The organism is Cupriavidus sp. KK10, assembly GCF_018223725.1.
In the GTDB taxonomy this organism is placed as follows: Bacteria; Pseudomonadota; Gammaproteobacteria; order Burkholderiales; family Burkholderiaceae; genus Cupriavidus; species Cupriavidus necator.
Window position 1 is genome coordinate 1,959,239 of sequence record NZ_CP073677.1, and the last position, 55,251, is coordinate 2,014,489.

Genomic DNA, 55,251 nt, shown 5'->3' on the forward strand with positions numbered 1-55,251 from the left:
CCTCGGCCGGGGATTCAGGCTCTCCGGCGTAGGCGACCACGCCCATCTGGCGGGCGGACTTCAGCGCACGCGTCAGTTCCGCGGCGTTCAGGCGGCTGGCGGCGGCAAGCTGGTGCCGGGGCATGGGCCCCTTGGCACGCAGGCTGGAAATCAACGCCATCACGCATTCCCGGGTGGTTCGATTCATTTCGCTGCGTCAGGAAAAGGGTTGCAGCGGTGGGCTCGCCAATCGAGCCTGCCGCGTACGGTACCCATTCTTTCGCAGGGGTCATATCCTTGCCAACCGGATATGACACTTGTTCACATTTCCGAGCGCAGAGAGGAATCTTCCCTAATCTAATGCCGCGTTTCCGGGTCGCCGGCCGGAAATCTGCGATCCGCGCCGTCGCGCAGGGTCAGCATCGTGCCATGCCGGCGCCACTTGCGCGCGTGCCTGGCATGGATGTCTTCGGCAAGCTCGTGCAGTTCGGCAACCCTGGCGTCGATCGGGTCGGGATAGATGTCCAGCGGGCGGTACCTGAGGAACAGGCGCATGGGGGTCTCGGTTGATTCTGGATAATGGAGTGCCTTGATTCCAGTATCGGTGACGGACCCATAGCTTTCACGAACGGAGGCGTAACACATTGATTTCACTCAATGTGTTTCCTGCAATGGACTGTTGTGCCCGCATTGGCCGCGGGCTCGGGGAGGTAGGGGGTGGGGCCGGCCGCTGGCGCTGGCCGGGGGGCTCAGTAGCCGATGCGGGCGGTGCCGCGTGCGTCCCGGCAATAGATCTTGCGCTCGCGCACCAGGCCGTCGCGGCCGTGGATGCACAACGGCAGGCCATCCTCGCGCGCGCGCATCCAGCCGGCCGCAATCGCGGCTTCCTGGGTCGGGAAATGCAGCGCGGTGTCGTCGCCACCGTTCTCCAGGCCCTCAATGGTGAGAGCCCATGCGCCGTCGCCGGCGTATTCTGTGTTGTCGGTTGCGGCGGGAAGCACGTGGATGCTGCGTGACGTCATGGTGTTCTCCGGAAGGCTTGGACTGGCTGTTGATTTTTAAGCGATGGCGCTGCCGCGGGGTATCCGTCGCTGTCCTACAAGCACAAGCACAAGCACAAGCACAAGCACAAGCACAAGCACAAGCACAAGCACAAGCACAAGCACAAGCGCGTACGCGGTGACGGCCGGTCGCGCCGTCGGCTGACATCCCGGTAGGACGAAAGCCGACTTTGCGCGCTGCGGTGCGTTGCTACGATCCAATTGCCGGTCGGGCAAGCGGCTGCCCGGTCAAGTCATTCCGATCCACTCCATCCTGGCGGCGCATGCCGCATCCACACGAAGCAAGGAGATCGTCATGAGAAAGCTATTCGCATTGTTTGCCCTCGCTGGCGTGCTGCTGGTCACGGGTTGCAACACCATTTCCGGTGCGGGCAAGGACATCGAACGTGGCGGCGAGAAGGTGCAGGGCGCGGCGGAAAATACCAAGCAGAAGATGTAAGTCCCGCTGCCCGCCGCCCGGGCATTGCTACGGCCCGCGCCTGGTGACGCGGGCCGTTGTCTTTGCCACGGCGAATTCAATGTGCGGCCGCCGCCGGAGCCTGCCCCGCGTCGATGTAGTTGCGGCGCCAGCTGGCGGGCGGCAGGCCGAACTCGCGCTTGAACGCGCGGCTGAACGCGGCCTCCGAGTCGTAGCCGACCGCGCCCGCGACCTCGCTGATGGAACGGTTGCCGCTGCGCAGTTCGGCCGCCGCGGAGCGCAGCCGCCAGTGCGCCAGGTACTGCATCGGTGGCTGCCCCAGCAGGTCGGTAAAGCGCTGCGCCAGCGCCGAGCGCGACAGCCCCACGTTGCCAGCCAGTTCATCGACCGTCCACGGATAGGCGGGCCGTGCATGCATGCGCGACAGCGCCCGCCCCACATAGCGGTCGCGCAGCGCGGCGAGCCAGCCGCTTTCATTGTCAGGCAGAGTGTCGATGCAGCGCCGCACTGCCTGCACGAACAGCAGCTCAGACAGCTTGGCCAGCACCGTGGCGGTGCCCGCACGCGGTTCCGCCGCTTCCGAGGTGGCAAAGGCCAGCGCCGATGCCAGCCATGCCGATTCCAGCCCGCTGCCCAGCCCCACCTTGAACAGCCGCGGCAGCGACGTCAGCAAGGGATTGCCCATGGTGTCGTCGAACCCCAGGAAGCCGCACACCATGCGCGTGGTTTCGCCGCCGCCGCCGTAGGACACGCGCATGACCTCGCCCGGGCTGTTGCGCAGCATGTCGTACACCAGCGGAGCGGATGGCAGTGGCTGCAGGCGCAGGTCGCTGCCCAGTACGTGCGGCTCGCCCTGCGGCACCACCAGCAGTTCGCCGGTATCGACGCGCACGCCCGGGCCGGTGCCGTCGACCAGGCGCGCCCAGCAGACGCCTTCGGTAATCAGGTGGTAGGAGACGACGCGGTCGGCGCGGGGCAGGAAGGCGGCGCGCAATTCAGCATCCGCTTCACTGATCAGGCACCACGGCGACTTGAACTCGCCGTTCAGGAACACGGCGCCGCTTAGCTGCACGGCGCGCAAGAGGTCGGACAAGGCATCCATGGTCACATTCCTCCAGATCCGGTGTTTCGCGCAAGAAAGCCGGACGCCCGATCATACGGGCAAGGGGACCGGGCTCCGATACTAGCACCGTGCCTGGCGCCATACAACGCCGCAGCGCACGTATCAGACCAGCCGGAGACAACACCATGGAAACCCTTTCCGCAGCGGATGCCAGCGCAGGCGCACAGGCCGACTGGCTCGGCCTGGCCGCGACCCTAGGCCGCACCTTCGACGCGCGCGCGCCAGAGATCGATGCCAGCGGGCAGTTCGTCAGCGCCAACTACGACGACCTGCGCGCGCACCGCTTCTTTGCTGCGGCCGTGCCGCAGGAACTGGGCGGCGCCGGGCTCTCGCACCAGGAGCTGGGCGCGGTGCTGCGCGAGCTGGGCAAGTCCTGCGGATCGACCGCGCTGGCTTTTGCCATGCACACCCACCCGGTGGCCACGGCCGCATGGCGCTGGCGCAATCAGCAAGCGCCGGTGGAGGGGCTGCTCAAGCGCGTGGCGGGCGAGCAGCTGGTGTTGCTGGGCAGCGGCGGATCGGACTGGCTGCAAGGCAGCGGCAAGGCTACGCGCGTGGATGGCGGCTTTCGCGTGGATGCGCGCAAGATCTTCGCCAGCGGCGCGCCGGCGGCGGACCTGTTCATGACCTGCGCCGTCCATGACGATCCGGAGACCGGGCCCACGGTGCTGCATTTCGCGCTGCCGATGAAGTCGCCGGGCGTACGCGTGCTGTCGAACTGGCACACGCTCGGCATGCGCGGCACCGGCTCGCATGATGTGCTGCTGGAAGGCGTGCTGGTGCCGGATACCGCCATTGCCGCGCGCCGCCCGCAAGGCGTGTGGCATCCGATGATGCATACGGTGGCGATGATCGCGCTGCCGCTGATCTATGCGGTCTACGTCGGCGTGGCCGAGGCCGCGCGCGATATCGCGCTGCAGCTGGCGCGCCAGCGGCGCCTGAGCGCGCATGCAGTGGAAGCCGCCGGGCGCCTGTGCAATGAGGCCGATGCCGCGCAGCTGGCGCTGGATGCGATGTTCGCGGCGGCATCGGGGCAGGCGCCGGGCTTGGTCACCACCAACCGCATCATGTGCGCCCGCACGCTGGCCGCGCGCGCGGTGCTGGCGACGGTCGAGGCGGCGATGGACCTGGCCGGCGGCGCGGGCTTCTATCGCGACGCCGGACTGGAGCGGCGCTTTCGCGATGCGCAGGGCGCGCGCTTCCATCCGCTGCAGGCCGGTGCGCAGCAGGAGTACGCAGGGCGCATGGCACTGGGGCTGGATATCGACGCGCCGCCCGGCGAGGTGCGGCCTGCCGCGCAATGATGCCCGCCCTGGCGCCGCTACCGTATGCCACGCAAGCATGCAACGACAGCGGCCAGGACGACGCGGCCCGCGCCATCAGCCACGATGGCGCGGCGCGGCGAGCCTTGCGCGATGCGCTGGGGCAGTTTGCCACCGGCGTTACCATCGTTACGGCCGCGGACGCCGACGGCCAGCCGGTCGGCGTCACGATCAATGCCTTTACCTCGGTGTCGCTCGCACCGCCGTTGCTGCTGTGGTGCCTGGCGCGCAGTTCCGGCAGCCTGGCGGTGCTGCGCGCGGCGCCGTGCCACGCGATCAATGTGCTGGGCAGTGGCCAGCTGGCCTTGTGCCAGCGCTTTGCCGCGCGCAGTGGTGACCGCTTTGCAGGCGTCGATTGCCGCCCCGGGCCGTGCGGCACGGTGCTGATCGACGGCACGCTGGCGCATTTCATCTGCCGGCACCGCTCGGTGCGCGTGGTCGGCGACCACGTGATCTTTGTCGTGGAGGTGGTGGCCTATGGCTCGACGCCAGGTGCGCCGCTGGTGTTCCATGCGGGCGGGTTTGCCGGCAGCTAGGCGCGCTTGCCTGCAATCACCAGCGCAATGCCGCCCAGCACCGCGGCCGCGCTCAATGCCAGCCGCAGGCTCAAGGCTTCACCGAGCAGCGCGATGCCGCCCGCCGCCGTAATGACCGGCACGCTCAGTTGCACGGTGGCGGCGGTGGCGGCCTTCAGCCGCGGCACCACGGCATACCAGATGACATAGCCCAGCCCGGATGTGATGGCACCGGACAACAGCGCATAGCCCAGTCCCGCGCTGTCCAGTGAACGCTGCGCCTGCATCACCGCACCCAGCGCCAGCGCCATCGGCACCGCGCGCAGGAAATTGCCCGCGGTGGTAGAGGCCGGATCCGCGGCGCGCCTGCCGCGCAGCGAATAAACGCCCCACGCGATGCCGGCCGCGATCATCAGCAGCGAGGACAGCAGCGGCGGCGCGGCCAGCCCTGGCAGCAACAGCCACACCAGCCCGGCCAGCGCCAGTGCCAGGCCGAACCATTGCTGCGCGCGCATGGGCTCGCCGGCATAGAGGCCATAGCCGGTCATGGTGGCCTGCACCGCCCCGAACAGCAGCAGTGCGCCGGTCCCCGCGGTGAGACGCACATAGGCGAAGGAAAAGGCCGCGGCATAGCAGAACAGCGCAAGCGCGGAGATCCAGTTGCCTTCCACCGGCGGCAGCCGCTGCGCCACGACCGTGCGCACCAACTGGTGCCGCGCCGCGACGATGACCCACAGCACCAGCGCCGCCGCGGCGACGCGGGCCAGCGTAAAGCTGGCCGCGTCGATGGTGGTGCCTTTCAGCGCGAGCCGGCACAGCAGTGAATTGCCGGCAAAGGCGAGCATCGCCAGTGCGGTCAGCACCACGGTGTTCGCGCGCGACATGCGGCGGGGCGGCGGCGTGGTTCAGGCTGCGGGCGGCTCGTCGCCGATGGCGAACGAGGATAGGTGCTCGATCGCCCTGACCAGCCCGGAATGATCCCAGCCAGCGCCGCCCAGCCCGCTGCAGACATTGAACAGCTGCTGGCACGACGCCGTGCTGGGCAGGCCCACGCCGAGCTGGCGCGCGGTGGACAGCGCCAGGTCCAGGTCCTTCTGGTGCAGCGCGATGCGAAAGCCCGGGTCGAAGGTGCGCTTGATCATGCGTTCGCCATGCACTTCCAGGATGCGCGAGCTGGCAAAGCCGCCCATCAGCGCCTCGCGCACGCGCGCGGGATCGGCGCCGGCGCGGGCGGCCAGCACCAGCGCTTCGCTGACCGCCTCGATGGTCAGCGCCACGATTACCTGGTTGGCCACCTTGGCCACCTGGCCGTCGCCGGCCTCGCCCACGCGCGTGATGTTCTTGCCCATCAGTTGCAGGATCGGCAGCACGCGGTCGAATACTTCCTGCTTGCCGCCGGCCATGATCGACAGCGTGCCCGCCTTGGCCCCGACCTCGCCGCCGGAGACCGGCGCATCAACATAGTCGGCACCGAGCGCCTCGATGCAGCGCGCGAACTCGCGCGTGGCGATCGGCGAGATCGAGCTCATGTCGATCACGGTGACGCCGCCTGCCGTGTCGGCAAGGCCGTCAGCGACCCCCTTCTCGCCAAACAGCACCCGCTCCACGTCGGGCGTGTCAGGCAGCATCAGGATGATGGTCTCCGACTGCTTTGCCACCTCCTCGGCGCTGGCGCAGGCTTTCACGCCGGCATCCTGCAGGTCCTGCGGCACGCCGCTGCGGGTATGGGCGGACACGGTATGCCCGCCCTCGACAAGGTGCTGCACCATGGGCTTGCCCATCACGCCAAGTCCGATAAAGCCGATCTTGCTCATGTCAGTGTCCGGTAGTGGTCAGGCGCCAGGCCGGCCGTGCGTCGCGCACGACGCCGGGTTCATCTCTGATGATAGTCAGTCGCAAGCCAGCGCAGACAGCGGCCCCGGCGCAGGCTGCGCGCTGGCGCGCGCGGCCGCCACCCGCGCGGCGGCATCGTCCAGCTGGGCCAGCGTGCCGGCGTCAACCGGGACATGGGTGGCGCGGGCGGCGCGCCAGGCCCGTTCGGGCTCGCCCGGCAGGCGGATGCCATCCTGCCCGGGCTGCAGTCGCGATGCCTTCATCCACTCGGCGAACGCCGCTACCTCATGCCCGAACGACGTGCTGGTGCCCAGGCGCGCGGGATCGAACACGATCGCCAGCATGTTGTTCCAGACCGCATGCTCATGCCGCAGCGTTTCGGGGCGGATGGTGTGGCCGCCGGTGACCGCGGCGCCCAGCAGCTCGCACATCACGGCCAGCACATGGCCCTTGTGCTCGCCAAAGGGCCGCAGCGCGCCTTGCGGCGCGCCGTCGGCGGGGTACATCACGGCAGGATCGGCGGTGGGCTCGCCGTGCGCGTCCAGCAGGCAGCCGGGCGCCACCGGCACGCCCTTGTTGTGGGCCACGCGCACCTTGCCCAGCGCGATCGCGCTGGTGGCGAAGTCCAGCACCAGCGGCGGCTCGCCCGCCACAGGCACGCCGATGGTGAACGGGTTGGTGCCGTAGCGCGCATCGTAGCCGCCGTGCGGCGCCACGATGGGCTTGGACAGCACGTTGACGAAGTGGATCGAGATCATGCCGGCGGCAGTGGCCTGCTCGGCCCAGTGGCCCACGCGCCCCAGGTGGTGCGACTGGCGCAGGCCCATCACGCAGACGCCATGCTCGCGCGCGCGGCCGATAGCCATGTCCATGGCCTGCGCCGTCACTGCCTGGCCCATGCCGCGGTTGCCGTCCAGGCTCAGCATGCTGCCGGCATCGTGCAGCACGCTGACCTGCTGGTTCAGCTGCAGCTCGTCGGCCTGCCAGGCCAGCACATAGCGCGGGATCATGCCGACGCCGTGCGAGTCATGCCCGCTCAGGTTGGCGCCGACCAGGTGGTCGGCCGTCAGGCGCGCCTCTTGTGCGCTGCTGCCCGCGGCAAGCCAGAGATCGGCCACCCACTGGTGCAGGGCGGCGGTAGGGATGCGATGTTCGCTCATATCGGCCTTGGCTAGGGATGAAAAAAGCCCCGTGCCGTGTGACGGCAACGGGGCTTCATGATACGGCCAGCGAGAGCTCGGCGGCGCCGGCGTGGCCGGTGATCGGCTACTGCTTACTGGCGCAGCGCAGCTTCGGCAGGTGACTGGCCAAGGATTTCGCGGATACGGGCCAGGTAGGTATCGCCCACCGCGCGGTGCATGCGCGCTGCCTCGGCCGCGAACTGGCGCCGGCTGGGTGGGCGGATGCCCAGGCTGCGGCAGATCGTTGACAGGTAAGGCTTGCGCTGGCCGCCCAGGCGCAGTGCCGCGGTCTGCAGCGCGGCATCGCCGATGCGCCCGCGCAGCCAGGCCAGCACCTGGCGGTCATAATCGTTTTGCACACGGATCAGGTGTTCCATGGACGGGACTCCTACTGTTCATCCATACAGGTACTGTAAATATATACAGTATCCGGCGGGATGCAAGGAATTTGTCCACGAACACTTTGGCCGCGTGGTCAAGTCGCCTACAAGCCACCCAGGGCGTTCACGGTGAACGCCAAAATCCCCATGTTGAACAGAAACGCGGCCACGCAGTGGCCCAGGACCACCCTGCGCATGTGGGCGCCGGCGATAGTCACGTCAGACGTCTGGAAAGTCATGCCCAGCGTGAAGCTGAAATAGAGGAAGTCCCAATAGCTGGGGTCCTTAACGCCCGGCACCTGCAGCCCGCCCTGGTCGCCGGTGGCGGTCTGGAGATAGTAGAGATGCGCATAGTGCAGCGTGAAAACGGTGTTGGCAAAAAGCCAGGACAGGATGAGCGTGGCGACGATCAGCGCGATGTCGGCCCAGTGCGGTGTCTCGGGGCGCGCGATCAGCGTGCCGATCGCGACCAGGATCACCATCGAGAGCAGCACGGTGATCGCGAGCAGCGCGGTGCGGTTGGCATCGTTGTACTCCGCTGTACGCCGCATGGCCGCAGCATCGGCGCGCAACAGCGGCAGCGCGGCGCCAAGGAAGACAAGGGCCGCGAGATCGAAGCCGATCAGCAGCGCAATACGTGGCTCTGCGCCGAGCGCACCCGCGGCGAAGGTCGCAACAATCAATATGGCGCCGCACAGCAGAAAGCGTGCGGGTGCAATGCGCTTGCCGATAGCGAAGCGGGAGGGTCTGTTCATGGGGCAGTTATCCGGATGACCCTTCGTCAGGAAAGGAGGCTGGTCACCCGTGAATAATATCCGTGCCGTGGCGCAGTTTGTAACGCTGCATGCGCCTTTCATTTGACGGTATCGAGGTCGATAATGGCCCTGTGCCATGACCGGCAAGGAGAGACGCCATGACCAAAAGCTCTTCCTCCAAGGATGAATGCGATCTCGCCCAGGGCGTGCCGCTGGCTGACCTTGCTGATGGCGGCATGGTGACAGGCCAGATTGGCGGCGAACCGGTCTTGCTTGTGCGACGGGCTGATGAACTGTTTGCCATCGGTGCGACCTGTACCCACTATGGGGCGCCTCTGGCGGACGGCCTGCTGGTCGGCGACACGATCCGATGTCCATGGCATCACGCCTGCTTCAGTCTTCGTACCGGCGCGGTCCTGGGGCCGCCCGCCCAGGACGATTTGAAATGCTGGCGCGTGGAACAGCAAGACGGAAAGGCCTTCGTCCGCGAAGCGCTGCCGGCGGTGCAGCCACCGCGACTTGCCGCCGCCCAACTCCCTGAATCCGTGGTAATCATCGGCGGCGGCGCAGCCGGGACTGCCGCGGTCGAAACCCTGCGCCGGGAAGGCTATAGCGGCCCCGTCACGCTGTTGAGCGCCGATCGTTCATTGCCGTACGACCGGCCGAATCTATCGAAAGACTACCTCGCCGGGACGGCAAACGCGGACTGGCTGCCAATGCGGCCACCGACGTTCTACGCGGATCACGACATCGATGTGCGCGCCGACAACCGTGTCGTCAAGCTCAGCCCCGCGCAAAAATCCGTCACGCTCTCGGATGGCAGCAACGTGAGCTACGGCGCGCTTCTGCTTGCCGTCGGTGCCGTGCCGATACGGCTCGACGTTCCTGGCGCATCCTTGCCGCACGTGGGCGTGCTCCGTACGCTGGCCGACTGCGACGCATTGATCGCGCGTCTCGGCACGGCATGCCGATGCGTCGTGGTGGGCGCAAGCTTTATCGGGATGGAAGTCGCGGCAGCGCTGCGAACGCGAGGCCTGGAAGTGCATGTTGTCGCGCCCGAAGCGCATCCGATGGAGCGGGTCCTGGGTGCGGCGCTCGGCGGCATGATCAAGGCGCTTCATGAATCGCACGGGGTAACGTTCCATCTCGGGGCCACGGTGGCGGAGATTCAGCCGGATCGGGTGAAATTGTCGACCGGCACGGAGCTGGCCGCCGATCTGGTCGTGACCGGGATTGGCGTTCGCCCCGACGTGGCCTTGGCGCAGGACGCCGGCCTCGCGCTGGACAAGGGCGTGGCGGTCGATGAATTTCTCCAGACGAGCGAACCTGGCATCTATGCCGCGGGCGATATTGCGCGCTGGCCTGACCCGGGAACGGGCCAGCGTATCCGCGTCGAACACTGGGTGGTCGCCGAGCGCCAGGGCGTGGTGGCAGCGCGGAATATCCTGGGACAGCGCAAACGCTTTGCGGCCGTGCCATTCTTCTGGACCCAGCACTATGATGTGGCCATCAACTACGTAGGCCATGCGGAGCAATGGGATCGCCTGGATGTCGACGGCGATCCCGCCGCGCATGACTGTACGGTGACCTATTGGAGCAAGGACAAGCGGCTTGCGGTCGCCACGGTCGGGCGCGACCTGGCGAGCCTTCGGGCGGAGGCCGCATTCGAGCAGGAGGCGACAGGATCCGGGGCGTGATCGGCAACCTAGGCAATACGCAGGCGTTCGGGATGTGAGTAGACGACCAGGCTGCCACTGCGCACAAAACCGGCCAGCGTCACCACCGTGGATTCCGCCATCCGCACGGCCAGTGCCGTTGGGCCGGACACCGCAGCAAGAATCCCGGCGCCGATCGATGCCGTCTTGAACACCATCTCGTAGCTGGCCCGGCTGGTGACAATCACCGCGCCGCTCTTGGTATCCTCAGTGCCGCTTGCCAGTGCGCCCGCCAGCTTGTCGAGCGCATTGTGGCGCCCCACGTCCTCGCGCACCAGGACCAGCGTGCCATCCGCGCGCAGCCATCCCGCTGCGTGGGTCGCTCCGGTATCGCGCAGCAGCGTCTGGCGGTTGTGCAAGGCGGCGAACGCCGCGTCGAAGACAGACGGGTCGAAGATGGCCGTGCTCTGCACCGGCTACGGCAGGCGCATGACGTCTTCAAGCGACTCGGTGCCGCACAGGCCGCAGCCGGTACGCCCCGCCAGCGCGCGACGCCGGGTCTTCAGCCTGGCGAAGGCGGCGGAGGCGATCTCTATCTTGACTGTCACGCCGTTCCCGCCGGCTTCCACGTCGATACCGTAGAACTCGCAGGCGTTGTCGACAATGCCTTCGCTAAGGCTGAAGCCGATCGCGAAGTCATCGAAATCGGCGGGCGTGGCCAGCATGACCGCATGCGAGATGCCGTTGTATTCGAGCGCGACTGGCGTTTCTTCGGCAAGGCGGTCGTCCTCGGACCTCATGGTGCCATGACGTACCTCTTCCATGCCGGCGCTACTGCCTTCCACTGGCGAATCCCGCCTCATCGCCTCTCCGCAATGTGTTTTCCGTGCAGTCGTGGTCATGGATGGCGCTATCAACTTCGAGGCCAAGTCCATTGTCGCGATCGCTGCAGCGCAGCCTACGACTAACCAGAATAGCCGGGTTCAGCAGCCTGCGCCGTCATGAATCGAATAGACCATTTGCTGCGAGCATTTGTGAGCTGTCAAACATGCATTGGGGAGGGCAGCGCTATTTGTAACCGCTACTTGCCGAGCGGTAGGCCGAGTCAATTTTTATGAAAAGCTCGCCTTGCGGCACGGGCGGCTTTCGCCCCCAGGGGACCGGTTCACGTTCATGGAGCAGACATGGCTACTCGACGGGAAGTGCCTGGCATCAGGCCGTATGACGGACCCGCTGGTGGTTGGGGTGCGCTTCGCGCAACGACTCAAGCCATACGGCTGCAAATGGATAGCGTCAAGGCGCGGATCACGCTGCTCCGGACCAATCAGCCCGATGGCTTCGATTGTCCGGGCTGCGCGTGGCCGGACAAGGGATTTTGAGCTGGAGGATATGGGGCGGCTTACCCATCCGCGGGTCTACGATCGTGCCACTGACACATTCCGGGCGGTCGATTGGGGCGCGGCATTCGCCCGAATCGGTGAAATCCTGCGTGGGCTGTCGCCCGACCAGGTCGAGTTCTATACGTCGGGCAGGGCATCGAACGAGGCAGCTTTTCTGTTCCAGCTGTTCGCACGGGAATATGGCACGAACAATTTCCCCGATTGCTCGAACATGTGTCACGAGCCCACCAGCGTCGCCTTGCCACAATCGATCGGAATCGGCAAAGGCGCGGTGTCGCTGGAAGACTTCGACAGTTGCGAGCTCATCATCTCCATCGGCCACAATCCCGGGACGAATCACCCCAGAATGATGGGAACGCTTCATGAAGCCGCACGGCGCAACGTCCCCGTCGTCGTGTTCAATCCGCTGCGCGAGCGCGCGCTCGAACGGTTCGCGGATCCCCAACTTCGCGGTAGCGCTGCCCGATTCCGGACAGTCCTTTCCCGCGATGGGGAAGCTCGAGACCGTGCCCGGCTTCGAGAACTTCAACGCACGCATCCGGACGCCGGGTGGCTTCCGCCTGCCGCTTCCGCCGACCGAGCGCAAGTGGCCGACGCCGACTGGGAAAGCGATGTTCTCCGTGTATGGCGGGGTGAAAGAGGACGCCGACGTCCTCGGCGGAGAAAATGTCCTGCGCCTGATGACGATCCGCAGCCACGACCAGCACAACACCACGATCTATGCGCTGGATGATCGCTATCGAGGCGTATTCGGGCGGCGCGATGTGCTGTTCATGCATGAAGACGACATGGCGGCACGCGGACTGGAGCATGGTGACCGGGTCGACATCGAGACCATCGTAACCGGCAGGCAACTGCGCTTGAAGAAGATCACTGCGATCGCTTATGCAAACATCGCACGGGGTTCCGTGGCGGCGTATTACCCGGAGGCGAATGTGCTGGTGCCACTGGACTACATTGACAAGGAAAGCGGAACGCCATCGTACAAGTTCATTCCCGCACGGGTGTTGCGTGTGGAGGTGACGTAACCCGGGGCGAGCTTCTGGCGACCTGGCGAAGCGCGGCACGAGATTTGGCGTGGGAGGAGGGCGTTGTCCGGCGACACGATACATGCATGACCTGACCCAGCAAGTCACTGAACTCGTATGCAGTCTGTTCTGAGATAAAGCTTCCCCACAAGAAAAATCATGATCGTACGGCCAAAGAGAAACTGGTTCAGCATGCTGTTCGTATGGAGCGGGTCAGTCTTGCAGACCATCATTCCGCAGCTGCTCTTCCTGGCTCTTGTCAGCGGCATCGCTGTCCTGACCCAAGGGCGGATACTGGGCGAAAAGATCCCGCTCAATACCGCCCCTTTCACGCTCTTTGGCGTGGCGCTGACCATCTTTCTTGCGTTCCGGAACAATGCCAGCTACGAACGCTTCAAAGAAGCACGCTACCTTTGGGGGTACGTGCTCATCGCCTCACGCTCGCTCACCTCGCAGATACTGTGTTATCTCCCCGAGGACCGCAGTGAGGATCGGATCCAGCTGGTCAATCATCTGATTGCGTTTGCCTATTCGCTAAAGCATGAGCTTCGCAAGACGGACCCGACCCAGGATCTGGCTCGGCTTGTCGGGCGCGACGCGATGGAGGCCTTGCGTTCCAAGCACTATCGGCCGACGGCAATCCTCAATGAGGTACGCCATAGACTCTCGCGCCTGCAATTTCGTGCCGTGATCTCGGAGAACAAGCTCTGGATGCTTGATGCCCAGATCAACGAACTGGCGACGACGGTCGGCGGGTGCGAGCGCATTGCATCCACCCCGATCCCGTTTTCCTACGGGGTCCTGCTGCATCGCACCGTGTACACCTGTTGCATCATGCTGCCATTTGGCCTGGTGGATTCGACCGAGCTGTTCACGCCAATCATCTGCGTCTTTGTTGCTTACACGCTGATCGCGCTGGAAGCAATCGCCGACGAAGTGTCCGAGCCGTTCAGCGAGGCGCCCAACGCTCTGGCACCCGATGCCATCGCACGCAATATCGAGCGCTCGCTGCTGGAGCTGTCCAATCGGGAGATTCCCGAGGAGAAATTACCGGACCGTCAGTATCAACTGACGTAGGGGGCGGCGCTGCAGTCAGTCCGGCGCGCCGAAACGGACCGCGCCGGCTCAATCGACAAGCATTATTTTCCGGGTGCTTGCCCTGTCAGTTCAAGCGGAACCGATGCCTCGCTCGTCAGCATCAGGAACGTCAGCGTTTCACGCAGGTACAGCCGTACCACCTGCTCCGTATGGCTGCTATAGCCGATCGAGAGATCCTCGCCAAGGTGCAAGGCGTAGTCACCGCCGCGGGTCGACAGTACACTGCCGCCGCTGATCGCCGGCGCCCAGATGATCTCGCCGCTGACGATCCGCTTGATGTGGTCAATGACCGGGTAGCCCTGGTCGCGACCGCCCGCGAGTGCGGTGTATGCGTCGGCGCCAAGGAGCACGGAGTAGGGGCCGTCGACGCCCGCCAGCTTCAACGCCTCGAGCGCATCGCTGATCACCTGCGGATATTGGTTGACGTCGGCCGGCAGCGTGAACTTCGGATTCGACGAGCCTTGGCGGATGCCAACGACGCCCGCCTGCCGATAGCCGTCGAAGATGGCACGATCCTCCGCAAAGGCAAGCTGTTTGGCCGCTTCCTTGGCTGGCTGCCAGTCGGAGTCGCGCGCGCCGCGCTCGACGCTGTCGATCGCTTCGCGCTGGAGTTCAAACGGCACGGTTAGCTGGACCAGGGCCCTGACCTCGCGCAGCTTCGCGCCGACGCCCTGCAGCGGCGCCTCGAGGTCCAGCAGGTGCCCGGTACCCACGCCGGCCAGTTCGGGGCCGCCGGGGCCGATCACGTCTGTCACGCGCCGTCCGGCGACGGAACGCTTGAAGGTGCGCGCCACTTCCTCTTCAATTTGAGACCATGCGGCGCTGGTGATTGGGGCGAGTTCGCGGTGCAGGTTATTCATATTCACGGTTCCCTTTGAGCGATCCGATATTCAATGAGCCTTCCCGGTGCGGTGCGGCCGACGGTGAGGGCGCCGGTTGGCTATCACTGACAGCAGGGGCTTCGCGGTCCGCAAGCCCTTCAAGCAGGTCGGCCGACGGCACAAAGAACAGGCTGCCGGTGACTGCCTTGCTGAAGTCGAGCAGCCGGTCGTAATTGCCGGGCGGCAATCCGACGAACATGTTCTCGAGCATCTTCTCGATCGGCGCGGGCGAACGGGCGTAGCCGATGAAGTAGGTGCCGAACTCGCCCGCTCCCGGGCGCCCGAATGGCATGTTGTCACGCAAGATCTTCACCTCTTGCCCGTTCTCGACCAGCGTTGTCAGCGAACTGTGCGATGACGAGGGTTTGATCTCTTCGTCCAGTTCGATGTCGGACAGCTTCTTGCGTCCGATGATCAGTTCTTGTGTCTCCACGGGAAGGGCATTCCACCCCGTCATATTGTGCAGATATTTCTGCACGATGACGTAGCTGCCGCCGGCAAACTCGGCATCCTCGTCGCCGATCACCGTGAAATCGACCGCCTCGCGTCCGGCCGGATTCTCCGTGCCATCGACAAAGCCGATCATCGCCCGCATGTCGAAGTTGCGAAAGCCGTGCACCTCGTCGACGACCTGGATCGCATCGCCAAGCTTGCCGAGCAGTTGCGTGGCAAGCTCGAAGCACAGGTCCATCGAATCGGCACGGATGTGCAACAGCAGGTCACCCGGCGTGGCGATGGCGACGCGATCGCCGGTGCCGAACTCCCGGAACGGATGCAGCGCCGCGGGACGGGGCTTGCCGAACAGCCTGTCCCAAGCGTCGGAGCCGAAGCCGCAGACACAGGACAGGTTGCCTGACGGCACGCGATGGCCGACCGCGCGCACGATGGCGGCAACGTCGGCACACCATGCGCGCACGGTGTCGGCGTGGTCATCGCCGTCGGTGAGCGTCGCAACGATGAATATGGCGCTGCGGGTGACTGTGCCGGAAACTGCTTGCGGTTCGGGGGAATTTGTAGGCATCGGGCGCTTCTTGTTGGTGAAACCGATACGGTTTTCGGGCTGACGGAAGAGAATTCAACGCATAAGCCTACACGAATTGTGTGGTGCCTCTGGCCTTTCATTTCCTCCTGACCAGGCAGTATCAATCGCCGTTGCAAATTGCGCAACGCCGGCGCTGGCGCTCACGTCAATTTGTAGGATCTGGCCCCTGTGCCCGCAAGTCCGCCACCGTCAACGATGAGATATTCCTCGCGAATGGGGGTGCCATCGAAATAGCTTTCCAGGATTTCCAGCGTGCCAGCGGCATAGCGGGCCTGCGCGGAGAGCGAGGTCCCGGAGATATGGGGGGTCATGCGGTTGAAAGGCATGGTTCGCCAGGGATGATCCGGGGGCGCTGGTTCGGGGAACCACACGTCACCGCCATAGGCGGCAATGTGGCCGGACTTGACCGCACGCACAACCGCGTCGCGGTCAACCAGTTCTGCGCGCGCCGTATTGATGAGGTAGGCGCCGCGCTTCATCCTGGCGAGCATCCTGTCATCAAAAAAATGCATGGTTGAGGGATAAAGGGGCATCTGAAGGCTGACAAAGTCCATGGCGCTCACGAGCGATTCCGCATCGGGGTGGAAAGTCAGGCCCAGTTCCTGCTCGATCTCCGGGCTGAGTCGGTGCCGCTGGGTGTAATGCAACTGCAGGCCAAAAGGCTTGAGCCTGCGCAGCACCGCGAGACCGATCCGGCCGGCGCCGATCGTGCCGAATTGCATGCCTTCCATGTCATAGCTGCGTGACACGCAGTGGGCAATATTCCACCCGCCACGCAAGGCGATCTCATGGGATGGCAGGTAGTTGCGGACCAGCGCCAGCATCGTCAGTATGACGTGCTCCGCCACGCTGATGCTGTTTGATCCCGTCACTTCGGCGACGGTGATGTGGGCACGGGCGGCCGCCTCAAGATCGACATGATCGGAGCCGACGCCCGCAGTCAGCGCAAGCTTCAGCTTCCTTGCCCTGGCGATTCGCTCCCTGGTCAGGTAAGCCGGCCAGAATGGCTGCGAAATGACCACTTCAGCATCGGGAAGATGCTTCTCAAACGCAGAGTCAGCCCCATCCTTGTCGCTGGTCACGATGAGTTCGTGGCCCAGCCCCTCCAGATAGCCGCGAAGACCCAGCTCGCCGGAGACCGACCCCACAAGTTCGCCGGGCTTGAATCCGAGCGCTGCCTTCGAGGTCGGGGCAGTCTGGCCGTTGTCATAGGTCGTGATCACCGGAATGTCATCGCGGACATAGTGCGGCGGATATCCGGAGACCGGATCCGGATAAAGGACACATAGGACTTTCGCCATGAGAGTTCGATTCCTTTCCTGCTTTGCAGCGAAATGGTCGGCCAGCCGATCCAGACTGCTGAGCAAGGCCCATGCCTGCGACAGCATCGCTGGGTAGTCGGGAGCTTCCGGCGGACTGCAAGCGCTGCGGGGCCTGTGCGATGGACAAAATGTCCATGCTGAGCCAGGTCTCTCGGGTCAATCTGTCCATCCCGTTGTCACTTAAGGCATCGCTTATAGGCGCGCAAAGAATCGCTGAATTTACCTTAGGTGGCCAGGCAATTATCTTGTCTCCAACGATGCAGGAACACTAAGCGCAGCGGCGTCGATGCACGCTTGAGCAAGCCCATCGGCCATTCGGATAAGGATAGGAGACCATGCATGTTCACGACGAGGATATTCCCGCGGCAGTCCCTGATGGTCTCCGGCGCGTCAGGCTGCCGGTCTACCTGACGCAGCCATGATCGTCGGCACGGCAGGACATATCCATCACGGCAAGACCAGCCTGGTCAGGGCGCTGTCGGGCATGGATGCCGACCGCCTGAAGGAGAAGAAGGCGCGCGAGGTCTCGATCGAGCCTGGCTATGCGTACGTGCCGCTCGAGAACGGCGACGTGCTCGGCCTGGTCGATGTCCCGGGCCACCAAAAGCTGATTCACACCATGGCCGCGGGCGCATGCGGTATTGACTTCGCGCTGCTCGTGGTCGCCGCCGATGCCGGCGTGATGCCGCAAACGCGCGAGCACCTTGCCATTGTGCAACTGCTCGGCATCCGGCGCGGCGTGATTGCGCTGACCAAGGTCGATCGCGTGGATGACGCGCGGCTGCGGCAGGTGCGCGCGGAGATTGCGTCGTTCCGGCGCGGCAGCATGCTGGAGGATGCACCGGTTTTTGAAACCTGCGCAACGCGCGCCGACGATCCGGGTGTGAACGCGTTGAAGCGGCACCTGCACGCGGCCGCGGCTGCGTCGCGCACCAGGCGCGACGACGGGCTGTTCCGCCTTGCGGTTGACCGGGTCTTCACGCTTGCCGGGCAAGGAACGATCGTGACCGGAACCGTGGTGTCCGGGCGCATCCATGTCGGCGACAGGGTGTTGCTCGCACCGAAGAACGAGTCTGTGCGCGTGAGCAGCATCCATGCGCAGAATCGTGCTGCTGCTGCTGCCGGGCGGGCGGGGCAGCGCTGCGCGCTGAACCTGGCCGGCATCGGCAAGGGCGCGATCGAACGCGGTGACTGGGTGGTCGATGTGCGCCTGGCACGGGCGTCGGAGCGCATCGATGTGATGCTGACACTGTTGCCAGACGCCCCTGCGCTGGAGCACTGGGCGCCCCTGCATATTCACCTGGGCACGCAGCACCAGGTGGCACGTGTCGCGCTGCTCGATGGCCCGACGCTTGCGCCCGGGCAGCGCGCGCGCGTGCAGCTTGTGTTCGAGCGGCCGGTGTGCGCACTGCCTGGCGATCCCTTTGTCGTGCGGAACGCGCAGGCTAGCCGCACCATCGGCGGCGGAGATGTACTCGATCCGTTCGCGCCCGCGCGCAAGCGCCGTTCCCCGGCGCGGCTGGCGTGGCTCGACGCAATGCAGGCCATGCTTGACACTGGCTCGGTCGGGGCATTGCTTGAGCAGGCGCCAAACGGGCTGTCGCGCGCGCTGCTGGAGCGGCTGAGCGGCATGCCGGCGGCGGCCATCGAACTGCCGCGGGACACGCGCGTGATTGAACTTCCGGGCGACGATGCCTTGCTGGTGTCCAGCGCGGCGTGGCGGGCGCTGGCGGGCCGATTGACCACTGCCCTCCGGCAATTCCACCAACGCTCGCCGGATGTGCTTGGCCCGGAGGTGGCGCGTTTGCGCAGGATCGCCGCGCCGCTCGCGCAAGACGCGTTGTGGAATGCGGTCGTCGATGACGCCTGCGCGCGCGGTGACATCATCAGGAACGGGCCCTGGCTGCACCTGCCCGAGCACACCGTGACGCTCGACGATGCGGATCGCTCGCTTGCCGCGACATTGCAGCAGGACATGAAAGCGGGGCGCTTCGATCCGCCATGGGTGCGCGAGCTGGCGAGCGCGCATGGCGTGCCGGAGGAGAGGGTGCGGCAACTGATGCGCAAGCTCGCACGTCATGGCGAGACGTTTCAGGTCGTGCACGACCTCTTCTACGATCCGGAGGCGATTCGCGAGCTGGCCTTGCTCGCCGCTGTCGACGCCAGCAAGAACGCCGGCACGGTCGTCGCCGGGGCATTTCGCAATGCCACCGGACTCGGACGAAAACGTGCGGTTCAGGTCCTGGAATTCTTTGACCGTGTTGGCTATACGCGCTTCGACCGTGGCCGGCATCTGGTGCGCACGGACAGTCGTTGGCTGGAGTTGCTCTGACAGGCGACGACTGCCTCCCTACATTCACCAGCAGCGGAGTATGTCTTGAGCGTCAGCACTGAGCAGGTCACCGAAGCCCTGCGCACCGTCATCGATCCCAATACGGGCAAGGACCTGGTGTCCACCCGATCGGCCAGGAATATCCGTGTCGACGGCGGCGATGTCTCGCTGGAAGTCGAACTCGGCTACCCCGCGAAGAGCCAGTTTGATCCGATCCGCAAGCTGGTGGTTGCTGCAGTGCGGCAAGTGCCGGGCGTGAGCAATGTCAGCGTGGCCGTCACCATGAAGATCGTCGCGCACGCGGTGCAGCGCGGGGTCAAGCTGCTGCCGGGCGTGAAGAATGTGATCGCGGTGGCGTCGGGCAAGGGCGGTGTGGGCAAGTCCACCACGGCCGTGAACCTGGCGCTGGCGCTGGCGGCAGAAGGCGCGCGCGTCGGCATGCTCGACGCAGACATCTACGGCCCGAGCCTGCCGATGATGCTGGGCATCGACGGCCGCCCGGAATCCGCCGACGGCCAGACCATGGAGCCGCTGGAAGGCCACGGCCTGCAGGCCAACTCGATCGGCTTCCTGATCGAGCAGGACAACCCGATGGTATGGCGCGGCCCGATGGTGACCTCGGCGCTGGAGCAGTTGCTGCGCCAGACCAACTGGCACGACCTGGACTACCTGATCGTCGACATGCCGCCGGGCACCGGCGACGTCCAGCTGACGCTGTCGCAGAAGGTGCCGGTCACCGGCGCGGTGATCGTCACCACGCCGCAGGACATCGCGCTGCTGGACGCCAAGAAGGGCCTGAAGATGTTCGAGAAGGTGGGCATTCCCATCCTGGGCATCGTCGAGAACATGGCGGTCTACTGCTGCCCGAACTGCGGCCATGTCGAGCATATCTTCGGGCACGGCGGCGGCGAGAAGATGTGCGCCGACTACGGCGTGGACCTGCTCGGCAGCCTGCCGCTGAACCTGCAGATCCGCGAGCAGGCCGACTCCGGCCGTCCGACCGTGGTGGCCGAGCCCGACAGCCCGGTGGCCGAGATGTACCGCGCCATCGCGCGCAAGGTGGCGATCAAGGTCGCCGACAAGGCGCGCGACATGACCAGCAAGTTCCCAAGCATCGTCGTGCAGAACACCTGACCAGGGTGAACGATTTACGCGCGGCTCCCGTCGCGCGCTGACATGGAGCAATGGCATGAGACGCCTTCGCAACGCCAAGATCGTGGCCACGCTCGGTCCCGCGAGTAGCACCCCCGACCTCATTGACGCACTGTTCGAGGCCGGCGCCGATGTCTTCCGGCTCAACTTCAGCCACGGCACCCACGACGACCACCGGCAACGATTCGAAGCCATCCGCGCCGTAGAGCGCGAACGGGGCCGCCCGATCGGCGTTCTGCTCGACCTGCAGGGTCCGAAGCTGCGCATCGGCACCTTCGCCGACGGCCCGGTGCAACTCGCCGCCGGTGCTGGCTTCCGGCTGGACCTGGACAGTGCGGCGCCCGGCTCGGCCAGCCGGGTCTGCCTGCCGCACCCGGAGATCTTCGCCGCCCTGAGCGAGGGCGTGGAGCTGCTGCTGGACGACGGCAAGACCCGGTTGCGCGTCGGGCAGTGCGGCGCCGACTTCGCCGAGACCACGGTCGTCAACGGCGGCACGCTCTCGGACCGGAAGGGGGTGAACGTGCCGGACGCGGTGCTGCCGCTGTCGGCCATGACCGAGAAGGACCGGCGCGACCTAGACTTCGGACTGGCGCTGGGTGCGGACTGGATCGCGCTGTCCTTCGTGCAGCGGCCGGAGGACATCCGGGAGATCAAGGCAATCGTCAACGGCCGCGCCGGCATCGTGGCCAAGCTGGAGAAGCCTGCCGCCATCCAGAGCCTGGACCTGATTGTCGCCGAGGCCGATGCCATCATGGTGGCGCGCGGCGACCTGGGCGTGGAGATGCCCGCCGAGCAGGTGCCGTCGCTGCAGAAGCAGATCGTCCGCGCGTGCCGCAAGGCCGGCAAGCCGGTCATCGTTGCCACGCAAATGCTTGAATCGATGATTGCCGCCCCCGTGCCTACCCGTGCGGAAGCGTCAGACGTGGCGACGGCGATCTACGACGGTGCCGACGCAGTCATGCTGTCGGCCGAGTCGGCTTCCGGCCGGTATCCGGTGGAGGCGGTGCGAATGATGAACAGCATTATCTCCCGCACGGAATCCGACCCGCTGTACCGCGACGCCATCGAGGCATCCCACACCCCGCCGCGCGCGGACGCGGCTGATGCCATCGGTTACGCGGTGCGGCATATCGTGGGCTTGCTCAGGGTGCCGGCGACGGTCGCCTATACCAGCTCGGGCTACTCGGCGCTGCGCATGGCGCGCGAGCGGCCGCAGGTGCCCATCCTCGGCATGACACCCCGCATGGCGACGGCGAGGCGGCTGACGCTCACCTGGGGCGTGCATGCGGTGCTCTGCCACGAGGTGCTGGATGTGCCGGAGATGACCGATCTGGCCAGCCGCACTGTGCTGGCGGAGGGGTTCGGGGAAGCCGGACAGTCCATCGTCATCTCCGCCGGACTGCCGTTCCTGGTGGCGGGAACCACCAACCTGCTGCGGATTGCGCAGATCCAATGAGGGGGTAGGGACGCCGCCGAACAGGTACGTCCCGGGGCATTGCCGCAGCGTTGCACGGTCCCCGCTGACAGAGGCCACTGCCACCTCCGTCAGCGGGCCGGGCCGCTCCCCTCCTGACCTCGACTCCCCCCTCGAAGGGGGTAGGCGATGCTGAGGCTTGGCTCATTTGCCCCGACTCTCGTTGACTACGGCTTTGGAAGCCCCCGGCGGGGCCTGCCGAAGACCGGGCAAATGATGGCCATGATGGTATCGAAACCGTGCAAAAGTCGTATCCTGCTAATCAGCAGGGTGCCTTTGACGGCGCGCAGGCATGAGTGGCGCCGTTAAAGGCCTTCCGGCTGGCGAACCTCGCCCGGTTTTATCGACGCCAACACTGTACATGCGCTGGCGCGTGGTCTAGTCTTCACGTTGACCCGCGTTCGGGTGAAATCCGGGCGAAGGGGCCAATCAAGGCGCCAGTAAAAGCGCCAGTAAAAGCGCCAGTATCGGGGGTCAGGACTGCCATGAGTATCGAGATCGGAAAAGACATCACTGCGTTTGCCGACCAACTGCTGGACGCCGTATTCCTGGTCGACACGGGCGGCCGCATCCAGTATGTCAGCGCAGCCTGCGAGGGCATTTTTGGCTATACGCCGAAGGATATGGCGGGCGAGTTCATCATCGATCTGGTCATGCCCGCCGACCGGGACCGGACCATTGTTGAGGCCAAGCAGGTCATGTCGGGAAAGAAGCGGATCGGTTTTGAAAACCGCTATCGCCACAAGGACGGCAGTGCCGTCCATATCATGTGGTCCGCCGGATGGCTCCAGTCGGAACGGTTGCGCGTCGGGGTTGCCCGCGATGTCACTGCGCTGAAGAAGGAGAGCATTCTTGACCTTGGGCTGGCGCTTTCTTCCGTCCCGTTGGCGCCCCACGAGCAGAAAGTTTTGCGGCTGCTGTTGACCGACGCATCGGAAAAGCAGATTGCCCAGCGCCTCGGTCTGGCGGTTTCCACGACCCATTCCTATGTGACCGGCATCTTCCGGAAATTCGGCGTCAGGGGCCGGGCCGGGTTGATGAGCCTGTGGCTGGAAAACCTGACCAGGGATTAGCGGTAGCGGAAAACCGAACGCTGGATGGTTTCCAACGGCACAAATCCTAGTCTGTATTTGTCTGATACAAACTAGGATTTGTGCTTGTCGGAAATCGGCGCGGGGTTCGGACACCACGTTGCATGCCGCCGCTAGCCGGCACATAGTCCATCTTCATTCGCGTACTTCGGGCCCCAATCCGATATCTCCACCGGCGCCGCCATCAGCGCCTGAGCAACGGGCACTGCGACTTCGACATCGGCATGAACGCCTGCTCGCCCGGCACCGTGGCCAGCACCTTGTAGTAGTCCCATGGGTACTTGGATTCGGCCGGCGTCTTGACCTCGAACAGATACATGTCGTGGACCATGCGGCCGTCTTCGCGGATGCGGCCGTTCTTGGCAAAGAAGTCGTTGATCGGCATCGACTTCATCTTCTTCATCACCGCCGCAGTCTCGTCGGTGCCCGCTGCCTGCACGGCCTTCAGGTAGTGTGTCACCGATGAATATGCACCTGCCTGGCTCATGTTGGGCATCTTCCTGAGCTTGTCGAAATAGCGGCGCGACCACGCACGCGTGGCTTCATTCATGTCCCAGTAGAAGGCCTCGGTCAATACCAGACCGGAGGCCGTCTTCAGGCCGATGGCGTGGATGTCGTTGATATAGAGCAGCAGGCCCGCCATGCGCTGCGTGTTGTTGCGGGTCAGGCCGAATTCAGAGGCGGCCTTGATTGCGTTGACGATATCGCCGCCGGCATTGGCCAGGCCCACCACCTGTGCCTTGCTGGCCTGCGCCTGCAGCAGATAAGAGGCGAAGTCGCTGGTGGCCAGCGGGTGGCGCGCGGCGCCAAGCACCTTGCCGCCGGTCTCGTTGATGACCGCGGTGGCCGAGTCCTGCAGCGTGTGGCCGAAGGCGTAGTCCGCCGTCAGGAAGAACCAGGACTTGCCGCCGCGCTCCACCATTGCGCGCGCGGTGGTGTTGGCCAGCGCGTAGGTGTCGTAGGCGTAGTGCACTGACACCGGCGTGCACAGGTCATTGGTGATGCGCTCGGTGCCGGGGCCGGAGAACACCACGATGCGGTTCTTCTGTCTTGCAACCTCAAGCACCGCCAGCGCCGGCGCCGACGCGGCCACGTCGAGGATGGCGTCGACATTGGCGGTATCGAACCACTCGCGCGCCTTGTTGGCGGCGATGTCGGCCTTGTTCTGGTGATCGACCACCACCAGCTCGATCTTCTTGCCCAGCACCTTGCCGCCGAAATCGTCGATGGCCATCTGCGCGGCGGTGGCGCTGCCGCGGCCGGTGACGTCGGCATACAGGCCGCTCATGTCGAGCAGCATGCCGATCTTGACGACGTCGTCAGAGACGGCGGCCCTGGGCTGGGCCTGGGCGGTGCCGCAGGTAAGCGCCGCGGCGAAGGCGAGGGCGCTGGCGGCAATACGGCGGATCGCGTGGCGATGGTTCATGGTGTCTCCCTGATTTAATGTTGTTGGCTTATACCGTGGCGATCGGCGTCACCGGCGACCCAACTGCTCCGGGCAGGCGCAGCGGCGGGGCGGTGAGCTGGAAGCGCGTACGGCCGTTGGCGCGCAGCCAGTCCGCCAGTTCACGCAGGTACCACAGCTCGCCCAGCGGCAGGCCCAGCTTGAACAGGCAGTGGTGGTGCAACGGCAGCAGCGGGTGGTGCTTGTCGCCATCGGGCGCGGGGCGGGCGGGGTAGCGTTCGACCGCGTAGTTGTCGGCGATCAGCGCGGCGATGCCGGCATCGGTGATCCAGTTCAGCAGGCGTTCGTCGCGGCCATCCAGCGCGCAGCAGCTGTGGTGCAGCACGGCTTCATCGGGGTTGCGCTGCATCGACAGCACCACCTCAGCAAAGCCGGTGCGCAGGAGCAGCATGTCGCCGCGTTCGACTTCCACCTTGCCGGCATCCAGCGCGTGCATCAGGTCGTCGTAGCCGACATTGCGGAAGTCCATGCCGAAGGTGTGGGCCAGGTCCACCAGCGCGCCCCGGCCCTGCATGCCCTTGACCGCGAAGTTCTCGATGCCCAGCGCCTGCGCGGCACTGTGGTCGTGGCCGCAAGGGTGCGCGGCGAAGTTGTCGTCCTCGGCATAGTCCACCGGGCCGACGATATGCTCGTTGGCGCGGTAGCCGTTGTAGTAGACGCGCTCCGGGCGGCCGTCGCCGTCGGCATCGAACAGCGCGCCCACGTGTGCCAGCGCATCCCATTGCGTGCTGTATTGCAGGCACAGCAGCACCTGGTCGTCGCTGATGACGTCGGTGGCGGTGGGATCGACCTTGGCCAGCGGGAAGTTCAAATAGGGGATGTCGTCGCGGAAGGTAGGCCGCAGCACCGGCGGATGCCGGCGCGGGTTGAGCTTGTTGCCGCCGGGGTAGTCCAGCGGCAGCGACAGGCAGAAGCTGATGCCGGCCTGCACCTCGCGCGCGCCTTTCACGACCTGCTCCGGGCCGATCAGGTTGATGCGGCCGAGCTGGTCGTCGGGGCCGAAGTCACCCCAGTTGGAACCTTGCGGACGTTGCTTCCAGCGCATGAGTCATGCCTCCTGTCGTGTGCGTGGCCGACGGAGCGGCCGGTGTATGGGGTATCAGTGCGGCGTGGCTGCGCGATGTGCGTGGCCACGCGGAAGATCTCCTGTCCGGTTCTCGTGGCATGAAACCGGTTGCATCCTTATAGGCCATATCGCGGGGGATGGTCATTTTGCGGTGCAGCAGGATTTCGGCGAGTTGGCCTCCTTCTTAGTGGCGGACAATGCTGGTTCATGATGTGTTGTCGTACAACATGACAGGGAAGTGGCTTATATCCGTCCTGAAAAAACGAGAGATAGGGAATTCCCGGGGTCATAGGCAGCCATAAGCAGATAGAATGTTGTCAGACAACGTAACACTAAAGGTGCGCGACGCGCGCCAGGCTGGAGATGACATGGCAGTGACCCCGACGGCAGGTGAGCAGGCGGCTCGCCCGCTGTACATCACGATGCACGCGAACGACAACGTTGCCATCGTGGCCAACGACGGCGGCCTGCCGGCGGGAACGGAATTCCCCTGCGGCCTGGTGCTGGCCGAGGGCGTGCCGCAGGGCCACAAGGTGGCGCTGACTGATCTGCGCGAGGGCGGCGCGGTGATCCGCTACAACGTGGTGATCGGCTACGCGCTGAAAGACCTGCCACGCGGCAGCTGGGTCAATGAGCGGGTGATCCGCATGCCGGCCGCGCCGGAACTGCACGACCTGCCGGTCGGCACGCGCGTGGCGCCGCTGCCGCCGCTGGAAGGCTATACCTTCGAGGGCTACCGCAATGCGGACGGCTCGGTCGGCACGCGCAATATCCTGGGCATTACCACCACGGTGCAGTGCGTGGAGGGCGTGGTGGAGTTTGCCGTGCGGCGCATCAAGGAAGAACTGCTGCCGAAGTATCCCAATGTCGACGATGTGGTGGGCCTTGAACACACCTACGGCTGCGGCGTGGCGATCGACGCGCCCGATGCCGGCATCCCGATCCGCACCATCCGCAATATCGCGCTGAACCCCAATTTCGGCGGCGAGGTGATGATCGTCAGCCTGGGTTGCGAGAAGCTGCAGCCGGCGCGCCTGATCGGCGCCGGCACCATCCCGATCCAGAAGGAGGGCGAGCCCGACGTGGTCTGCCTGCAGGACGAGCAGCATGTGGGCTTTGCCTCGATGATCGATTCGATCATGGCCACGGCAGAGAAGAACCTGGCGCGCCTGAACGCACGCCGGCGCGAGACCTGTTCGGCGTCTGACCTGGTGGTCGGCGTGCAGTGCGGCGGTAGCGATGCCTTCTCCGGCGTCACCGCCAATCCCGCGGTGGGCTTTGCCACCGACCTGCTGGTGCGCGCCGGGGCCACGGTGATGTTCTCCGAAGTGACCGAGGTGCGCGACGGCATCGACCAGCTCACCGCGCGCGCGGCCACGCCCGAGGTGGCCGAGGCGCTGGTGCAGCAGATGGCCTGGTACGACCGCTATCTGGAGCAGGGCAAGGTCGACCGCAGCGCCAACACCACGCCGGGCAACAAGAAGGGCGGCCTGTCGAATATCGTGGAAAAAGCGATGGGCTCGATCGTCAAGTCCGGCACCGGCCCGATCCATGGCGTCACCGGCCCCGGCGAGAAGGTCACGCAAAAGGGGCTGATCTATGCCGCCACGCCCGCGGGCGATTTTGTCTGCGGCACGCTGCAGCTGGCCGCCGGCATGAACCTGCACGTGTTCACCACCGGGCGCGGCACGCCGTACGGGCTGGCCGAGGTGCCGGTGATCAAGGTGTCCACCCGCAACGACCTGGCACGGCGCTGGCATGACCTGATGGATGTCAACGCCGGCCGCATTGCGACCGGCGAGGCCACCATCGAGGAAGTGGGCTGGGAGCTGTTCCACACGCTGCTGGCGGTGGCCAGCGGCAAGAGGTCATGGGCCGAGCACTGGAAGATCCGCAATGCGCTGGTGCTGTTCAATCCGGCGCCGGTGACCTGAGCCTCGGGTCTGACTGCGCTACGTACGCCCGCGCAACGGCTTGAGCAGATGTGACAGGCCGTTGTGATCCAGTTCGTGCATCAGCGCCAGCAGCGCGCCGATCTGCCCCGGCGGGAAGCCCTCGCGCGCGAACCAGTTCAGGTAGTTGCCTGGCAAGTCGGCGATCACCGTGCCTTTGTGCTTGCCAAAAGGCATGGTGACTGTGACCAGCCGCTTCAGGGCGTCGGCATCGAAATCGGTCATTGGTGGGCGGAAAGTCGGAAGGCTCCACGCTATCACAGTCAGAAGGCGCTCGTGATGCCCATTTGACCAAGCACCTGCGTGCGCCCGCTCGAAGCCGCGTTGGGCCCGAAGAGCCCATTGATCCATGCCCCCGTAGCCGGGCCATCACCTGAAGCCCGTTGATAGACACCTTCGGCATAGACGGCGGTCCGTTTTGAGAAGCGATACATCAGCGTGCTCGTCAGCGGGACAGCGTCATTGTTCAGGAGGATGGCATTTCCCTTCATGTACTGGACGTTGCCACCCAGTGTCCATGCGGGAGCGAGCGACCAGTTTGCGCCGATTTGCCCCTGGGCCTGTGTGTTCTCGGTATGCGCATATAAGAAAGACGCTGGTCATGACCGGTCCGAAGCTGTAGCGCATGCCGGCTCCGAAGTTGCGGATGCCGTCTTGCCCGTTGTTCATCTGCAGATACTTGACGTCCGTGTAGGCCGCGCCGGCGGCGAACCAGCCGCTCGAATAGTTGACGCCAAGGCTGACGGTGTTGCCGGAGGAAAACGACCCGGCGACACCTCCAAAGCCGTACAGGGCGCCGAAGGTCAAGCTGGCAAAATTGGCCGATTGGTACTTTACCGATCCTGGTACCCGAGCGGACCACCCGATCGAAGTCCGCCGATCCAGTGGGGTTGTTCGGGATGCCGAGGGCGGAAAATGGTCCCTGCCGGAAATTGTAGAAGCCGCCATAGGTCAGTGCGCCATCGAAGCCGCCGTTCGCCTCGTGAAAGCCGCCAAAGAGCAGCGAGTCGAACATGAAATCATACTGGTTGCCAAAGGTCAGCTTGCCCCAGTGCTGGTTGGACAGCCCGACCCAGGGAGATCGGTTTCCTTGAGCAACTCGGCTGCCATATCGTCGTGCTGTCCGGCGCGGCTTCGATACCCGGGGCAGTGGTGGAACTCGATGGCGCTCAGGCAGCGTTCATGCATGGGCATGGCATGCAAGCTTACATCAGCCGGCCGGACTTTACTGTTTTCGGCGGCGTTTCCGACCTGGCGAGTCTGCCCGGCCTGGTCGATTCCCTGCGCCAGAAGCTGCACTGGCGCGGTGCGGCGCAGTCCAGCATGCTGGCCGGGACCAGCGCAGCGGCTGTTTCGTGAGCGCGGGAGCCATGATGACGACAACGGTTTCTTCGGCAGCGCTTGCGTTCCAGCGGGCGATGCCGGTCACACGCTTGCTGGATTGCGGCATGGACTATGCCGACGCCGTCCGGCTGTTCGACGCCACAAGGCCGGGGAGATGATTGGGATCGCATGGCCGAGTCGCTCGCCGATGCTCAGTTGGAGCGCGCCGAACACGCTGCCAGGGCCGGCCACCTGGTGACAGCCGCCCAGGCCCAGCCATCCAGGCCAATTTCGAACGCATGCGCTTTCAATCGCACCGCGACAGGATCTCTTGCCCGTTCTCGTGCTGCATGGCGGCGCGGATCCGTTGGTGAAGCTGGAAGACCAGCAGCCTTTCCTGGACGCGGCGCTCACGGACGACGTGACGCTACGAATCTGGCCGGATGGCGAGCATACGATCTACAACCACGCGGCCGAGCGGACGGTGCTGGTGGCGGATTGGTTGCAGACCGGCTCTGCTGAATGGACGCCGCCCGCCGTCAGGCGCGCTGGATCTTCGCTTCCTCCACAGCCGCGCGCACGCACTCGGCCAGCAACTCTGACGCCCGGGTGCGCGTCGCGCGGGCCGTGCGCGCGATCACCAGCGGCTGGCGCACGGTGTCTTCCCGTATCGGCTTTTCCACGACGGCGGTGACCTGGGACGACGCCGGTGCCTGCGTGATCAGCAGCGCCGCGCCCAGTCCGTTCGCCACCATGCCGCGCGCCAGTTCCAGCGAAGTCGCGCGGTAGCGCACCTCGGGCTGCAGCCCGAATTGCCAGAACGGCGCCATCAGGAATTCACGGCTGTGCGGCAGGTCGATCAGGATCAGCGGTTCCTGCGCCAGTTCGTGCAGCGACAGGCTGCCTTTGCGCCTGGCCAGCCGTGAGCCTGCGGGCAGCAGGCCGTAGGGCCGCAGCTCTGCCAGCAGTTCGCGCTCGATGTCATCGGGCATGCCCACATCGTAGGTCAGCGCCAGCTCGATCTGCCCGCCGTGCAGCCAGTCCTCCAGCTGGGCGAGGTCCCCTTCGACAAAGCGTACCGACAGTTTGGGATAGCGCTCGCGTGCCATGCGCAGCACCACCGGCAGGTAGACCGGCGCCAGGGTGCGGAAGACGCCGATCTGCACCTCGCCCGCCGAGGCATCGCCGCTCTTGTCCACTTCAAATGCCGTTGCTGCCCCAAGGATGTGGCGCGCTTCCGCCAGCTTGCGCACGCCGAAGCGGGTCAGGGTCATCCTTGCGCCGACATCGCGGGCGAACAGGGCTTCCTCGAACAGCGTCTCCAGTTCACGGATGGCAACGGAGATGGAGGGCTGCGAGACGTTCAGCAGCCGCGCCGCCGCCGTGGTGCTGCCGGTTTCCGCCGTCGCGGCGAAGTAGCGCAACAGCCGCAAGGAGACACGCATCAGAAAATCCTATAGGTGCTAGTCGAATTTCATATTTTACTTGATAGCCTGCGCTGCGCAGAATCGGTGTCACTGAAACGCAAGCCCGCGGGCTTGCAAGCCCTGGAGGCCAAGACGTGACCCATTCCGACCTGCCGCTTGCCGGCATCCGCGTGATCGATTTCTCGCGCGTGCTGGCGGGCCCTTACTGCACGGCGCTGCTCGGCGACCTTGGCGCCGAGGTGATCAAGATTGAACCGCCGGGCGGCGACGACTACCGCGCGGTCGGTCCCTTCGTCGATGGCAAGAGCGGCCTGTTCTCTGCCATGAACCGCAACAAGCAGAGCATCGTGATCGACCTGAAGACGGCAGCGGGCCTGGCGCTGGCGCGCTCGCTCTGCGCCCGGGCCGACGTGGTGGTCGAGAACTTCCGTCCAGGTGTCGCGGACAAGCTGGGCATCGGCTATGAGGCGCTGCGTGCGCTGAATCCGTCGGTGGTCTACGCCAGCGTGTCGGGCTTCGGCCAGACCGGCCCGGAATCGCATCGCCCGGCCTACGACATCATCCTGCAGGCAATGTGCGGACTGATGGACGCCACCGGCGCCCCGGACGGCACCCCGACCATGCTGGGCGAGGCTGTCTCGGATGCGGTCAGCGGCCTGTTCGCCTCATGGGGCGTGCTGGCCGCGCTGCTGGCGCGCGAGAAGACCGGGCGGGGCACGCATATCGATGTCTCGATGTTCGACGCCACCCTAAGCCTGAGCGCCACTCTGGTTGCGCGCTATGCCGCGACCGGCTTGGCGCCGCGGCGCGTCGGCAACCGCCATCCCTCGTCCGCGCCGTTCGGCGTGTACCGCGCCGCGGACGGCTTCTACGTGGTGGCGGTGCTGAACAACAAGCTGTTCCAGGCACTGGCCAATGCCATCGGCCGGCCGGAGATGGCGCAGGATCCGCGCTTTGCCGACGACGAGACGCGCTGCCGCTTCGAGGGCGATCTGTGCGCCGTTCTCGAAGCCTGGTCGGCCAGCTTTTCCGTGGCCGAGGTGAACCGCCTGCTGAGCGAGGCGGGCATTCCTGTCGCGCCCATCCGCAACGTCAAGGAAGCCCTGGAAAGCGACCATGCCGCCCACCGCGGCCTGCTTACCGAAGTGGCCGAGGCGGAAGGCGGCACCGTGCGGCTGCCCTCGCAGCCGGTGAAGTTCTCCGGCTACGGCGCCAACCGCGTGACGCCCGCGCCGGCGCTGGGGCAGCACACCGAAGCCATCCTGGCCGAGTTGGCCAACGCTGCTACGGCGCATCCGCAAGTGTTCAGCAAGGAGAAACAACATGCATAAACGACTGGGCGTCGAACCGGGCGATCTCGAGATTGCCGACGCCATCGGCCGCTTCGCGCAAAGCGAACTGGCGCCGAAGGCGGCCGAGGTGGACCGGGCCGAAGCCTCCACCACGTGCTATGTGCCGCAACTTGCCGAACTCGGCCTAATGGGGATGAACCTGCCGGAACGCTGGGGCGGGACCGAGACCTCGCCCGTGGCACTGATCCTGTCGTTGGTGGAGGTTGCCAAGGCCTGCGCCTCTACCTCGTCGATGATCGGCGCGCACTACCTGGCTACCGATTCCATCCTGATCGGCGGCGACGACAGCCTGCGCGAGCGCTACCTGCCGGATGCGGCCGCCGGCATCAAGCTGGGCGCCTTTGCGCTGACCGAGCCGCGCGCCGGCTCCAACCCGGCCGACATGGCCACGCGCGCCACCCCGGAGGGCGACGGCTACCGACTGCGCGGGGTCAAGCATTTCATCTCCAACGCGGACGCGGCGGACTTTATCGTCGTCTACGCCAAGACCGATCCCGCCGCGGGCACGCGCGGTATCAGCGCCTTCGTGGTGGACCGGCACAGCGAGGGCGTGGAGATCGCTCCTGCCGAGAAACTGATGGGCATTCGCGGGGCGCCGGCCCATGAGGTGGCGCTGGACTGCTTCGTCCCTGCCGCCAACCGACTGGGGCCGGAAGGCACGGGCTTCCGTACCGCGATGAAGGTGCTGGACAACAGCCGCCTGGACGTGGCCGCCACCAGCCTGGGCATTGCCGAGGCAGCGCTGGCCTGCGCCGCGGACTGGGCCAGGCAGCGCCAGGTCGGCGGCGAGCCGCTGGCGCGCAAGCAAGGCCTGCAATGGATGTTCGCCGACATGCGCACGCGGCTGGAGGCGGCCTGGCTGCTGACCCTGCAGGCGGCGGTACGGCGCCGGGACGGCGAGCCCTTCACCGGGCAGGCATCGATGGCCAAGCTCTATGCCTCGGAGATGGTCGGCTTTGTTACCGACGCCGCGCTGCAGATCCACGGCGGCTACGGCTTCACGCGCGAAATGCCGCTGGAGCGGTTGGTGCGCGATGCGCGGATCCTGCGCATCTATGAAGGCTCGTCGGAAATCCAGCGGACGGTGATCGCACGCGCGGTGCTGGCGTAAGCGCCGCTGCAGATCCGATGGCGGGGATCAGGGCGTGGCAGGCGTGTCAGGGCTGTCAGGCGTGGCGGCGGGCGCGGCAGGTGTGTCAGGCGTGGCCGCGGGCGTGGCAGGCTTGGCTTTCCGCGGCCGGGCGCCCGCACTGCGGCGGGCCTTCAGCTGCTGGGCCCGCTTGGCATCCGCCAGGCTGACGACGCCGGCCTCATTGCCGTCCAGGTCCAGCCGCTTGGCGCCTTCCACCATGCACGACCAATAGCGTGCGCCGCTGCACCAGGTGCGGATCGCTTCACGCAGCTCCGCCTCGGTCAGGGCAAGCTTTCCCGCATGCTGGGCCAGATCCTCAAACGTGCCGACCTTCAGCGGCACCTTGGGTGCCGGGTTCTTCGGAAACGCCTTGGGGAAGTGCTTCTGCAGCCGGGCAATCGAATGCACCACCGGATCGACGGGCGGCTTCGCGGGTGCGGCAGCCGGCGCGGCAGCTGGCGCGGGGCGCCGGCGCTTGCCTTCCGTACGTGATTCGGCCTTCGCCTTGTTTGCCAGTTGATCCCTTAGTGCTGCGAGTTGTTCAAAGCCCATGATATTTGCCGTTCTGTGAACCAGAATTGTAGCAAGGCTGGGCCAATGACAGGTTCGGCGGCATTTTGCATGCGGCGGGCATGCGTCGAATACGTCTCTCGCTCCCGAAAGGCGGGGCCCGGACAGAAGGGCTGGCGGCGGGACGTCCTCATATGATTGCCCTGAGCAGGCGGACCATCCGTTCGAAAATCGAGGAGCAGCGGTGGATTCCTATGCCATGAACGGTGAAACGCCAGACGAATCGCACCTGCAGCAATCCCGCGCAGCGCTCACCCTTGCTGCGTTGGGCGTCGTCTACGGCGATATTGGCACGAGCCCCCTTTATGCGGTCAAGGAAACCTTCAATCCAGCCCACGGGATTCCCCTCGTAACCGAGAACATACTCGGCGGCATCTCCGCGATCCTCTGGGCGCTGATGGTGGTCGTTTCGCTCAAGTACGTGATCCTCATCATGCGGGCAAACAACAGGGGCGAAGGCGGCATCATGGCACTGCTCGCGCTCGCTCTGGCGTCCGTGAAAAAGGTCGGTCGCTCCCCGACGCCGATCCTGCTCGTGGGCCTGTTTGGCGCGGCGCTCTTCTATGGTGATGCCGTGCTGACGCCTGCCATGTCGGTGCTCTCGGCGCTCGAAGGCATCGAGGTGGGCACTACCGCGCTGCAGCCGTATATCTTGCCGGCATCCGTGGGTGTGTTGATCGCGCTGTTCCTGTTCCAGCGCCATGGCACCGCGGCCATCGGCGCGCTGTTCGGGCCTGTCACGATCGTGTGGTTTATCGCCCTGGCCGCCGCGGGCATCCACGGCATCGCCCGGTATCCAGCAATCCTGGGCGCGCTCAGCCCGCTGCACGCGCTCGGTTTCGTGACGCAGCACGGGTTCGCCTCGTTCGCGGTGCTTGGGGCGGTGCTGCTCGCGTTCACCGGTGCCGAAGCGCTCTACGCCGATATGGGACACTTCGGCAGTGCCCCGATTCGCCTGGCCTGGTTCGGCCTGGTATTCCCGGCCCTTGCGCTCAACTACCTGGGGCAGGGCGCGCTGATCATTGTGAATGCAAAAGCAATCGAGAACCCCTTCTACCTGCTCTTTCCGTCGTGGGCCCTTTATCCGATGGTTGCACTTGCGACAGCGGCAACAGTGATCGCGTCGCAGGCGACGATTTCGGGTGCCTACTCGCTGACGAAACAAGGAATCCAGCTGGGCTATCTGCCACGCATGAACGTGGTGCACACATCAGAGCGGGCGATCGGTCAGATCTACATACCGACGCTCAACGGGATATTGCTTGTTGTGGTTCTGATTGCCGTGCTCGGCTTCGGGTCTTCGTCCAATCTTGCTTCGGCATACGGTGTCGCGGTCACCGGCACGATGCTGGTGACGACGCTTCTCACCTTCTTTGTGATCCGCTACGGTTGGCGCTACAACTTGCTGCTAAGCCTTTTCGCAACTGGCTTCTTTATCGCGGTGGATATGGCTTTCGTTTCTTCCAGCCTGTTGAAAGTTGCCGAAGGGGGCTGGTTCCCGCTCGTTGTCGGGGCCGTGATGTTTGTCGTGATGCTGACATGGGTTCGCGGCCGGCAAGCCCTGTTGGAGCGGCTCCAAAGTACCGACGTACCCCTCAAGTCGTTCCTGGATTCGCTGTTTCTCGCACCACCACCGCGTGTGCCCGGCACGGCGGTGTTCCTTACCCCGACACCGGATGTGGTGCCACATGCGTTGATGCATAACCTCAACCATAACAGGGTGCTACACGAGCGCGTCGTGTTTCTTACCGTCAAGATGAAGGACGTACCATCGGTGCCGGTGACCGAGTGCGCGGCCGTTGAACCGCTCGGACACGCCTGCTACCGGATAACGCTGCGCTTCGGTTTCATGAACCGGCCCGATGTTGCGCAGGCGCTCGGCGCGCTGCCTGCGGCGGCTGGCCTGGAGTTTGACATCATGGACACCTCGTTCTTCCTGAGTCGCGAGGCCATCGTCCCTGCAGCCGGCGTTTCCAGTGGCATGGCCTCATGGCGTGAGCGTCTGTTTGCCACGATGAGCAGGAACGCCGGTAATGCTGCAGATTATTTCAACATACCGGCAAATCGCGTGATCGAGATTGGCACGCAGATCGAGATCTAGACCGCAGGCGGTACCTGTTCTGCAAAGGACTCCGTGGCCCAGGCGTCCCGTACCTCGGCAGCCAGTTCATCGGCGCGCCCTTGATAGCGTGGCGAAAAATGGAACGGCGTCACCGCGCGTGCGCCGATGCTGCGCGCAATCAATCCGGCCTGGGCAGCGGTCAGGTGGTTCTTGCGCAGGCCGTGTGCCCGGTCAACGTCCAGGAACACGCTCTCGATGAAGAGCTGGTCGACGCCTTGCATCAGTTGCGACAGCGCTTGCACGTTCTCGCTCGTATAGCGCAGGTCGGTCACGTAGCCGATGCGCCGGCCGGGCTCGGCATCCAGGATCAGCCGGCTCAGCTCGCCGACCGTTCGCGCCGACGCATGGTCGCCGAGCCGGTCCCGCCACTGCACAAGGATCGGCGCATCGTCGGCTGCGCCGGTCAGGACGGCATGCTTGAGTTCGCGCAGCCAGGCGCCGGTGGTCAGACCGGATGCGGCCAGGCGTTCCTTGTTGACGCCGAGTCGGGCCTTTTCCTCCACCAGGTAGGCCAGGCATGGAGTCCCGTGGTCGACAAAGCAGGCGCGCACCCGGAACGTCGCTTCGTCGTGCACGATATCGCCGGTCCTCGCGGCGCGCGCTTCGGCTTCTCTGGCAAAGCCGTGCCGGCTGGAAAAGCAGGCGCGCCGCATCTGCCGGTCCAGTCCAAGTTCGGCCACTTCGATGACCAGTTCGGTGGCGTAGCGATGCACCACGTTCCAGGTATAGGCAAGCAGCTTGTGCTCGACCTGCGCCAGGAATCCTGGCCCGCCGACCAGCACAATGCGCGGCTTGCGCCCGAGCAGCACCCGCAGCAGCTTGTCGAAGCCAGAGAAATGATCCATGTGCGCATGCGTGACAAACACATGCGACAGGCGCATCAGTTCGCGCGGCATCAGCCGGGCGATGTCGCCCAGGTCGAACAGCAGCGCGCGCCGTTCGTCCAGGAAGTCGACGAACAGCCCCGGGTCGCCAAAGGCATCGTTGACGAGGCGGGCTTCCAGCAAAGGGCGCATGATCAATCGCGGTGCGACCGGCACCAGGCTCAGGCAAAGGCGCATGCTGGTCCGGGCTGCCAGTCACCGCCCGGTCAGCTGGCGCAGCAGCTTCTGCACGATTCGCTCATGCTCCTCCAGCGCCGCGTCAAGCGTCTGCGCGCCAAAACTTTCATTGTCCTGCTCAGCTAGCCCTGTGACGCGCGTGATGAACAAGGGGGTGTCCGTCGGTGCGGCTTCCGACACGCCCCGGAAGCGGGTCGTCACCATGCCGCCGGACTGCTCCAGCAGGGTGCGGCGGAATACCAGGTCGTTGTCCGCCATCCAGCGCGACCATTCGTCGTGGTCGGTTACCTGCACTGGCCGGTTCTTCTCATCAAGGATATAGAAGCGGCGCCATTGCTGTGCGTCTTGACGAGGCTTCATCGAAGGCCACCTCCGTACGGTTGTGGGCACCCGGGCTCGGCGGACAACCGTGGCCGGAGTGCCGGAAGCTGGCCGTCTGTGGCCGCAAAGTGCTTTGCAAGGGACTGCCACGCAAGGCACGAGCTCAACGTTGCCCTACAGCCAGTCTATTTAACGCCCGCCACAAACTGGAGTAGATTTGAAGAGACAGGCGCGCACAAGGTTGCCACAGGGGTGCCAGCGTGGCTGTCGCCTGGGAGTGTATGCATCATGGACGAAGACACCGTTGTCACCGTTACGGTACAGGACAATGGGCCGTACCGCATAAAGGGTCCCGTCAGGATCGTGACCCCGGCAGGCGCCACCTTCGCTTTTGAAGGCGAGCAGGTCTGGTTGTGCCGGTGCGGCCATTCCGAGAACAAGCCTTTCTGCGATGGCTCGCACAAGCGGCAGGGGTTCAGCAGCACGCCACAGCCGAAGTCTTGAGCCGCCTGAGATTGAACCAGCGCCAGCACAGCCTGGTTCATGCCAGCGCGCCATTGCGCGCGACCACCCGGCCGGCCGACACCACCAGTTGCCGGACCGGCCTTGCCACGACCGCCTCGGCCACCGTTTGCGCGGCGACCAGCGCCAGGTCCGCCCGGTCGCCCGGCGCCGATGCGCACGAACTGGCCGTCTGCCATCAGGATATCAACCTGGTTTTCTGCGAGCCGGACATTGCGGACCAACAGTTGATTCATTGCAATTCCGGCTTTTGTCAGGATGAAACTCTCACTGCATGGTTCAACGCAGCGGGGCGCGCATGCCGCCGCGCGGCAGGCAGCCAAGCAGCCTGTCGAAGGCCGGCGCGATGTCCTCTTCCGGTACGCAGGCATACCCCAGCAGCAGGCCTTGCTGAACAGCATCGCCGATGAAATAGCGCGACAGCGGCCGCACCACGATGCCGCGCTCGCGGGCAGCGGCGGTGATGGCCACGTCGTCGGCATCGTCGGGCAGGCGCAGCACCAGGTGCAGGCCGGCATTGCTGCCGTGCTCGTGCAGCGCGCCGGGGCCGAGGTATCGCTCGATCAACGCGGCCAGGATGGCGCGCCGCCGGGCATACAGCGGCCGCATTCGGCGGATGTGGGCGGCATAGTCGCCGGCCTGCATGAATTCGGCGACGGTCGCCTGCGTCATCAGGTGGCCGGCCCGGTATAGCTCGGCGTGCGCGGTCTGGAAGGCGCCGGCCAGGCTGCGCGGTAACACCAGGTAGCCCATGCGCAAGCCCGGATAGAGCGTCTTGCTGAAGGTGCCGATATAGATCACCGGCGCATCCGGTTCCATGCCCTGCAACGACGGAATCGGCTGCCCGGAAAAACGGAACTCGCTGTCGTAGTCGTCTTCCACGATCCAGCTGCCGCGCTGGCGGGCGTATTCCAGCAGCGCGCGCCGGCGCTTCAGGCTCATCACGGCGCCGAGCGGGTACTGGTGCGAGGGCGTGACGAAGATAAAGCGCGGCGCGGGCATCTCCCTGCCGGCTTCGGTGTCGGGCAGCGTCAGGCCTTCGTCGTCCACCAGCTTCGGCACCATGCCGATGTCGCTGACCTGCAGCACGCCGCGGATGCCCCAATAGCTGGGTTCCTCCACCCATGCCTGGTCGCCGGGCGAGCCCAGCATCCTCACCACCAGGTCGATGGCCTGGTGAATGCCCTCGGTGATCAGCACCTGGTCCGGATCGCAGCGCACCGAGCGCGCCACCCGCAGATGCGCCGCCAGGGCTTCGCGCAGCGCCGGCAGCCCGCCGCCATGGCTGTAGCTCAGCCACTCCGGGTGCGGGTTGCGCCACACGCGGGCCGAGATCTGGGCATAGCGGCGATGCGGGAAGCGCGTGACGTCGGGCACGCCCGGCATGAAGGCGCCCCATTGGGTGGGCGAGGCCGAGGCATTGGCCAGCAGCCGCTGTCCGCGCGGCGACAGCCCGGGCATGGCCTGCGGCCCGACCTCGGTCGCCGGGGCTGCGGCGGCGTTCAGGTAGCGCTCCGGCGCGGTGGCGGCAACGAAGGTGCCGCTGCCGGTGCGCGCGTACAGGTATCCCTCGGCCAGCAGCTGGTCGTAGGCAAACATCACCGTATTGCGCGACAGCCCCAGCTCGGCGGCCAGGTCGCGTTGCGGCGGCAGGCGGGTGGCCGGCGCAAGGCTGCCGTCCTGTATCGCGCCGCGGATGCATTCGTAGAGGCCGCGGTTAAGCGGTTTGCCCAGTGCCGCCGTGCCTTCGGGGCCCAGGCGCTGGAGCAGCTGGTCGCCGCAGATCGATTTCAAATTGGCACCATCGGAATTGCGAAAGCGGTACTGGATTATAGGGCCAAGGCCGGTTGAAATGGCTGGCATCGCTGGGCCCCTGCCAGCGGTGCCCGTTTCGCGAGTCGGCCGGTGCCGACAGTCCTTACCGCACAATGACCATGAAAAACCTCGAACTGAACCAACGCCGTACCCTCGCGACGCCGCGCGGCGTGGGCGTGATGTGCGATTTCTACGCCGACCGCGCCGAGAACGCCACGCTGTGGGATGTGGAAGGCCGTGCCTACACGGACTTCGCCGCCGGCATCGCCGTGCTCAACACGGGCCACCGCCACCCGCGCGTGATGCAGGCCATCGCCGCGCAGCTGGAGCGTTTCACGCATACGGCCTACCAGATCGTGCCCTACCAGGGCTATGTCGCGCTGGCCGAGCGCATCAACGCGCTGGTGCCGATCCAGGGCCTGAACAAGACGGCCCTGTTCACCACCGGCGCAGAGGCCGTGGAGAACGCCATCAAGATCGCCCGTGCGCATACCGGCCGCCCCGGCGTGATCGCATTCTCTGGCGCCTTCCATGGCCGCACGCTGCTGGGCATGGCGCTGACCGGCAAGGTGGCGCCGTACAAGATCGGGTTTGGCCCGTTCCCCTCCGACATCTATCACGCCCCGTTCCCCAGCGCGCTGCATGGCGTCAGCACTGAGCGAGCGCTGCAGGCGCTTGAAGGCCTGTTCAAGACCGATATCGATCCGGGCCGCGTGGCCGCGATCATCGTTGAGCCGGTGCAAGGTGAAGGCGGCTTCCAGGCGGCGCCGGCCGATTTCATCCGGGGCCTGCGGGCGGTGTGCGACCAGCACGGCATCGTGCTGATCGCCGATGAAGTGCAGACCGGCTTTGGCCGTACCGGCAAGATGTTCGCGATGTCGCACTATGACGTGGAGCCGGACCTGATCACCATGGCCAAGAGCCTGGCCGGCGGCATGCCACTGTCGGCCGTCAGCGGCCGGGCCGCGATCATGGATGCGCCGCTGCCCGGCGGCCTCGGTGGCACCTATGCCGGCAATCCGCTGGCGGTGGCCGCAGCGCACGCGGTCATCGATGTCATCGAGGAAGAAAAGCTGTGCGAGCGCTCCGCCAGCCTGGGCCAGCAGTTGCGCGAGCACCTGCTGGCGCAGCGCAAGCACTGCCCCGCAGTGGCCGAGGTGCGCGGGCTGGGTTCGATGGTCGCCGCCGAATTCTGTGATCCCGCCACGGGCCAGCCCAGCGCCGAGCATGCCAAACGCGTCCAGGCCCGTGCTCTGGAAGCCGGCCTGGTGCTGCTGACCTGCGGCACCTACGGCAATGTCATCCGCTTCCTCTATCCGCTCACCATCCCGCAGGCTCAGTTCGACGCGGCGCTGGCGGTGCTGACCCAGGCGCTGGCCGAATAAGGGGAACACATGGAACTCCAACATACCGCGCTGTTGCGCAGCCATTGCCTGATCGACGGCGAATGGACCGGGGCGCAAAGCGGCGCAGAACTCGCCGTCTTCAACCCGGCGACTCAAGAACGGATCGGCTCGGTGCCTCTGGCCGGCGCGGCTGAAGCCGAACAGGCGGTGCGCGCCGCCGAGCGCGCGCTGCCGGCGTGGCGCGCGCAGACGGGCAAGGCGCGCGCCGCCGTGCTGCGCCGCTGGGCCGACCTGATGCTGGCACACCAGGAAGACCTGGCTCAGTTGATGACAGCAGAGCAAGGCAAGCCGCTGGCCGAGGCGCGTGGCGAGGTGGCCTACGCCGCGAGCTTCCTCGAGTGGTTTGGCGAGGAAGCCAAGCGGGTCGATGGCGAGGTGCTGGCCAGCCCGCGCAGCAGCCAGAAGATGCTGGTGCTGCGCGAGCCGGTGGGCGTGTGCGCGGCCATTACGCCGTGGAACTTCCCCGCGGCGATGATCACGCGCAAGGTCGGCCCGGCGCTCGCCGCCGGCTGCACCATCATCGTCAAGCCCGCCGAACAGACGCCGCTCACGGCACTGGCGCTGGCCGTGCTGGGCGAACAGGCCGGCGTGCCGCGTGGCGTGCTGCAGGTGGTGACCGGCGACGCCGTGCAGATCGGCGGCGTGCTGTGCGCCAGCGCGGTGGTGCGCAAGCTCAGCTTTACCGGCTCGACAGCGATCGGCAAGCTGCTGATGGCGCAGTGCGCCGGCACCGTGAAGAAGCTCTCGCTGGAACTGGGTGGCAACGCGCCGCTGATCATCTTCGACGATGCCGACCTGGATCGCGCGGTCGAGGGCATCCTTGCCTCCAAGTTCCGCAACAGCGGCCAGACCTGTGTCTGCGCCAACCGCATTTATGTGCACGACCGCGTCTACGACGAGGTCGCGCGCCGGCTGGTCAGCGCGGTCGAAAAGCTGCGGCCGGGCCATGGCGTCGACAGCGGGGTCACGCAAGGCCCGCTCATCGACGCCGATGCGGTAGCCAAGGTCGAAGCGCATATCGCCGACGCGCTCGCGCACGGCGCCACGGTGCTGACGGGCGGCCAGCGCCATGCGCTCGGCGGCACCTTCTTCGCGCCGACGGTGCTGGCCAACGCAACTTCGTCGATGCGGGTCGCGCGCGAGGAGACCTTCGGCCCGCTGGCACCGCTGTTCCGCTTCACCAGCGAAGAAGAAGTGGTGGCGATGGCGAACGATACCGAATCCGGGCTGGCCGCCTACTTCTTCTCGCGCGACATGGCGAAGATCTGGCGCGTGGCGCAGGCGCTCGAGTACGGCATGGTCGGCATCAATACTGGGCTGATCTCCAACGAGGTGGCGCCGTTCGGCGGCGTCAAGCAATCGGGGCTGGGCCGCGAAGGCTCACGCCATGGCATCGACGAGTATCTGGAGACGAAGTACCTCTGCATGGAAGTCGAATAACAGCAGGGGTAAAGCACACCCCACCACCAGGGCGGGGCATGGCGCACCCACGCAGTGCGCTGGCCCCATGGAGACAAGACAGTCCGGCAAATGCCGGTGCCAGGTGGGCGACTCCGGTGCAAGACCTGCGCAAACTTCCGGGAAAGGGAAGGGGGCGGACAGGACGCGCGCCGGGATCGGCCCAACGCCAATGGCACGCATATTGCGGACTGGGAAGTGCCATCCGTTCCTGTCAGCGGATGCCATTTTATCGATGAGGGTACAAAGATGCGTTCCACTGCTATCCGCAGCCTGCTTGCTGTCACCATGCTGACGGCCTCTTCACTGGCACTTGCGCAAGGCACCCGCGACTGGCCCAGCCAGCCGGTGCGTATTGTCGTGCCGTTCCAGGCCGGCTCGGCCACCGACCTGATCTCGCGGCAGATCGGCATCGGGCTCGGCAAGGAATACAGCCAGACCTTTGTGGTTGAAAACCGCCCGGGCGCCGCCGCGATGATCGGCAGCGAGGTGGCCGCGCGCGCGCCGGCCGATGGCTATACGCTGCTGATGTCCGGGCCGGCGTCGATGGTGACCAACCGGTTCCTGTACAAGAAGCTCAGCTATGACCCGGATGCGTTCGAGAAGGTGGCAGTGGTCGCGGTCACGCCGAATATCCTATTGTCCAACCCCTCGCTGCCGTTCAAGACGCTGCCCGAGATGGTCGCGTATGCCAAGGCTAATCCCGGCAAGCTGACCTATGCCTCCTTCGGTGCCGGCACCACCTCGCATATCGCCGGCGAGATGCTGAAGGCCGCGGCCGGCATCGATATCGTCCATGTGCCGTACAAGGGCGCCGGCGAAGCGATCCCGGCGCTGCTGTCGGGCCAGGTGTCGATGTATTTCGACACCATCATGACCGGCCTGCCCTATGTGAAGGCCGGCAAGCTGCGCGCGCTCGGCATGTCCACCGCTAAGCGCTCGCCCAACGCGCCGGAGATTCCGACGATTGCCGAGCAGGGTTATGCCGGTTTCGATATCGCACCGTGGTATGGCATTGTCGCGCCCAAGGGCACGCCGGCCGACGTGGTCAGCAAGCTCAATGTCTCGATCAACAAGCTGCTCAAGGCCCCGGAGTTCCGTGAACGCCTTGCTGCCACCGGTGCCGAGCCGCGCGGCGGCAGCGTCGGCGATTTCAGCGCGATGGTCAGCGCGGAGATCCCGCGCACCGAAAAGCTCGTCAAGCAATCCGGCGTGACGCTGCAATAAGCCGCGTGCAGCAACCCTGGGGCGCCGCCCGCGCGCCCTTTTACCTGTTCTGAATGGAGTTCCCGATGTTGCCTTTCGACTGGACCTTTCCCTACCCGTCGCAAAAGATGCCGCTGCTGGCCGCCAACGCGGTCAGCACCAGTCAGCCGCTCGCCGCGCAGGCGGGGCTGCGCATGCTGTACGAAGGCGGCAATGCCATCGACAGCGCCATTGCCAGCGCGATTGCGCTGACCGTGGTGGAGCCGGTCATGAACGGCATTGGCGGGGACATGTTCGCGCTGGTCTGGCATGAGGGGCAGCTGTACGGGCTCAACTCCAGCGGCCGGGCGCCGGCGCGCTGGACCCTGGATCATTTCGCCGGGCACGACAGCATGCCCCAGGTTGGCTGGGATACGGTCACCGTGCCGGGCCAGGTCGCGGGCTGGAAGGCGCTGTCGGCCCGCTTCGGCAAGCTGCCGTTCGCGCGGCTGTTCGCACCGGCCATCGAGTACGCTGAACAGGGTTTCCTGGTGTCACCGCAGATCGCACGGCAATGGGCCGCGCAGGTGCCGGTGCTGGCCGGGCAGCCTGGTTTTGCCAAGGCGTTCCTGCGCGACGGCAGGGCACCGCAGGCGGGCGAGCGCTGGCGTTTCCCGGAGCAGGCCGCCACGCTGCAGCGTATTGCCGAGAGCGATGGCGCAAGCTTCTACACGGGTGAACTCGCCGCGCGCATCGTCGCGTTCGCCGAGGAAACCGGAGGCGCCATCCGCGCCGACGACCTGGCCGCGCATCGCGCCGCCTGGGTCCAGCCGATGGCGCAGCAGTTCCGCGGCTTTACGCTCCATGAAATTCCCCCGAACGGCCAGGGCATCGCCGCGCTGATCGGCCTCGGCATCCTGGACCGCTTCGACGTGGAAAGCATGGGCTGCGACAGCGCCGGCTTCTACCACGTCAGCATCGAGGCGATGAAGCTGGCCTTCGCCGACCTGCACCGCCACGTGTCGGACCCCGCCACCATGCAGCACGCGCCCGCCGCCTTTCTGGATCCGGCCTATCTTGCCGAGCGCGCGGCGCTGATCGATATGAAACGCGCCGGCACACCCACCGCTGGCGTTCCGAAGAGCGGCGGCACCGTCTACCTGTCCAGCGCGGATGCCGCGGGTTCGATGGTGTCGTATATCCAGTCCAACTACCGCGGCTTTGGCTCCGGCGTGGTGGTGCCCGGCACCGGCATCGCGCTGCATAACCGCGGCGCGGGCTTCAACCTGAAGCCCGGCCACGCCAACTGCGTGGCGCCGGGCAAGCAGCCGATGCACACCATCATCCCGGGCTTCGTCACCCGCAATGGCGAGCCAGTAATGTCATTCGGCGTGATGGGCGGCTCGATGCAGGCGCAGGGCCACGTGCAGATGATGGCGCGGCTTGCTGCCTTCGGCCAGAATCCGCAGGCCATGAGCGATGCCCCGCGCTTCCGCGTGGAGCACGGCCCGGTGGTGAATGTCGAGGCGCATCTGCCGCCGGACGTGGTCTCCACGCTGCGCGGCATGGGCCATCGCGTTGAAGTGGCGCCGCGCGACAGCCTGGAGTTCGGTTCGGCGCAGCTTATCTACAAGGCGCCGGACGGCTATATCGCGGCCTCGGACTCGCGGCGCGACGGGCAGGCAGTGGGGTTTTAGGCGCGAGCCGCCCGCGGTCACAGCGGCGCAGGCTGGGGCTGGCTGGCAGACGTGGCCGCGGCGGGCTTCTTGTTGTCAGTGCCGCTATATGAGAAGTACCTCGCCTTCGCGCCCCTGGCCCAGTACGCCACGGTGAAGTGCTTGCTGTCGCGCCCATAGAGCAGTTCCAGGCTGCCATTCGCGGCGGCCCACTCGGCGTAGCCATTCTCCGCCGCGCCTTCGGTCTTGCGCAGGGACGCATAGCGTTCGTCGAGCTTCTTGCGCACCTCATCCAGCGCCGTGCGCTCGAACGTCATCGTGATCAGCGCCACGGTGTCCTGCGCATCGCAGTTCAGGATCACGCGCGTCAGGCCCGGGAGGTGGAAGCGCTCCAGGTGCCTGAGCTCGACGGCATCGCCACCGGCCCACTCGGACTTGCCGGTCCTGGCGTTATTCTGCGGCGGCGCCAGGCGAGAGCACCTGGCCTTGCCCAGCTCCAGTCCCAGCGGCGCCGCGGTGTTGCCGGCTGCGTCAGGCTGGGCAGGAGATGCGGCATGGATCGAAACGGATGTCAGCAGGGCGGCACAGAGCAGGGCGGCCTGCTTCAGGTTCAGGCGGGAAAGTGCTTTCACGGTCTTGAGGAGAAGTTGTCAGCCGGGGATTCTACGGCTTTCTTGCTTCCTGCCGTCCGATCTTGCTAATGACGGGTGTGCCTGCCTGCGCGGCTTGCGCCGGCATGAAGCGGCGGGTGGCGGCCCAGAACATCAGCGCCAGCAAGCTGACCACGGCGCCCAGCACGCAGACGCCCCGCCACCCGGCAGCCTCATAGACTGCCGTGGTGGCAATGGCGCCCAGCCCGCTGCCCGCCGCGTAGAACAGCATGTACGCGCCGACCAGCCGGCTATGTACCGCGGGGTCGGTGCGGAAGATCATGCTCTGGTTGGTGACGTGGATGGCCTGGCCGCCCAGGTCGAGCAGCACGATGCCAATGGCCAGCGGCCACAGCGATGTCTCCAGCCACGACAGCGGAAGCCAGGCCGCCACCAGCAGCACCAGTGCCGCGAGCGTGGTGCGCTGCCCGAAGCCCTGGTCCGCCCAGCGTCCCGCACGCGCGGCCGCCAGGGCACCCACCGCGCCAACCAGCCCGAAGGCGCCGATGGCCGTATGCGACAGCGCGTAGGGCGGAGCGCTCAGCGGCAATACCAGGGCGCTCCACAGGATGTTGAATGCCGCGAACATCAGCAGCGCGATCGTGCCCCGGATCTGCAAGACCCGGTCGCGGCGCAGCAGCAGGAACATCGATGCGACCAGGCTGGCATAGCGCATCCGCTGGCCGGCGCTGGCCACCACTGGCAGCGCACGCCATAGCAGCCACGCAAGCACCAGCATCGCCGCTGCGGCGCAGACATAGACGTTGCGCCACCCGACCACGTCGCTGACGCCGCCGGCCACGACACGCGCCAGCAGCAGTCCGATAAAGACACCGCTCTGCGCGGTGCCGACCACGCGCCCGCGTTCATGCGGTCCTGCTGCCGCGGCCGCGTAGGCGATCAGTCCCTGGGTCATGGCGGTGCCGAGCAAGCCGGTCAGGAGCATCCCCGCCAGCAGCACGGTAACGGACGGCGCCAGCGCCACGGCGGCCAGCGCGCCGGCCAGGGCAAGCACCTGTGCCAGCATCAGGCGGCGGCGTTCCACAAGGTCGCCCAGCGGCACCAGCAACAGCAGCGCCAGGGCACAGCCAAGCTGGGTGGCGGTGACCACGCCGCCGATGGCCCCGGCGCTGATGGAGAAATCCGCCATCAGCGCATCCAGCAGCGGCTGGGCGTAATAGACATTGGCGACGCTCAGGCCGCTGGCGCAGGCGAACAGCAGCACGGCGCCGCGCGGCAGGTTCGCACACGGTGCCGCAGGGCAAGTCGGAGGCGGTGCCGTCACCGCGGGGGAGGTTTCCATACCAGTTCATATGGTTGCAAATCAAAACCAGTTGAAGCGTAAGCCTACTGGTTTTAAAATGCAACTACATTGACGGGCTGCACAGCCCCAAGGCAACCAAGACATGGCCACCCGCAAAGACCCCAGCGATGAAACCTGCCCCGTTGCGCGCACCCTGGAGCTGGTCGGCGAGCGCTGGTCGCTGATGATCGTGCGCGATGCGTTCGACGGCATACGCCGCTTCAGCGATTTCCAGCGCAGCCTGGCGGTCGCGCGCAACATCCTGGCCGACCGTCTGCGCCGGCTGGTGGAAGCCGGCATCCTGACGACGCAGCCGGCTTCCGATGGCAGTGCGTATCACGAGTATGTGCTGACGAAAAAGGGAGAGAGTTTGTTCCCCGTCGTATTGGCCTTGCGCCAATGGGGCGAACACCATCTGTTTGCGCGCGGCGAGCGGCGCTCGCAGATGGTGGAAAAGCGGACCGGGAAGCCGGTGCCGCTGATGATGCCCCGGACCAGCGACGGTGATGTGCTCTTGCCAGGGGAAACGGAAGTGCGCAAGCCGCGCTAGGGGGGCGGTGACGAGGTCGTCGACAGTCGCCCGCTTTTCGGCACGGGCGACATGCTTCTTGCATTCAGCTGCCCCGATACGTCCCGAAGCTCCACGGCGAACACAGCAACGGCACATGGTAGTGCTGCGCGGCGTCCGCGATAGTAAAGCGCACGGGCACGATGTCGGCGAAGACGTCGGGGGTGCGGAAGTAGTCCGCCACCCAGAAGCGCAGCTCGAACTCGCCGGTGCGCGCCTGGGCCGGCGGCAGCATTGGCGTGTCGGTGCGGCCGTCGTGGTTGGTGCGAGCGCGCGCGATCAGCCGTGGCGGCTGGGTGGCGACGTCGAACAGTTCCACCTGCATGCCGGCCACGGGGCGGCCCAGGGATACGTCGAGCACATGTGTGCTGATGCCTGCCATGATGCGTGTGTCTCCGGGTTGGGCCGCGGCGTCAGCTGCCGCGGTAGTAGTTGTAGCTCCACGGCCCGAACAGCACGGGCAGGTGGATGCGCTGGCTGGCGTCGGTGACGCGCAGGCGCAGCGGGATCTTCGACAGGAAGGAGGGTTGCGGCAGGCTGGCCTTGCGTGCGGCAAAGTATTCGTCCGCGTGCAGGATCAGCTCATAGGTGCCGGTGCGGTAGCTGTCGCCGATCAGCAGCGGCGGTTCGCTGCGGCCGTTGGCGGCCAGCGTGACGGTCTGCAGCGGCGTGCGCTGGCCATTGTCGATGCGGAACATCTCCACGCGCATACCGGCCGCGGGCGTGCCGTGGTAGGTGTCCAGCGCGTGCAGTGTCAGGCGCGGGCTCAGGCCGCCTTGCTGCACCGGCGCAGCGGTCTGGTTCGGGGCCGCCGCCTCCGGCGTGGCGCCCCAGCTGGCGCCGGCCAGCAGCGCGCCGCCGCCCAGCGTCATCGATTGCAGCGCGAAGCGCCGGCGGGTGGGATCAAAAGCATAGTCGTCCATGTCAGGCCCCTTGCTTGCCGTGCTTGCCGCCCAGCTTGCGGATGCCGACCAGCACCAGCGCCGCGGCCAGCACCTCGATCACCGCCACCAGGTACAGGCCGGAGGTGAGCTTGCCGGTAGTGTTCTTGATCAGCCCCATCACATAGGGCGCGCCAAAGCCGGCCAGGTTGGCCACCGAGTTGATCAGGGCCACGCCCACCGCGGCGGCGCTGCCTGCCAGGTATCGGTTGGGCAGCTGCCAGAACACGGGGATGGCGCTCATGGTGCCGACCAGCGCGGCGGTCATGGCCAGCAGTGCGATCACCGGCGACAGCACCTGCGCGCCCAGCAGCACGGCCAGCACGGCCATGGCACCGCCACCGACCAGCGCCGCGCCGCTGAAGTGCCAGCGCACTTCGTTGCGGCGGTCGGAATGCGCGCCGTTGAGGATCATGCCGGCGGCGCCGCACAGGTAGGCCACGGCGGCGATCCAGCCCACCGCCATCGGCGTGGTGAAACCCACGTCCTTGATGATGGTCGGGATCCAGAAGGTCAGCGTCGAGTTGGCGCACAGCAGGCAGAAGAAGATCGCGATCAGCAGCCACACCTTGGGGTTGGTGAAGAGCGTGCGCCAGTCGTGGCCGCGCTCGCCCAGGGCGGCGTTGTCGCGCTTGAGGGCGTCCTGCAGCACGCGCTTCTCGTCGTCGGAGAGCCAGCGCGCCTGCTCCGGCTTGTCGGTCATGTAGAACCAGGCAAAGATGCCGGCCAGCACCGACGGGATGCCTTCCAGGATGAACAGCCACTGCCAGCCGTGCATGCCGTTCACGCCAGCCATGCTGGTCATGATCCAGCCGGCCAGCGGGCCGCCCAGCACGCCGGCGATGGCCGATGCGGACATGAAGGTGCCGAAGGCGCGCGCGCGGCGCTGCGACGGGTACCAGTAGGTCAGGTACAGGATCACGCCCGGGTAGAAGCCGGCTTCGAATGCGCCCAGCAGGAAGCGCAGGATGTAGAACTGCGTGGGCGTGGTGACAAAGGTCTGCAGCATGCAGATCACGCCCCAGCAGATGGTGATGCGCATGATCGTCTTTTTGGCGCCGATCTTCTGCAGCAGCATGTTCGACGGCACCTCGAAGAAGAAGTAGCCAAGGAAGAAAATGCCCGCGCCCAGCCCGTACACGGCCTCGCTGAAGTGGAGCGCATCCAGCATCTGCAGCTTGGCGAAGCCGATGTTGACGCGGTCCAGCCAGGCCAGTACCCACAGCACCCCAAGGAAGGGCAGCAGGCGCCAGGTTACCTTCCGGTAGACGCTGTCCTCGGCGTCGTCGGCGGTGCCGGCAAATACCGGGATGCCTTGTTTCGTGATCGACATGATGTCTCCTGTCTTGTCGTGTTCTGCCAGGTCTTGCTTGGCGGCGGTGCATGCCGTCCGCCGGGTTGGGAGCAAGTATATGAATGGCCCGCCAATGCGAAACGAGGGGGCTGGTATAGACCCCATAGCAGCACCGATATGGGCTGCAATCCCTTGTGTGGCGCGGGTTTGCGGGTGCTCCGGCGGGGCCCTGGCGGACCTATGGATTACCCTAGGCAGGCCGTTTTCCGGGGTGCGCGCACGCGGACCGGGCAGGCTCGTCCGGGTTGTACCGGTTGTCGTGCGGTGCGCGACACGCTACAAAGTCGCCATTGCCTGGCACGGCGTTGCCGCCCGGAGCGGCGGCAGCCGCACCCGCCAGGCCTCCACTTTTTCTGCCACGGACCCAACATGATTCGCGCCGACGACCCGTTCGATACCTACCTGCTGCGCGTGCTGTGCATCCTGATCGCCGAGCAGAGCGTGTCGCGCACGGCGATCCGCCTGAACCAGTCGCAGCCGGCCATCAGCGCCGCGCTCAAGCGCCTGCGCGCGATCTTCAACGACCCGCTGCTCACGCGCGAGAAGAACGTCATGGTGCCGACCGAGCGCGCGTTGCAGCTGGCGCGCAATGCCCAGGCCGCGCTCAGCGCGCTGGACAACCTGCTGGTCTCGGACGACCGCTTCGACCCCGCCACCACCGAGCAGAGCTTCGTGGTGGCCATGCCTGACTACCTGGCCCCGCCGTTCTTCGCGCACGTGGTGCGCGCGGTGCGGCGTGCGGCGCCGCACGCGCGGCTGTCGGCGCTGCCGCTGGGGGCCACCTTCGATTACGAGCAGGCGCTGTCGGCGGGTACGGTCGATATCGTGATCGGCAACTGGCCCAATCCGCCTGAGCACCTGCACCTGTCCGTGCTGCTGGAAGACGAGGTGGTGTGCGTGGTGGCGCAGGACAGCGTGCATGCGCAGCCCGGCAAGTTCACCGCCCAGGCCTACCTGGGCGCCTCGCATATCGTGCCCACGCCGTATTCGCGCGACCAGCGCGGCCTGGTCGATGCCGGCCTGAGCACCATGCGCGTGCACCGGGACAACCGCATCAGCTGTCCCTACTTCAACCTGGCGCCCAGCCTGATCCCCGGCACCGACCTGATCTTGACCACCGCACGCCACTTCGCCAACTACCATGCGCAGCATGTGCCGCTTGCGGTGCTGGAACCGCCGATCGAGTTCCCGTTCATGCGCTTCTACCAGCTGTGGCATCCGTCGCGCCACCGCTCGGCCGCGCATGTCTGGCTGCGCGGCATGCTGACCGCCGCCTCGCAGGAGCTGCGCGACCTGCGCGATATGCGCCGCTAGCGGTATCGGTTTCTGTTATGGGATCTATAGGGCGCGGGCTCTCGCCGCTGTGGCGGGCCGTTCCTATACTCGGCCCCGTATCCAACGATTCCCCATGCGCGGGATCCCTACGGGAGAAGCATCCATGTCTCAACCACTCGACCTGGCGTCGGTCAACGCCCTGGACGAAGCGGCCTTTGCCGATGCCTTCGGCAGCGTGTTCGAACACTTTCCGCAGGCCGCCGAGGGCGCCTGGGCGCAGCGGCCGTTCGCATCGGCGACGGCGCTGCACGGCGCCATGATGGACGTGGTGCGCAAGCTCGACGAGCCGCGCCAGCGCGATTTCCTGAACCTGCACCCGCAGTTGTCGGCACGCAATATCCGCGCGGGCACGATGACGGCCGATTCCAACGCCGAGCAGAAGAGCGCCGGCCTGGATGCGATGTCGGCGCAGCAAGAGGCCGCGCTGGACCAGCTCAACGCTGACTACCAGGCGCGCCATGGCTTCCCGTTCATCATCTGCGTGCGCCACTACACCCGCGAGGGCATCTTCGCCGCGTTCGAGCGCCGCCTTGGCCGCAGCACGCAGCAGGAGCTTGACGAAGCGCTGGCGCAGATCGCCGCGATCACGCGCGGGCGGCTGGCGGCGCGGCTGGCCGGTTGAGTTCAGCGTTTATCCAAAGGCTTCAAGACCCAGCGCCAGCATCCCGACCAGGATGAGGCTGGCGGCCCAGACCGCCTCCAGGTTGAACCAGCTCCGCGACACGAACTTCAGTCCCAGGTAGCGGTAGACCAGCCATGCCATGCCGCCGCCCACGGCGAACATGGCCAGGGTGTGGATGACGGCGACCACCAGCGCCATGCCCAGGTTGGCGCTGGCGAGCGTGGCGGCGGCCTGGTGCCCCAGGTCCGCCTCGACACGGCAGAGGCCAAGATAGATCGGCACCAGCATCAGGCCGGCGCCATGCGCAATCGCCACCGCGAACGACCATAGCGCTAGCCGCGATGGCGCGATGCGCACCAGTGCCCGCGGGTGGCCTCGCCTGAGCAGCAGCACGATGCCGCAACCAACCAGCAGCACGCTGGCGCCGATGCGGATTTGCGCTTGCCAGGCGACCAGGGCAGCCAGCATGCCGAAAGGCAGCGTTACCGCCAATACCGCAAGCGCGTGCCCGAAAGCCAGGTACCCGAGCGCGGCAAGGAGGGCGCGGCTGCTATGCGCCAGCAGGCCGTTCGATACCGCCAGCGGCCAGCCCATGGCCGGGTTGATGCCGTGATAGAGGCCGCTGGCCAGCACTGCCGACCAGAGGCCGATCTGTTCCCAAGCGTGACCGGTCAAGCCTTGACCGACGGATAGCAAAACGAGTCGGTCGAACAGTCGCCGCCTTCCAGCCGGATCTGGTGCGCGCGGTAGCCTTCCGGAAACTCGACCCAATAGTCATCGGCCAGCGTCAGCCCGCCGTCTGGGCCGGCATGCGCCATGACCTGCGTGCCGGGGATGCCGTCTGGGTAGAACTGGTTGTCCCAGGTGGAGTAGAGCGAGTTGGTCCAGTAGACGCGCTTGCCGTCGCGGCTGATCTCGACCATCTGCGGGCCGCCGGCAAATGGCTTGCCGTTGGGATGCGGCGTGCGGCGGACGATGCCGCCGATATGGACCGAGCCGGCGAGCTTCAGGTTGCGCGGATCGCTCACGTCATACTGCCGCATTTCGCCGGTGCCCCAGCAGGACACGTAGAGGAACTTGTCGTCGAGGGACAGATCGATATCGGTCACCAGCGGCGGCACGGCACCGAAGCCCTGCAGCAGCGGCGGCAGCAGGCTTGCGTCGGCGGCTTCGGGCGGGATGGTTGCCGTCTTCTCGGCGTGGAACTTGCCGCCTTCGCGCCACCAGGTCCAGATCGAGCCTTCCAGGTTGGTGGTATCGACCACCACGCCAACAAAGCCGTATTCCCGGATCGGATCATGCGCAGGCCGGACTTCCAGCGCCATCTGGTGGTTGGCGCCCAGGTCGATGGTCTGCACGTTGCGGCGCGCCCGCAGGTCCCAGAAATGCAGCTTGTGCCCGTAGCGGTTGCCCAGCAGGTCCTCGGGCACCAGCCCGTTCTCGAACTGCGGCGGCAGGGCCCATTCGCTGGACACCATGTAGTCGCGCGGCAGGTTCCACCAGAAGTCGTAGTGCTTCTCCTGTTCGCCGCGGTCGATTTCCCAGCGGCCCAGCACGTCGAAGGTCTCGCAGTCCATGATGAAGATGCCGGGCGCGCCGTCCGTGCCATCCGGGCCACCGCCCCCGAGCGTGCTGACGTAGATGCCCTCCGGCCCGCAGTGCACGGTATGGGGCCTGGAGTAGCCGGTCTTGCGGAAGATCTCGTCCGGTTCAACGATCTTGTGGATCCGTGCCTGGGTCGGGTGGGGCTTGGTGTCGATGATATACAGGCGCGACGAGCGCATGCCCGGAATGATCAGGTAGCGCCGTTCGAGAAACGCATGGCCGGTCAGCGGCGACAACGACGACGAGCACGCATTCCAGCCGAAATGGTGCAACTCGTCGCCCTTGTTGGTCATCGGCACGGTATGCACGACCTGGCTGTAGGTGGGCGAGCCGGGTTTGGCGTCGATCACCGCGAGCGCGTCTGGCTGCGAGGCGTCGGGGCTTAGCAGCACCGTATAAGCAAATGATTCCGCTGGTGCGCTGATCGCAAGTTCCGGCGAGGCGTGAAATGTCGGATCTGGCCGCATGTTCATGGGTGAGCCCTCCTGGTTTTGCAGGACGTCGCAACGTCGCCGGTACATCACTTGCCCGTGGTGTGTGGCCAAGGTGCAGGGGAAGCTTACTTAGCCTAGGTCGTTCTCAATACCGAGTCAAAGGCGGCGCAGGCGCGGCGAATGAATGACCCCCAGGGGCCTATTCATGCTGGCAAAAGATGCGCTTCGTGAAATAGAGATTTACGAAAAGCCGTAAATCGCGCAGAAATGAGGCTTCGGGCAGCGAGCAAGCCACGCGCTGCACCGGTATCAGAGAAACGATCAGCGAAATGGAAACCCAAGCAATGGATGCGGTGAAACCTCAAGGTGAGGGCGATGGCGAGTTCTGTCTGGACAATCCGGCACTGGAAAGCATCGGTGTCAGGATCACCCAGTGGCGCGACGACTATGTAGAACTTGAGCTGCCGCTCGCGCCCAATATGCTCAACCGCAGCCGGGTGGTGCATGGCGGCACCCTCTGCACCTTGCTCGACGCCGCCACTGGATACTCGGGCCTTTACTCGGCGCCAGGCGAGGACGCGCGCCATGCGGTCACGCTGTCGCTGACCTCGAACTTCCTAAGCAACGGCACGGGCAAGTTGCTGACCGCAAAGGGCATGGTCGACCGGCGCGGACGCTCGATCTTCTTCTCGCGCGCAGAGGTGTGGCTGGATGGGGAGTTGCTGGTGGCAACGGGTGTCGCCACGATGAAGTACCTGAAGTAGGCAGTCCGTCTCAGGCGCCGTCCTGGCGCCAGCGCGTCGGCGACTTGCCGAACTGTGCCGCGAACCAGCGCGAGAATGCGCTGGGTTCTGAAAACCCCAGCAGCGTGGCGACCCGGGCGAGCGGGCGCTGCGGATCCTGCAGGTAGCGTTGCGCAAGCTCGCGGCGCACTTCATTGACCAGTGCGGAGAAGGTATCGCCATCCTGCTCCAGCTGGCGCTGCAGCGTGCGCGGACTGATGCCAAGGCTTTGCGCGACCTGTTCCACCGCGCCGCGCCCGCGCGGCAACAGCTGGTGCAGGGTGCGCCGGACGTCGGCCGCGATGGAAGGCTTGCCGACCCCCGGCTGCAGGTCGAGGAAGCCCCTGGCGTACCCGGCCAGGCTGGCATCGGCCAGGGGATTGACGCGATCCAGGTCGCCGCTGGCGAGCACCAGCCCGTCGAACTCTGAACCGAACTCAATGTGTTGTCCGAACAGGCGCCGGTGGATTTGCAGGTCGGCCGGCGCCGCATGGGCGAAATGCACGCTGTGCGGCTTCCAGGACGTGCCCAGGATGGCGCGGATCAGGCTGTACAGGGCGGCGACTGTCAGTTCCATGGCCTGCCTGCCGGGCTGGTGCCGGCCCGTCTGCAACGTCACATGCAGCACCGTGATCTCTGGATATTCCGTGACCAGGATGGAGATGGAGTCGCTGAGCCAGTGGCGGTAGCGCTCGATCTCCGCCAGCGCGTGGCGCAGCGTGGGCTGGTGCTGCAGCAGCAGGCTGACCGGGCCGAAGTCTG

Annotated in this window: 52 protein-coding genes and 3 pseudogenes (2 of these 55 only partly in view); 24 read left to right on the top strand and 31 right to left on the bottom strand. The window is 65.9% G+C overall.

Going from position 1 to position 55,251, the window contains the following annotated elements; translation table 11 throughout:
* From KB879_RS09500 to KB879_RS09510, 3 genes are all read right to left on the bottom strand, one after another.
* Positions 1 to 187, bottom strand: the 5' portion of a protein-coding gene (locus tag KB879_RS09500) for a hypothetical protein (RefSeq protein WP_228772612.1). It extends 152 nt beyond the left edge of the window; the window shows 187 of its 339 coding nt (coding positions 1-187); the start codon lies at positions 185 to 187; its stop codon lies off the left edge, out of view.
* Between the two features lie 149 nt (positions 188 to 336).
* Positions 337 to 534 (bottom strand): hypothetical protein, encoded by a 198-nt coding sequence (locus KB879_RS09505; RefSeq protein ID WP_041228586.1) that lies wholly within the window; start codon positions 532 to 534, stop codon positions 337 to 339.
* Between the two features lie 194 nt (positions 535 to 728).
* Entirely contained in the window at positions 729 to 1,001 is a 273-nt protein-coding gene (locus tag KB879_RS09510; RefSeq protein WP_013952584.1) for a DUF2188 domain-containing protein, read from the bottom strand.
* Positions 1,002 to 1,335: 334 nt separating this feature from the next.
* On the opposite strand from KB879_RS09510, the gene KB879_RS09515 reads away from it, so the two are divergent.
* Complete coding sequence (locus KB879_RS09515) at positions 1,336 to 1,479, top strand: entericidin A/B family lipoprotein (protein WP_013952585.1); 144 nt, start codon at positions 1,336 to 1,338, stop codon at positions 1,477 to 1,479.
* 76 nt (positions 1,480 to 1,555) lie between these two features.
* Here KB879_RS09515 and KB879_RS09520 read toward each other — a convergent pair whose 3' ends face one another.
* Positions 1,556 to 2,560: an AraC family transcriptional regulator gene (locus KB879_RS09520; RefSeq protein ID WP_013952586.1), complete on the bottom strand. Its 1,005-nt coding sequence runs from the start codon at positions 2,558 to 2,560 to the stop codon at positions 1,556 to 1,558.
* Between the two features lie 146 nt (positions 2,561 to 2,706).
* On the opposite strand from KB879_RS09520, the gene KB879_RS09525 reads away from it, so the two are divergent.
* Together KB879_RS09525 and KB879_RS09530 are read left to right on the top strand one after the other, a co-directional pair.
* The gene (locus KB879_RS09525) at positions 2,707 to 3,885 is read left to right on the top strand and encodes an acyl-CoA dehydrogenase family protein (protein WP_211981100.1); all 1,179 of its coding nucleotides are present in this window, start codon (positions 2,707 to 2,709) and stop codon (positions 3,883 to 3,885) included.
* Positions 3,882 to 4,439 (top strand): flavin reductase family protein, encoded by a 558-nt coding sequence (locus KB879_RS09530; RefSeq protein ID WP_013952588.1) that lies wholly within the window; start codon positions 3,882 to 3,884, stop codon positions 4,437 to 4,439. Before KB879_RS09525 ends, KB879_RS09530 begins: the two co-directional genes overlap by 4 nt.
* Here the strand turns inward: KB879_RS09530 and KB879_RS09535 are convergent.
* From KB879_RS09535 to KB879_RS09555, 5 genes are all read right to left on the bottom strand, one after another.
* Positions 4,436 to 5,302, bottom strand: a complete 867-nt coding sequence (locus tag KB879_RS09535) for a DMT family transporter (protein WP_013952589.1) — start codon at positions 5,300 to 5,302, stop codon at positions 4,436 to 4,438. The genes KB879_RS09530 and KB879_RS09535 overlap by 4 nt on opposite strands.
* A gap of 21 nt (positions 5,303 to 5,323) precedes the next feature.
* Entirely contained in the window at positions 5,324 to 6,232 is a 909-nt protein-coding gene (locus KB879_RS09540; protein ID WP_211981101.1) for a 2-hydroxy-3-oxopropionate reductase, read from the bottom strand.
* A 75-nt stretch (positions 6,233 to 6,307) separates the two neighbouring features.
* Positions 6,308 to 7,411, bottom strand: coding sequence for a malate/lactate/ureidoglycolate dehydrogenase (locus tag KB879_RS09545; protein WP_211981102.1), 1,104 nt, complete (start codon positions 7,409 to 7,411; stop codon positions 6,308 to 6,310).
* Positions 7,412 to 7,524: 113 nt separating this feature from the next.
* Entirely contained in the window at positions 7,525 to 7,809 is a 285-nt protein-coding gene (locus KB879_RS09550) for a hypothetical protein (protein WP_011616901.1), read from the bottom strand.
* Positions 7,810 to 7,916: 107 nt separating this feature from the next.
* Entirely contained in the window at positions 7,917 to 8,669 is a 753-nt protein-coding gene (locus tag KB879_RS09555; protein ID WP_249221266.1) for a DUF1345 domain-containing protein, read from the bottom strand.
* Positions 8,670 to 8,725: 56 nt separating this feature from the next.
* Here KB879_RS09555 and KB879_RS09560 point away from each other — a divergent pair, with 56 nt between their 5' ends.
* The gene (locus KB879_RS09560) at positions 8,726 to 10,264 is read left to right on the top strand and encodes an FAD-dependent oxidoreductase (RefSeq protein ID WP_211981104.1); all 1,539 of its coding nucleotides are present in this window, start codon (positions 8,726 to 8,728) and stop codon (positions 10,262 to 10,264) included.
* 8 nt (positions 10,265 to 10,272) lie between these two features.
* Here KB879_RS09560 and fdhD read toward each other — a convergent pair.
* Positions 10,273 to 11,046 (bottom strand): annotated as a pseudogene (gene fdhD / locus KB879_RS09565) (formate dehydrogenase accessory sulfurtransferase FdhD).
* Positions 11,047 to 11,406: 360 nt separating this feature from the next.
* On the opposite strand from fdhD, the pseudogene KB879_RS09570 reads away from it, so the two are divergent.
* Positions 11,407 to 12,650 (top strand): annotated as a pseudogene (locus KB879_RS09570) (molybdopterin dinucleotide binding domain-containing protein).
* Positions 12,651 to 12,809: 159 nt separating this feature from the next.
* Entirely contained in the window at positions 12,810 to 13,727 is a 918-nt protein-coding gene (locus tag KB879_RS09575; RefSeq protein ID WP_211981106.1) for a bestrophin family protein, read from the top strand.
* A gap of 62 nt (positions 13,728 to 13,789) precedes the next feature.
* Here the strand turns inward: KB879_RS09575 and KB879_RS09580 are convergent, their stop codons facing one another.
* The 3 genes from KB879_RS09580 to KB879_RS09590 all read right to left on the bottom strand — a co-directional run bounded on the left by KB879_RS09580 (position 13,790) and on the right by KB879_RS09590 (position 16,972).
* On the bottom strand, positions 13,790 to 14,608 hold the full coding sequence (locus tag KB879_RS09580; protein WP_153955681.1) for a family 1 encapsulin nanocompartment shell protein: 819 nt from the start codon (positions 14,606 to 14,608) through the stop codon (positions 13,790 to 13,792).
* Positions 14,601 to 15,650 (bottom strand): Dyp-type peroxidase, encoded by a 1,050-nt coding sequence (locus KB879_RS09585; protein ID WP_013952598.1) that lies wholly within the window; start codon positions 15,648 to 15,650, stop codon positions 14,601 to 14,603. The genes KB879_RS09580 and KB879_RS09585 overlap by 8 nt, the downstream gene beginning before the upstream one ends.
* A 161-nt stretch (positions 15,651 to 15,811) precedes the next feature.
* Complete coding sequence (locus KB879_RS09590; RefSeq protein WP_153955704.1) at positions 15,812 to 16,972, bottom strand: NAD-dependent formate dehydrogenase; 1,161 nt, start codon at positions 16,970 to 16,972, stop codon at positions 15,812 to 15,814.
* 439 nt (positions 16,973 to 17,411) lie between these two features.
* Here KB879_RS09590 and selB point away from each other — a divergent pair, with 439 nt between their 5' ends.
* The 4 genes from selB (at position 17,412) to KB879_RS09610 (ending at position 23,024) form a co-directional block, all read left to right on the top strand.
* Complete coding sequence (gene selB / locus KB879_RS09595; protein ID WP_211981108.1) at positions 17,412 to 19,325, top strand: selenocysteine-specific translation elongation factor; 1,914 nt, start codon at positions 17,412 to 17,414, stop codon at positions 19,323 to 19,325.
* Between the two features lie 45 nt (positions 19,326 to 19,370).
* Entirely contained in the window at positions 19,371 to 20,459 is a 1,089-nt protein-coding gene (gene apbC / locus KB879_RS09600; RefSeq protein ID WP_013952601.1) for an iron-sulfur cluster carrier protein ApbC, read from the top strand.
* Positions 20,460 to 20,514: 55 nt separating this feature from the next.
* On the top strand, positions 20,515 to 21,933 hold the full coding sequence (pyk, locus tag KB879_RS09605) for a pyruvate kinase (protein ID WP_211981110.1): 1,419 nt from the start codon (positions 20,515 to 20,517) through the stop codon (positions 21,931 to 21,933).
* Between the two features lie 503 nt (positions 21,934 to 22,436).
* Positions 22,437 to 23,024: a helix-turn-helix transcriptional regulator gene (locus KB879_RS09610; protein ID WP_013952603.1), complete on the top strand. Its 588-nt coding sequence runs from the start codon at positions 22,437 to 22,439 to the stop codon at positions 23,022 to 23,024.
* Positions 23,025 to 23,226: 202 nt separating this feature from the next.
* Here KB879_RS09610 and KB879_RS09615 read toward each other — a convergent pair whose 3' ends face one another.
* Complete coding sequence (locus KB879_RS09615; protein WP_211981112.1) at positions 23,227 to 24,468, bottom strand: ABC transporter substrate-binding protein; 1,242 nt, start codon at positions 24,466 to 24,468, stop codon at positions 23,227 to 23,229.
* A 28-nt stretch (positions 24,469 to 24,496) separates the two neighbouring features.
* Positions 24,497 to 25,552 (bottom strand): cyclase family protein, encoded by a 1,056-nt coding sequence (locus KB879_RS09620; protein WP_013952605.1) that lies wholly within the window; start codon positions 25,550 to 25,552, stop codon positions 24,497 to 24,499.
* 389 nt (positions 25,553 to 25,941) lie between these two features.
* On the opposite strand from KB879_RS09620, the gene garD reads away from it, so the two are divergent.
* The gene (gene garD, locus KB879_RS09625; RefSeq protein WP_211981113.1) at positions 25,942 to 27,507 is read left to right on the top strand and encodes a galactarate dehydratase; all 1,566 of its coding nucleotides are present in this window, start codon (positions 25,942 to 25,944) and stop codon (positions 27,505 to 27,507) included.
* Positions 27,508 to 27,525: 18 nt separating this feature from the next.
* On the opposite strand, the gene KB879_RS09630 is transcribed toward garD, so the two are convergent.
* Positions 27,526 to 27,750, bottom strand: a complete 225-nt coding sequence (locus tag KB879_RS09630; protein WP_013952607.1) for a DUF3820 family protein — start codon at positions 27,748 to 27,750, stop codon at positions 27,526 to 27,528.
* Positions 27,751 to 27,984: 234 nt separating this feature from the next.
* Positions 27,985 to 28,473, bottom strand: a complete 489-nt coding sequence (locus tag KB879_RS09635) for a porin (RefSeq protein WP_211981115.1) — start codon at positions 28,471 to 28,473, stop codon at positions 27,985 to 27,987.
* A 249-nt stretch (positions 28,474 to 28,722) separates the two neighbouring features.
* Between KB879_RS09635 and KB879_RS09640 the strand changes: the two genes are divergently transcribed.
* Entirely contained in the window at positions 28,723 to 28,884 is a 162-nt protein-coding gene (locus KB879_RS09640) for a hypothetical protein (RefSeq protein ID WP_211981116.1), read from the top strand.
* Positions 28,885 to 29,387: 503 nt separating this feature from the next.
* On the opposite strand, the gene KB879_RS09650 is transcribed toward KB879_RS09640, so the two are convergent.
* Positions 29,388 to 30,293 (bottom strand): LysR family transcriptional regulator, encoded by a 906-nt coding sequence (locus KB879_RS09650; protein WP_013952610.1) that lies wholly within the window; start codon positions 30,291 to 30,293, stop codon positions 29,388 to 29,390.
* Positions 30,294 to 30,409: 116 nt separating this feature from the next.
* Here KB879_RS09650 and KB879_RS09655 point away from each other — a divergent pair, with 116 nt between their 5' ends.
* On the top strand, positions 30,410 to 31,606 hold the full coding sequence (locus KB879_RS09655) for a CaiB/BaiF CoA-transferase family protein (RefSeq protein ID WP_211981118.1): 1,197 nt from the start codon (positions 30,410 to 30,412) through the stop codon (positions 31,604 to 31,606).
* Positions 31,599 to 32,738, top strand: coding sequence for an acyl-CoA dehydrogenase family protein (locus KB879_RS09660; RefSeq protein ID WP_211981120.1), 1,140 nt, complete (start codon positions 31,599 to 31,601; stop codon positions 32,736 to 32,738). The genes KB879_RS09655 and KB879_RS09660 overlap by 8 nt, the downstream gene beginning before the upstream one ends.
* Before the next feature lie 27 nt (positions 32,739 to 32,765).
* Here KB879_RS09660 and KB879_RS09665 read toward each other — a convergent pair whose 3' ends face one another.
* Positions 32,766 to 33,311, bottom strand: coding sequence for a ProQ/FinO family protein (locus KB879_RS09665; RefSeq protein ID WP_041228589.1), 546 nt, complete (start codon positions 33,309 to 33,311; stop codon positions 32,766 to 32,768).
* Positions 33,312 to 33,528: 217 nt separating this feature from the next.
* Here KB879_RS09665 and KB879_RS09670 point away from each other — a divergent pair, with 217 nt between their 5' ends.
* Positions 33,529 to 35,430, top strand: a complete 1,902-nt coding sequence (locus KB879_RS09670; protein WP_211982155.1) for a potassium transporter Kup — start codon at positions 33,529 to 33,531, stop codon at positions 35,428 to 35,430.
* Here the strand turns inward: KB879_RS09670 and KB879_RS09675 are convergent.
* The gene (locus KB879_RS09675) at positions 35,427 to 36,467 is read right to left on the bottom strand and encodes an MBL fold metallo-hydrolase (protein ID WP_153955876.1); all 1,041 of its coding nucleotides are present in this window, start codon (positions 36,465 to 36,467) and stop codon (positions 35,427 to 35,429) included. The genes KB879_RS09670 and KB879_RS09675 overlap by 4 nt on opposite strands.
* 63 nt (positions 36,468 to 36,530) lie before the next feature.
* Positions 36,531 to 36,872: a hypothetical protein gene (locus tag KB879_RS09680; protein WP_153955875.1), complete on the bottom strand. Its 342-nt coding sequence runs from the start codon at positions 36,870 to 36,872 to the stop codon at positions 36,531 to 36,533.
* A 249-nt stretch (positions 36,873 to 37,121) separates the two neighbouring features.
* Here KB879_RS09680 and KB879_RS09685 point away from each other — a divergent pair, with 249 nt between their 5' ends.
* Positions 37,122 to 37,337, top strand: a complete 216-nt coding sequence (locus KB879_RS09685) for a CDGSH iron-sulfur domain-containing protein (protein WP_041228590.1) — start codon at positions 37,122 to 37,124, stop codon at positions 37,335 to 37,337.
* A gap of 37 nt (positions 37,338 to 37,374) precedes the next feature.
* Here KB879_RS09685 and KB879_RS39285 read toward each other — a convergent pair.
* Positions 37,375 to 37,503 (bottom strand): annotated as a pseudogene (locus KB879_RS39285) (cytosine deaminase); the annotation flags it as partial.
* 131 nt (positions 37,504 to 37,634) lie between these two features.
* The gene (locus KB879_RS09690; protein ID WP_041228591.1) at positions 37,635 to 39,149 is read right to left on the bottom strand and encodes a PLP-dependent aminotransferase family protein; all 1,515 of its coding nucleotides are present in this window, start codon (positions 39,147 to 39,149) and stop codon (positions 37,635 to 37,637) included.
* Between the two features lie 134 nt (positions 39,150 to 39,283).
* On the opposite strand from KB879_RS09690, the gene KB879_RS09695 reads away from it, so the two are divergent.
* The 4 genes from KB879_RS09695 (at position 39,284) to KB879_RS09710 (ending at position 44,916) form a co-directional block, all read left to right on the top strand.
* Entirely contained in the window at positions 39,284 to 40,555 is a 1,272-nt protein-coding gene (locus tag KB879_RS09695) for a 4-aminobutyrate--2-oxoglutarate transaminase (RefSeq protein ID WP_211981125.1), read from the top strand.
* A 9-nt stretch (positions 40,556 to 40,564) separates the two neighbouring features.
* A complete protein-coding gene (locus tag KB879_RS09700) occupies positions 40,565 to 42,016 on the top strand; it encodes an NAD-dependent succinate-semialdehyde dehydrogenase (protein ID WP_153955873.1) in 1,452 nt (483 codons plus the stop codon).
* A gap of 267 nt (positions 42,017 to 42,283) precedes the next feature.
* A complete protein-coding gene (locus KB879_RS09705; protein WP_211981126.1) occupies positions 42,284 to 43,261 on the top strand; it encodes a tripartite tricarboxylate transporter substrate binding protein in 978 nt (325 codons plus the stop codon).
* 65 nt (positions 43,262 to 43,326) lie between these two features.
* A complete protein-coding gene (locus KB879_RS09710) occupies positions 43,327 to 44,916 on the top strand; it encodes a gamma-glutamyltransferase family protein (protein ID WP_211981127.1) in 1,590 nt (529 codons plus the stop codon).
* A 17-nt stretch (positions 44,917 to 44,933) separates the two neighbouring features.
* On the opposite strand, the gene KB879_RS09715 is transcribed toward KB879_RS09710, so the two are convergent.
* Both KB879_RS09715 and KB879_RS09720 read right to left on the bottom strand, forming a co-directional pair.
* Positions 44,934 to 45,527: a hypothetical protein gene (locus KB879_RS09715; protein WP_211981129.1), complete on the bottom strand. Its 594-nt coding sequence runs from the start codon at positions 45,525 to 45,527 to the stop codon at positions 44,934 to 44,936.
* Positions 45,528 to 45,558: 31 nt separating this feature from the next.
* Positions 45,559 to 46,848, bottom strand: a complete 1,290-nt coding sequence (locus KB879_RS09720) for an MFS transporter (protein ID WP_153955870.1) — start codon at positions 46,846 to 46,848, stop codon at positions 45,559 to 45,561.
* A 103-nt stretch (positions 46,849 to 46,951) separates the two neighbouring features.
* Between KB879_RS09720 and KB879_RS09725 the strand changes: the two genes are divergently transcribed.
* Complete coding sequence (locus KB879_RS09725; RefSeq protein WP_153955869.1) at positions 46,952 to 47,398, top strand: helix-turn-helix domain-containing protein; 447 nt, start codon at positions 46,952 to 46,954, stop codon at positions 47,396 to 47,398.
* 64 nt (positions 47,399 to 47,462) lie between these two features.
* Here KB879_RS09725 and uraH (KB879_RS09730) read toward each other — a convergent pair whose 3' ends face one another.
* The 3 genes from uraH (KB879_RS09730) to KB879_RS09740 are packed head-to-tail and all read right to left on the bottom strand — an operon-like array spanning position 47,463 to position 49,690.
* The gene (gene uraH / locus KB879_RS09730; protein WP_013952628.1) at positions 47,463 to 47,798 is read right to left on the bottom strand and encodes a hydroxyisourate hydrolase; all 336 of its coding nucleotides are present in this window, start codon (positions 47,796 to 47,798) and stop codon (positions 47,463 to 47,465) included.
* Positions 47,799 to 47,829: 31 nt separating this feature from the next.
* Positions 47,830 to 48,339 (bottom strand): hydroxyisourate hydrolase, encoded by a 510-nt coding sequence (uraH, locus tag KB879_RS09735; RefSeq protein WP_153955868.1) that lies wholly within the window; start codon positions 48,337 to 48,339, stop codon positions 47,830 to 47,832.
* A 1-nt stretch (position 48,340) separates the two neighbouring features.
* A complete protein-coding gene (locus tag KB879_RS09740; protein WP_153955867.1) occupies positions 48,341 to 49,690 on the bottom strand; it encodes an MFS transporter in 1,350 nt (449 codons plus the stop codon).
* Between the two features lie 390 nt (positions 49,691 to 50,080).
* Between KB879_RS09740 and KB879_RS09745 the strand changes: the two genes are divergently transcribed.
* Both KB879_RS09745 and uraD read left to right on the top strand, forming a co-directional pair.
* Positions 50,081 to 51,025, top strand: a complete 945-nt coding sequence (locus KB879_RS09745) for a LysR family transcriptional regulator (protein ID WP_041228594.1) — start codon at positions 50,081 to 50,083, stop codon at positions 51,023 to 51,025.
* Positions 51,026 to 51,149: 124 nt separating this feature from the next.
* Positions 51,150 to 51,668 carry a 2-oxo-4-hydroxy-4-carboxy-5-ureidoimidazoline decarboxylase gene (uraD, locus tag KB879_RS09750; RefSeq protein WP_010809719.1) on the top strand — a complete coding sequence of 173 codons (519 nt, stop codon included), beginning with the start codon at positions 51,150 to 51,152 and terminating at the stop codon, positions 51,666 to 51,668.
* A 9-nt stretch (positions 51,669 to 51,677) separates the two neighbouring features.
* On the opposite strand, the gene KB879_RS09755 is transcribed toward uraD, so the two are convergent.
* The gene (locus KB879_RS09755; protein ID WP_041228595.1) at positions 51,678 to 52,343 is read right to left on the bottom strand and encodes a hypothetical protein; all 666 of its coding nucleotides are present in this window, start codon (positions 52,341 to 52,343) and stop codon (positions 51,678 to 51,680) included.
* Complete coding sequence (locus KB879_RS09760; RefSeq protein WP_013952633.1) at positions 52,340 to 53,746, bottom strand: selenium-binding protein SBP56-related protein; 1,407 nt, start codon at positions 53,744 to 53,746, stop codon at positions 52,340 to 52,342. Before KB879_RS09760 ends, KB879_RS09755 begins: the two co-directional genes overlap by 4 nt.
* 305 nt (positions 53,747 to 54,051) lie before the next feature.
* Between KB879_RS09760 and KB879_RS09765 the strand changes: the two genes are divergently transcribed.
* Positions 54,052 to 54,471 (top strand): PaaI family thioesterase, encoded by a 420-nt coding sequence (locus KB879_RS09765; RefSeq protein WP_211982156.1) that lies wholly within the window; start codon positions 54,052 to 54,054, stop codon positions 54,469 to 54,471.
* A gap of 10 nt (positions 54,472 to 54,481) precedes the next feature.
* On the opposite strand, the gene KB879_RS09770 is transcribed toward KB879_RS09765, so the two are convergent.
* Positions 54,482 to 55,251: the 3' portion of an AraC family transcriptional regulator gene (locus tag KB879_RS09770; RefSeq protein ID WP_153955866.1), read on the bottom strand. Its footprint extends 229 nt past the window's final position; the window shows 770 of its 999 coding nt (coding positions 230-999); its start codon lies off the right edge, out of view; the stop codon is at positions 54,482 to 54,484.

Excerpts from the sequence above, each read along its gene's own strand:
- pyk (WP_211981110.1), top strand. The coding sequence starts at position 20,515 with ATGAGACGCCTTCGCAACGCCAAGATCGTGGCCACGCTCGGTCCCGCG.
- KB879_RS09635 (WP_211981115.1), bottom strand. The coding sequence starts at position 28,473 with ATGGCGGCTTCTACAATTTCCGGCAGGGACCATTTTCCGCCCTCGGCA.
- KB879_RS09505 (WP_041228586.1), bottom strand. The coding sequence starts at position 534 with ATGCGCCTGTTCCTCAGGTACCGCCCGCTGGACATCTATCCCGACCCG.
- KB879_RS09560 (WP_211981104.1), top strand. The coding sequence starts at position 8,726 with ATGACCAAAAGCTCTTCCTCCAAGGATGAATGCGATCTCGCCCAGGGC.
- KB879_RS09695 (WP_211981125.1), top strand. The coding sequence starts at position 39,284 with ATGACCATGAAAAACCTCGAACTGAACCAACGCCGTACCCTCGCGACG.
- KB879_RS09650 (WP_013952610.1), bottom strand. The coding sequence starts at position 30,293 with ATGCGTGTCTCCTTGCGGCTGTTGCGCTACTTCGCCGCGACGGCGGAA.
- KB879_RS09550 (WP_011616901.1), bottom strand. The coding sequence starts at position 7,809 with ATGGAACACCTGATCCGTGTGCAAAACGATTATGACCGCCAGGTGCTG.
- KB879_RS09710 (WP_211981127.1), top strand. The coding sequence starts at position 43,327 with ATGTTGCCTTTCGACTGGACCTTTCCCTACCCGTCGCAAAAGATGCCG.
- KB879_RS09580 (WP_153955681.1), bottom strand. The coding sequence starts at position 14,608 with ATGAATAACCTGCACCGCGAACTCGCCCCAATCACCAGCGCCGCATGG.
- KB879_RS09545 (WP_211981102.1), bottom strand. The coding sequence starts at position 7,411 with ATGAGCGAACATCGCATCCCTACCGCCGCCCTGCACCAGTGGGTGGCC.
- garD (WP_211981113.1), top strand. The coding sequence starts at position 25,942 with ATGGCAGTGACCCCGACGGCAGGTGAGCAGGCGGCTCGCCCGCTGTAC.
- selB (WP_211981108.1), top strand. The coding sequence starts at position 17,412 with ATGATCGTCGGCACGGCAGGACATATCCATCACGGCAAGACCAGCCTG.
- uraD (WP_010809719.1), top strand. The coding sequence starts at position 51,150 with ATGTCTCAACCACTCGACCTGGCGTCGGTCAACGCCCTGGACGAAGCG.
- KB879_RS09555 (WP_249221266.1), bottom strand. The coding sequence starts at position 8,669 with ATGAAAGGCGCATGCAGCGTTACAAACTGCGCCACGGCACGGATATTA.
- KB879_RS09660 (WP_211981120.1), top strand. The coding sequence starts at position 31,599 with ATGCATAAACGACTGGGCGTCGAACCGGGCGATCTCGAGATTGCCGAC.
- KB879_RS09680 (WP_153955875.1), bottom strand. The coding sequence starts at position 36,872 with ATGAAGCCTCGTCAAGACGCACAGCAATGGCGCCGCTTCTATATCCTT.
- KB879_RS09610 (WP_013952603.1), top strand. The coding sequence starts at position 22,437 with ATGAGTATCGAGATCGGAAAAGACATCACTGCGTTTGCCGACCAACTG.
- KB879_RS09620 (WP_013952605.1), bottom strand. The coding sequence starts at position 25,552 with ATGCGCTGGAAGCAACGTCCGCAAGGTTCCAACTGGGGTGACTTCGGC.
- KB879_RS09575 (WP_211981106.1), top strand. The coding sequence starts at position 12,810 with ATGATCGTACGGCCAAAGAGAAACTGGTTCAGCATGCTGTTCGTATGG.
- KB879_RS09745 (WP_041228594.1), top strand. The coding sequence starts at position 50,081 with ATGATTCGCGCCGACGACCCGTTCGATACCTACCTGCTGCGCGTGCTG.
- KB879_RS09585 (WP_013952598.1), bottom strand. The coding sequence starts at position 15,650 with ATGCCTACAAATTCCCCCGAACCGCAAGCAGTTTCCGGCACAGTCACC.
- KB879_RS09685 (WP_041228590.1), top strand. The coding sequence starts at position 37,122 with ATGGACGAAGACACCGTTGTCACCGTTACGGTACAGGACAATGGGCCG.
- KB879_RS09670 (WP_211982155.1), top strand. The coding sequence starts at position 33,529 with ATGAACGGTGAAACGCCAGACGAATCGCACCTGCAGCAATCCCGCGCA.
- KB879_RS09510 (WP_013952584.1), bottom strand. The coding sequence starts at position 1,001 with ATGACGTCACGCAGCATCCACGTGCTTCCCGCCGCAACCGACAACACA.
- KB879_RS09765 (WP_211982156.1), top strand. The coding sequence starts at position 54,052 with ATGGATGCGGTGAAACCTCAAGGTGAGGGCGATGGCGAGTTCTGTCTG.
- KB879_RS09705 (WP_211981126.1), top strand. The coding sequence starts at position 42,284 with ATGCGTTCCACTGCTATCCGCAGCCTGCTTGCTGTCACCATGCTGACG.
- KB879_RS09535 (WP_013952589.1), bottom strand. The coding sequence starts at position 5,302 with ATGTCGCGCGCGAACACCGTGGTGCTGACCGCACTGGCGATGCTCGCC.
- KB879_RS09700 (WP_153955873.1), top strand. The coding sequence starts at position 40,565 with ATGGAACTCCAACATACCGCGCTGTTGCGCAGCCATTGCCTGATCGAC.
- KB879_RS09515 (WP_013952585.1), top strand. The coding sequence starts at position 1,336 with ATGAGAAAGCTATTCGCATTGTTTGCCCTCGCTGGCGTGCTGCTGGTC.
- KB879_RS09590 (WP_153955704.1), bottom strand. The coding sequence starts at position 16,972 with ATGGCGAAAGTCCTATGTGTCCTTTATCCGGATCCGGTCTCCGGATAT.
- KB879_RS09725 (WP_153955869.1), top strand. The coding sequence starts at position 46,952 with ATGGCCACCCGCAAAGACCCCAGCGATGAAACCTGCCCCGTTGCGCGC.
- KB879_RS09760 (WP_013952633.1), bottom strand. The coding sequence starts at position 53,746 with ATGAACATGCGGCCAGATCCGACATTTCACGCCTCGCCGGAACTTGCG.
- KB879_RS09530 (WP_013952588.1), top strand. The coding sequence starts at position 3,882 with ATGATGCCCGCCCTGGCGCCGCTACCGTATGCCACGCAAGCATGCAAC.
- KB879_RS09630 (WP_013952607.1), bottom strand. The coding sequence starts at position 27,750 with ATGACCGATTTCGATGCCGACGCCCTGAAGCGGCTGGTCACAGTCACC.
- KB879_RS09525 (WP_211981100.1), top strand. The coding sequence starts at position 2,707 with ATGGAAACCCTTTCCGCAGCGGATGCCAGCGCAGGCGCACAGGCCGAC.
- KB879_RS09740 (WP_153955867.1), bottom strand. The coding sequence starts at position 49,690 with ATGTCGATCACGAAACAAGGCATCCCGGTATTTGCCGGCACCGCCGAC.
- KB879_RS09665 (WP_041228589.1), bottom strand. The coding sequence starts at position 33,311 with ATGGGCTTTGAACAACTCGCAGCACTAAGGGATCAACTGGCAAACAAG.
- uraH (WP_153955868.1), bottom strand. The coding sequence starts at position 48,339 with ATGGACGACTATGCTTTTGATCCCACCCGCCGGCGCTTCGCGCTGCAA.
- KB879_RS09640 (WP_211981116.1), top strand. The coding sequence starts at position 28,723 with ATGCAAGCTTACATCAGCCGGCCGGACTTTACTGTTTTCGGCGGCGTT.
- KB879_RS09720 (WP_153955870.1), bottom strand. The coding sequence starts at position 46,848 with ATGGAAACCTCCCCCGCGGTGACGGCACCGCCTCCGACTTGCCCTGCG.
- KB879_RS09520 (WP_013952586.1), bottom strand. The coding sequence starts at position 2,560 with ATGGATGCCTTGTCCGACCTCTTGCGCGCCGTGCAGCTAAGCGGCGCC.
- KB879_RS09540 (WP_211981101.1), bottom strand. The coding sequence starts at position 6,232 with ATGAGCAAGATCGGCTTTATCGGACTTGGCGTGATGGGCAAGCCCATG.
- KB879_RS09675 (WP_153955876.1), bottom strand. The coding sequence starts at position 36,467 with ATGCGCCCTTTGCTGGAAGCCCGCCTCGTCAACGATGCCTTTGGCGAC.
- KB879_RS09615 (WP_211981112.1), bottom strand. The coding sequence starts at position 24,468 with ATGAACCATCGCCACGCGATCCGCCGTATTGCCGCCAGCGCCCTCGCC.
- uraH (WP_013952628.1), bottom strand. The coding sequence starts at position 47,798 with ATGGCAGGCATCAGCACACATGTGCTCGACGTATCCCTGGGCCGCCCC.